The sequence below is a fragment of the Streptomyces sp. Da 82-17 genome (genome assembly GCF_046098215.1).
Lineage (GTDB): Bacteria > Actinomycetota > Actinomycetes > Streptomycetales > Streptomycetaceae > Streptomyces.
In genome coordinates, this window is the sequence record NZ_JBJURH010000003.1 from 109,660 (window position 1) to 167,330 (window position 57,671).

Annotated in this window: 54 protein-coding genes (2 of these 54 only partly in view); 6 read left to right on the forward strand and 48 right to left on the reverse strand. The window is 70.7% G+C overall.

The annotated features are described in order from the left end of the window. The 13 genes from metK to pyrR form a co-directional block, all read right to left on the reverse strand. Positions 1-592 carry the 5' portion of a methionine adenosyltransferase gene (gene metK, locus ACIDOF_RS05915; protein WP_409004621.1) on the reverse strand. Its footprint begins 617 nt before the window's first position, so the window shows 592 of its 1,209 coding nt (coding positions 1-592); it begins with the start codon at positions 590-592; its stop codon lies off the left edge, out of view. 252 nt (positions 593-844) lie between these two features. Next, positions 845-2,047: a bifunctional phosphopantothenoylcysteine decarboxylase/phosphopantothenate--cysteine ligase CoaBC gene (coaBC, locus tag ACIDOF_RS05920; RefSeq protein WP_409004622.1), complete on the reverse strand. Its 1,203-nt coding sequence runs from the start codon at positions 2,045-2,047 to the stop codon at positions 845-847. A gap of 92 nt (positions 2,048-2,139) precedes the next feature. Further along, positions 2,140-2,412 (reverse strand): DNA-directed RNA polymerase subunit omega, encoded by a 273-nt coding sequence (gene rpoZ / locus ACIDOF_RS05925; protein WP_005319902.1) that lies wholly within the window; start codon positions 2,410-2,412, stop codon positions 2,140-2,142. 42 nt (positions 2,413-2,454) lie between these two features. Continuing rightward, positions 2,455-3,048 (reverse strand): guanylate kinase, encoded by a 594-nt coding sequence (gene gmk / locus ACIDOF_RS05930; protein ID WP_409004623.1) that lies wholly within the window; start codon positions 3,046-3,048, stop codon positions 2,455-2,457. A gap of 38 nt (positions 3,049-3,086) precedes the next feature. Beyond that, positions 3,087-3,410 carry an integration host factor gene (locus tag ACIDOF_RS05935; protein WP_031515413.1) on the reverse strand — a complete coding sequence of 108 codons (324 nt, stop codon included), beginning with the start codon at positions 3,408-3,410 and terminating at the stop codon, positions 3,087-3,089. 309 nt (positions 3,411-3,719) lie between these two features. Next, entirely contained in the window at positions 3,720-4,559 is an 840-nt protein-coding gene (gene pyrF, locus ACIDOF_RS05940; RefSeq protein WP_409004624.1) for an orotidine-5'-phosphate decarboxylase, read from the reverse strand. After that, the gene (locus tag ACIDOF_RS05945) at positions 4,556-5,659 is read right to left on the reverse strand and encodes a quinone-dependent dihydroorotate dehydrogenase (RefSeq protein WP_409004625.1); all 1,104 of its coding nucleotides are present in this window, start codon (positions 5,657-5,659) and stop codon (positions 4,556-4,558) included. The genes pyrF and ACIDOF_RS05945 overlap by 4 nt, the downstream gene beginning before the upstream one ends. Positions 5,660-5,740: 81 nt before the next feature. Then, entirely contained in the window at positions 5,741-9,049 is a 3,309-nt protein-coding gene (gene carB, locus ACIDOF_RS05950) for a carbamoyl-phosphate synthase large subunit (protein ID WP_409004626.1), read from the reverse strand. Further along, a complete protein-coding gene (gene carA / locus ACIDOF_RS05955) occupies positions 9,042-10,181 on the reverse strand; it encodes a glutamine-hydrolyzing carbamoyl-phosphate synthase small subunit (protein WP_409004628.1) in 1,140 nt (379 codons plus the stop codon). The genes carB and carA overlap by 8 nt, the downstream gene beginning before the upstream one ends. Continuing rightward, the gene (locus ACIDOF_RS05960) at positions 10,178-10,750 is read right to left on the reverse strand and encodes a hypothetical protein (RefSeq protein ID WP_409004629.1); all 573 of its coding nucleotides are present in this window, start codon (positions 10,748-10,750) and stop codon (positions 10,178-10,180) included. Before ACIDOF_RS05960 ends, carA begins: the two co-directional genes overlap by 4 nt. Beyond that, complete coding sequence (locus ACIDOF_RS05965) at positions 10,747-12,033, reverse strand: dihydroorotase (protein ID WP_409004630.1); 1,287 nt, start codon at positions 12,031-12,033, stop codon at positions 10,747-10,749. Before ACIDOF_RS05965 ends, ACIDOF_RS05960 begins: the two co-directional genes overlap by 4 nt. Before the next feature lie 2 nt (positions 12,034-12,035). Next, the gene (locus tag ACIDOF_RS05970; protein ID WP_409004632.1) at positions 12,036-13,022 is read right to left on the reverse strand and encodes an aspartate carbamoyltransferase catalytic subunit; all 987 of its coding nucleotides are present in this window, start codon (positions 13,020-13,022) and stop codon (positions 12,036-12,038) included. Between the two features lie 90 nt (positions 13,023-13,112). Continuing rightward, a complete protein-coding gene (gene pyrR / locus ACIDOF_RS05975) occupies positions 13,113-13,691 on the reverse strand; it encodes a bifunctional pyr operon transcriptional regulator/uracil phosphoribosyltransferase PyrR (RefSeq protein ID WP_409004633.1) in 579 nt (192 codons plus the stop codon). A gap of 217 nt (positions 13,692-13,908) precedes the next feature. Between pyrR and bldD the strand changes: the two genes are divergently transcribed. Then, a complete protein-coding gene (bldD, locus tag ACIDOF_RS05980) occupies positions 13,909-14,409 on the forward strand; it encodes a transcriptional regulator BldD (protein ID WP_282512924.1) in 501 nt (166 codons plus the stop codon). Positions 14,410-14,601: 192 nt separating this feature from the next. Here the strand turns inward: bldD and nusB are convergent, their stop codons facing one another. From nusB to rpsD, 15 genes are all read right to left on the reverse strand, one after another. Next, complete coding sequence (gene nusB / locus ACIDOF_RS05985) at positions 14,602-15,036, reverse strand: transcription antitermination factor NusB (protein ID WP_409004634.1); 435 nt, start codon at positions 15,034-15,036, stop codon at positions 14,602-14,604. A 2-nt stretch (positions 15,037-15,038) separates the two neighbouring features. Next, positions 15,039-15,605, reverse strand: coding sequence for an elongation factor P (gene efp / locus ACIDOF_RS05990; RefSeq protein WP_409004635.1), 567 nt, complete (start codon positions 15,603-15,605; stop codon positions 15,039-15,041). Positions 15,606-15,655: 50 nt separating this feature from the next. After that, on the reverse strand, positions 15,656-16,762 hold the full coding sequence (locus tag ACIDOF_RS05995) for a M24 family metallopeptidase (protein WP_409004637.1): 1,107 nt from the start codon (positions 16,760-16,762) through the stop codon (positions 15,656-15,658). Positions 16,763-16,840: 78 nt separating this feature from the next. Beyond that, the gene (locus ACIDOF_RS06000; RefSeq protein ID WP_409004638.1) at positions 16,841-17,803 is read right to left on the reverse strand and encodes a Pro-rich N-terminal domain-containing protein; all 963 of its coding nucleotides are present in this window, start codon (positions 17,801-17,803) and stop codon (positions 16,841-16,843) included. Between the two features lie 264 nt (positions 17,804-18,067). Next, positions 18,068-19,153, reverse strand: a complete 1,086-nt coding sequence (gene aroB / locus ACIDOF_RS06005) for a 3-dehydroquinate synthase (RefSeq protein ID WP_409004639.1) — start codon at positions 19,151-19,153, stop codon at positions 18,068-18,070. Beyond that, complete coding sequence (locus tag ACIDOF_RS06010) at positions 19,150-19,665, reverse strand: shikimate kinase (protein ID WP_409004641.1); 516 nt, start codon at positions 19,663-19,665, stop codon at positions 19,150-19,152. Before ACIDOF_RS06010 ends, aroB begins: the two co-directional genes overlap by 4 nt. After that, complete coding sequence (aroC, locus tag ACIDOF_RS06015) at positions 19,662-20,846, reverse strand: chorismate synthase (RefSeq protein ID WP_409004642.1); 1,185 nt, start codon at positions 20,844-20,846, stop codon at positions 19,662-19,664. Before aroC ends, ACIDOF_RS06010 begins: the two co-directional genes overlap by 4 nt. Positions 20,847-21,073: 227 nt before the next feature. After that, entirely contained in the window at positions 21,074-21,904 is an 831-nt protein-coding gene (locus tag ACIDOF_RS06020; protein WP_409004643.1) for a shikimate dehydrogenase, read from the reverse strand. A gap of 91 nt (positions 21,905-21,995) precedes the next feature. Continuing rightward, positions 21,996-22,370: a hypothetical protein gene (locus tag ACIDOF_RS06025; RefSeq protein WP_409004644.1), complete on the reverse strand. Its 375-nt coding sequence runs from the start codon at positions 22,368-22,370 to the stop codon at positions 21,996-21,998. A 177-nt stretch (positions 22,371-22,547) separates the two neighbouring features. Further along, complete coding sequence (gene mltG, locus ACIDOF_RS06030) at positions 22,548-24,215, reverse strand: endolytic transglycosylase MltG (RefSeq protein ID WP_409004645.1); 1,668 nt, start codon at positions 24,213-24,215, stop codon at positions 22,548-22,550. A 126-nt stretch (positions 24,216-24,341) separates the two neighbouring features. Next, positions 24,342-24,824: a Holliday junction resolvase RuvX gene (gene ruvX, locus ACIDOF_RS06035; protein ID WP_409004646.1), complete on the reverse strand. Its 483-nt coding sequence runs from the start codon at positions 24,822-24,824 to the stop codon at positions 24,342-24,344. Then, a complete protein-coding gene (gene alaS, locus ACIDOF_RS06040; RefSeq protein ID WP_409004648.1) occupies positions 24,824-27,493 on the reverse strand; it encodes an alanine--tRNA ligase in 2,670 nt (889 codons plus the stop codon). Before alaS ends, ruvX begins: the two co-directional genes overlap by 1 nt. After that, entirely contained in the window at positions 27,493-27,843 is a 351-nt protein-coding gene (locus ACIDOF_RS06045; RefSeq protein WP_409004649.1) for a DUF6167 family protein, read from the reverse strand. Before ACIDOF_RS06045 ends, alaS begins: the two co-directional genes overlap by 1 nt. A 7-nt stretch (positions 27,844-27,850) precedes the next feature. Further along, on the reverse strand, positions 27,851-28,306 hold the full coding sequence (locus ACIDOF_RS06050) for a DUF948 domain-containing protein (protein WP_409004651.1): 456 nt from the start codon (positions 28,304-28,306) through the stop codon (positions 27,851-27,853). Positions 28,307-28,510: 204 nt separating this feature from the next. Continuing rightward, positions 28,511-29,125, reverse strand: coding sequence for a 30S ribosomal protein S4 (rpsD, locus tag ACIDOF_RS06055; RefSeq protein WP_409004652.1), 615 nt, complete (start codon positions 29,123-29,125; stop codon positions 28,511-28,513). A gap of 191 nt (positions 29,126-29,316) precedes the next feature. Here rpsD and ACIDOF_RS06060 point away from each other — a divergent pair, with 191 nt between their 5' ends. Beyond that, entirely contained in the window at positions 29,317-30,006 is a 690-nt protein-coding gene (locus ACIDOF_RS06060; RefSeq protein ID WP_409004653.1) for a DUF2470 domain-containing protein, read from the forward strand. A 12-nt stretch (positions 30,007-30,018) separates the two neighbouring features. Here the strand turns inward: ACIDOF_RS06060 and ACIDOF_RS06065 are convergent, their stop codons facing one another. The 5 genes from ACIDOF_RS06065 to ACIDOF_RS06085 form a co-directional block, all read right to left on the reverse strand. After that, a complete protein-coding gene (locus ACIDOF_RS06065; RefSeq protein WP_409004654.1) occupies positions 30,019-30,804 on the reverse strand; it encodes an HNH endonuclease family protein in 786 nt (261 codons plus the stop codon). 61 nt (positions 30,805-30,865) lie between these two features. After that, positions 30,866-32,398 carry a replication-associated recombination protein A gene (locus ACIDOF_RS06070; protein ID WP_409004655.1) on the reverse strand — a complete coding sequence of 511 codons (1,533 nt, stop codon included), beginning with the start codon at positions 32,396-32,398 and terminating at the stop codon, positions 30,866-30,868. A gap of 91 nt (positions 32,399-32,489) precedes the next feature. Further along, positions 32,490-33,119, reverse strand: coding sequence for a vitamin K epoxide reductase family protein (locus tag ACIDOF_RS06075; protein WP_409004656.1), 630 nt, complete (start codon positions 33,117-33,119; stop codon positions 32,490-32,492). Between the two features lie 190 nt (positions 33,120-33,309). Further along, complete coding sequence (hisS, locus tag ACIDOF_RS06080; protein ID WP_409004657.1) at positions 33,310-34,572, reverse strand: histidine--tRNA ligase; 1,263 nt, start codon at positions 34,570-34,572, stop codon at positions 33,310-33,312. 13 nt (positions 34,573-34,585) lie between these two features. Next, complete coding sequence (locus ACIDOF_RS06085) at positions 34,586-35,293, reverse strand: MBL fold metallo-hydrolase (protein ID WP_409004659.1); 708 nt, start codon at positions 35,291-35,293, stop codon at positions 34,586-34,588. A gap of 183 nt (positions 35,294-35,476) precedes the next feature. Between ACIDOF_RS06085 and ACIDOF_RS06090 the strand changes: the two genes are divergently transcribed. Both ACIDOF_RS06090 and ACIDOF_RS06095 read left to right on the forward strand, forming a co-directional pair. Beyond that, positions 35,477-36,319, forward strand: a complete 843-nt coding sequence (locus tag ACIDOF_RS06090) for a peptidylprolyl isomerase (RefSeq protein ID WP_409004660.1) — start codon at positions 35,477-35,479, stop codon at positions 36,317-36,319. 154 nt (positions 36,320-36,473) lie between these two features. After that, the gene (locus ACIDOF_RS06095; protein WP_409004661.1) at positions 36,474-37,706 is read left to right on the forward strand and encodes a DUF349 domain-containing protein; all 1,233 of its coding nucleotides are present in this window, start codon (positions 36,474-36,476) and stop codon (positions 37,704-37,706) included. A gap of 67 nt (positions 37,707-37,773) precedes the next feature. Here ACIDOF_RS06095 and ACIDOF_RS06100 read toward each other — a convergent pair whose 3' ends face one another. The 15 genes from ACIDOF_RS06100 to pgsA form a co-directional block, all read right to left on the reverse strand. Further along, the gene (locus ACIDOF_RS06100; RefSeq protein ID WP_409004662.1) at positions 37,774-40,305 is read right to left on the reverse strand and encodes a RelA/SpoT family protein; all 2,532 of its coding nucleotides are present in this window, start codon (positions 40,303-40,305) and stop codon (positions 37,774-37,776) included. Between the two features lie 255 nt (positions 40,306-40,560). After that, positions 40,561-41,100 (reverse strand): adenine phosphoribosyltransferase, encoded by a 540-nt coding sequence (locus ACIDOF_RS06105; RefSeq protein ID WP_409004664.1) that lies wholly within the window; start codon positions 41,098-41,100, stop codon positions 40,561-40,563. Continuing rightward, positions 41,097-42,227, reverse strand: coding sequence for a protein translocase subunit SecF (gene secF / locus ACIDOF_RS06110; RefSeq protein WP_409004665.1), 1,131 nt, complete (start codon positions 42,225-42,227; stop codon positions 41,097-41,099). Before secF ends, ACIDOF_RS06105 begins: the two co-directional genes overlap by 4 nt. A 1-nt stretch (position 42,228) precedes the next feature. Beyond that, positions 42,229-43,980 (reverse strand): protein translocase subunit SecD, encoded by a 1,752-nt coding sequence (gene secD, locus ACIDOF_RS06115; RefSeq protein ID WP_409004666.1) that lies wholly within the window; start codon positions 43,978-43,980, stop codon positions 42,229-42,231. Between the two features lie 144 nt (positions 43,981-44,124). Beyond that, positions 44,125-44,649 (reverse strand): preprotein translocase subunit YajC, encoded by a 525-nt coding sequence (yajC, locus tag ACIDOF_RS06120; protein WP_409004667.1) that lies wholly within the window; start codon positions 44,647-44,649, stop codon positions 44,125-44,127. 164 nt (positions 44,650-44,813) lie between these two features. Next, positions 44,814-45,890, reverse strand: a complete 1,077-nt coding sequence (ruvB, locus tag ACIDOF_RS06125; protein WP_409004668.1) for a Holliday junction branch migration DNA helicase RuvB — start codon at positions 45,888-45,890, stop codon at positions 44,814-44,816. A gap of 112 nt (positions 45,891-46,002) precedes the next feature. Next, on the reverse strand, positions 46,003-46,614 hold the full coding sequence (ruvA, locus tag ACIDOF_RS06130; protein WP_409004669.1) for a Holliday junction branch migration protein RuvA: 612 nt from the start codon (positions 46,612-46,614) through the stop codon (positions 46,003-46,005). Then, positions 46,611-47,153 (reverse strand): crossover junction endodeoxyribonuclease RuvC, encoded by a 543-nt coding sequence (gene ruvC, locus ACIDOF_RS06135; protein WP_409004670.1) that lies wholly within the window; start codon positions 47,151-47,153, stop codon positions 46,611-46,613. The genes ruvA and ruvC overlap by 4 nt, the downstream gene beginning before the upstream one ends. A 141-nt stretch (positions 47,154-47,294) precedes the next feature. Further along, positions 47,295-48,047 (reverse strand): YebC/PmpR family DNA-binding transcriptional regulator, encoded by a 753-nt coding sequence (locus ACIDOF_RS06140; protein WP_409004671.1) that lies wholly within the window; start codon positions 48,045-48,047, stop codon positions 47,295-47,297. A gap of 48 nt (positions 48,048-48,095) precedes the next feature. Beyond that, the gene (pdxT, locus tag ACIDOF_RS06145; RefSeq protein WP_409004672.1) at positions 48,096-48,695 is read right to left on the reverse strand and encodes a pyridoxal 5'-phosphate synthase glutaminase subunit PdxT; all 600 of its coding nucleotides are present in this window, start codon (positions 48,693-48,695) and stop codon (positions 48,096-48,098) included. Positions 48,696-48,700: 5 nt separating this feature from the next. Next, positions 48,701-49,627: a pyridoxal 5'-phosphate synthase lyase subunit PdxS gene (gene pdxS, locus ACIDOF_RS06150; RefSeq protein ID WP_409004673.1), complete on the reverse strand. Its 927-nt coding sequence runs from the start codon at positions 49,625-49,627 to the stop codon at positions 48,701-48,703. Between the two features lie 162 nt (positions 49,628-49,789). Next, positions 49,790-50,335, reverse strand: a complete 546-nt coding sequence (locus ACIDOF_RS06155) for a hypothetical protein (RefSeq protein WP_409004674.1) — start codon at positions 50,333-50,335, stop codon at positions 49,790-49,792. A 72-nt stretch (positions 50,336-50,407) separates the two neighbouring features. Beyond that, a complete protein-coding gene (locus ACIDOF_RS06160) occupies positions 50,408-51,589 on the reverse strand; it encodes a glycosyltransferase family 4 protein (RefSeq protein WP_409004675.1) in 1,182 nt (393 codons plus the stop codon). Continuing rightward, positions 51,586-52,521, reverse strand: a complete 936-nt coding sequence (locus ACIDOF_RS06165) for a phosphatidylinositol mannoside acyltransferase (RefSeq protein WP_409004676.1) — start codon at positions 52,519-52,521, stop codon at positions 51,586-51,588. Before ACIDOF_RS06165 ends, ACIDOF_RS06160 begins: the two co-directional genes overlap by 4 nt. Continuing rightward, positions 52,518-53,303 (reverse strand): phosphatidylinositol phosphate synthase, encoded by a 786-nt coding sequence (gene pgsA, locus ACIDOF_RS06170; protein WP_409004677.1) that lies wholly within the window; start codon positions 53,301-53,303, stop codon positions 52,518-52,520. The genes ACIDOF_RS06165 and pgsA overlap by 4 nt, the downstream gene beginning before the upstream one ends. A 300-nt stretch (positions 53,304-53,603) precedes the next feature. Between pgsA and ACIDOF_RS06175 the strand changes: the two genes are divergently transcribed. Both ACIDOF_RS06175 and ACIDOF_RS06180 read left to right on the forward strand, forming a co-directional pair. After that, a complete protein-coding gene (locus ACIDOF_RS06175) occupies positions 53,604-55,808 on the forward strand; it encodes an elongation factor G-like protein EF-G2 (RefSeq protein WP_409004678.1) in 2,205 nt (734 codons plus the stop codon). A gap of 201 nt (positions 55,809-56,009) precedes the next feature. Then, positions 56,010-57,671: the 5' portion of a hypothetical protein gene (locus ACIDOF_RS06180; protein ID WP_409004679.1), read on the forward strand. 12 nt of this gene lie beyond the right edge of the window; the window shows 1,662 of its 1,674 coding nt (coding positions 1-1,662); its start codon is at positions 56,010-56,012; its stop codon lies off the right edge, out of view.

Genomic DNA, 57,671 nt, shown 5'->3' on the forward strand with positions numbered 1-57,671 from the left:
AGGAGACGACGACGGTGTCGAGGCGGACGGCCTTCTCGCCGTCGTACTCGATGGTGACCTGGGTCTTTCCGTCCGGGCGGAGGTACGGGATGGTGCCGTTCTTGCGGACCTCGGAGAGGCGCTTGGACAGGCGGTGCGCCAGGTGGATCGGCAGCGGCATCAGCTCGGGGGTCTCGTCCGAGGCGTACCCGAACATCAGGCCCTGGTCGCCGGCGCCCTGCTTGTCCAGCTCGTCCTCGTCGCCCTCGACGCGCTTCTCGTAGGCGGTGTCGACGCCCTGCGCGATGTCGGGCGACTGGGCGCCGATGGAGACCGAGACGCCGCAGGAGGCGCCGTCGAAGCCCTTCTTGGACGAGTCGTAGCCGATCTCGAGGATCTTCTCGCGCACCAGCTGCGCGATCGGCGCGTACGCCTTGGTCGTGACCTCGCCGGCCACGTGCACCAGGCCGGTGGTGATCAACGTCTCCACGGCGACCCGGGACGTCGGGTCCTCGCGCAGAAGCGCGTCGAGAATGGTGTCGCTGATCTGGTCAGCGATCTTGTCGGGGTGACCCTCGGTCACAGACTCCGAGGTGAACAGACGACGGGACACAACGCTCCCTGGGGTTGCAGCGGCTGCTGGCTGATCATTGGCGGACCTGCCGGGAGCTGCGCCCGGCGGTGGTCCGCCACCAGTTTATCGGTCGTCTCCGGCCACCGGACCACGCGTCTCGCTTCGTGGGAGCCCAGTGACCAGCGGCACTGCATTCTGCGGTACGACGATAGGTCTCCACCAGGGGGCCTGTGACCGAATTCCCGCGGTTTGCGGCCCCCGGTCGAGCGAACCTGACATTCTCCTGAACTTTCAGTGGAGGCGCTGGGCGACGAGATCCCAGACCGTGTCCGCGAGGGCCTCCTTCGGCCCGTGCGGTACGTGCGTCTCGCTGCCGTCGGCGCCCAGGACGACGGCCTCGTTCTCCTCGGCGCCGAAGGTCTTCCGCTCGCCGACCTCGTTGACGACGAGCAGGTCGCAGCCCTTGCGCTCCAGCTTGGCGCGCCCGTTGGCGAGGACGTCGTCGGTCTCGGCGGCGAAGCCCACGACGACCTGTCCGGGCCGGGCCCGCTCGGCGGCGATCTCGGCGAGGATGTCCGGATTGCGGACGAGCGCGATCGGCTCGGGCTCCCGGCCGTCCTTCTTCTTGATCTTCCCGGCGGCGTACGTGGCGGGCCGGAAGTCGGCCACGGCGGCGGCCATGACCACGGCGTCGGCGTCCGGCGCGGCCTTGAGCACGGCCTCCCGCAGCTGTACGGCGGTGCCGACGTGCACGACGTCCACCCCGGCCGGGTCGGCGAGCTGGGCGTTGGCGGCGATCAGCGTGACCCGCGCACCCCGGGCGGCCGCGGTGCGGGCGAGGGCGTACCCCTGCTTGCCGGAGGAGCGGTTGCCGAGGTACCGCACGGGGTCGAGGGGTTCCCGCGTGCCGCCGGCGCTGACGACGACGTGGCGGCCGCGCAGGTCGGGCTCGGCGGCGCCGCGGGCCAGCACCCGGCGGCAGACCTCGTAGATCTCGCCGGGTTCGGGGAGGCGGCCCTTGCCGGTGTCGACTCCGGTGAGGCGGCCGACCGCGGGCTCGATGACGACGGCGCCGCGGCGGCGCAGGGTCGCCACGTTCTCCTGGGTGGCCGGGTGCTCCCACATCTCGGTGTGCATGGCGGGCGCGAAGACGACCGGACAGCGGGCGGTGAGGAGTGTGTTGGTGAGCAGGTCGTCGGCGAGGCCGTGGGCCGCCTTGGCGAGCATGTCGGCGGTGGCGGGGGCGACGACCACGAGGTCGGCCTGCTGCCCGATGCGGACGTGCGGGACCTCGTGGACGTCGGACCAGACCTCGGTGGAGACGGGGTTGCCGGAGAGCGCGGACCAGGTGGCGGCGCCGACGAAGTGCAGCGCGGAGTCGGTCGGCACGACCCGTACGTCGTGTCCGGACTCCGTGAGCCGGCGCAGCAGCTCACAGGCCTTGTACGCGGCGATGCCTCCGCTGACCCCCAGGACGACCTTCGGCTTGTCCACTGCCCACTCCCCATTCGCGATGCGGTTCGTACCCATGACACACCACAGGCCCGGCAGTCGCGCTGCCGGGCCTGTGCTGGAAAAACTTCTGCTTACTGAGCCGGGCCCTCGATGGCCTCGGAGGTCAGCAGACCCGCGTTGATCTCACGCAGGGCGATCGAGAGCGGCTTCTCGTGGACGTGGGTGTCCACCAGCGGACCGACGTACTCGAGGAGACCCTCGCCGAGCTGCGAGTAGTACGCGTTGATCTGACGGGCACGCTTGGCCGCGTAGATCACGAGGCTGTACTTCGAGTCGGTGGCCTCGAGGAGCTCGTCGATCGGCGGGTTGATGATGCCCTCGGGCGCGGTGATGGAAGAGGACACGCTCTACCTTCCGAAGAATGGAAAAGATCAGACAACGCCTGATCACACAACGTTCATCAAGGCTAGCAGCTCGCGGGCCACGTCCTTGACGGAGGTATTGACAAGGGTGGTGTCGAACTCCGACTCGGCGGCGAGCTCGACGCGCGCGGCCTCCAGTCGGCGCTCGATGACCTCGGGGGCCTCGGTGCCGCGGCCGGTGAGCCGGCGGACCAGCTCGTCCCAGCTCGGCGGCGCGAGGAAGACCAGCTGGGCCTCGGGCATCGACTCGCGGACCAGGCGGGCGCCCTGCAGGTCGATCTCGAGCAGGACGGGCTCGCCCTTCTCGAGGCGTTCGAGGACGGCGCCCCGCGGAGTGCCGTAGCGGTTGCCCGCGAACTCGGCCCATTCGAGGAGCTCGCCGTTGGCGATCAGCTTGTCCATCTCCTCGTCGGTGACGAAGAAGTACTGGACGCCGTGCTGCTCACCGGGGCGGGGCTTGCGGGTCGTGGCGGACACCGAGAGCCAGACCTCGGGGTGTTCCTTGCGCATATGAGCGACGACCGTGCTCTTGCCGACCCCCGAGGGGCCGGAGAGCACGGTCAGTCGCGGACGTGAATCCGGGGGTACGGGGGTCGCCCCCCGGGATGTTGCAGCCATGCAGCGATTATCCAGGTTCTCAGGAGTGCCTGAGACCGTCAGGCGGCGGTGCCGCCGAACTCGCGCTCCAGGGATGCGATCTGGTTGGAGCCGAGACCCCGCACGCGACGGCTCTCGGAGATGCCGAGGCGCTCCATGATCTGCTTGGCGCGGACCTTGCCCACGCCAGGGAGCGACTCGAGGAGGGCGGAGACCTTCATCTTGCCGATGACGTCGTTCTCCTGGCCCTGCTTGATGACCTCGTGGAGCGAGGCGCCGGAGTGCTTGAGTCGATTCTTGACCTCGGCCCGCTCCCGGCGAGCCGCGGCGGCCTTTTCGAGCGCGGCTGCGCGCTGTTCAGGGGTAAGGGGCGGAAGAGCCACGCCTACGTCACCTCGGTTGTCGAACTGTCGGATACGGACCGGTGAGGAACCTAGTCGCCCCACACCAGGCGAGCAACGAGCAATGCGTTTGCCCACTCGCTCTCGACGGAGACTAGCGGCCAGGACCGCCGGAGTCAGCGAGAACAGCGGAAAAGTCCTGGTCAGCCTCCGCTGAACTATACATTTCCGGCAATTCGCCCCGGAATTGTGACCGGAGACGGCCGGTAGTAGCGCAGAGGGCGGACTCGTGGAGTACGAGCCCGCCCTCAGGTGAAGATCGGCGGCGCTGTCCGACGGCCGCGCGAGCCGTTATCCGACGGCCGCGCGCACCTCGTCCGCGAAGCGGTTCGCCGCGTCGCGCAGGGCGGCGACGTCCGGTCCGTGCTTCAGGACGCCGCGGCTGACGTTCGGAACGACGTTGCGCACGGCCGCGCCGAACACCGACGGCAGGTCGGCGGGCGTCGCCCCCTGCGCCCCGATGCCGGGCGCGAGCAGCGGGCCGTTGATGCCCAGGTCGTACGCGGAGAGGTCGCCGAGGGTCGCGCCGACCACCGCGCCGAAGGAGCCGAGCGGCTCGGCGCCCGCGTTCTCCTCGGCGAGGTGGGCGAGCATCGTCGCGCCGACGTTGCGTCCGTCGGCGCGTACCGCGTGCTGGACCTCGGCGCCCTCCGGGTTGGAGGTGAGGGCGAGCACGAAGAGTCCGGCGCCGTTGTCCCGGGCCAGGTCGACGGCGGGCTTCAGGGAGCCGTAGCCGAGGTACGGGGAGACGGTCAGGGCGTCGGAGAACAGCGGGGAGTCCGCGCGCAGGAAGGTCTCCGCGTACGCGGCCATGGTGGAGCCGATGTCGCCGCGCTTGGCGTCCATGACGACGAGGCCGCCGGCCGCGCGGACGTCGGCGACGGTCTGCTCCAGGACCGCGAAGCCGCGGGAGCCGAAGCGCTCGAAGAACGCGGCCTGCGGTTTGAACACGGCGACGCTCTCGCCGAGGGCCTCGACGACGGTGCGGGAGAACCGCTCCAGTCCGTCGACCGAGTCGGGCAGGCCCCAGGAGTCGAGGAGCGCGGCGTGCGGGTCGATGCCGACGCAGAGCGGGCCGCGCTCGTCCATGGCGCGGCGCAGCCGGGCGCCGAAGGGGTCGAGAACCGTCATGCGTGGGCCTTCCTCACGTCGGCGCCGACCGCGTCGGCGAGGGTGGCGTACGGGCTGGTGTTGAGGCGGGCGGCGAGGCCTTTGTGCATGGCGCGCATCCAGAACGGGCCCTCGTAGATGAAGGCGCTGTAGCCCTGGACGAGGGTGGCGCCGGCGAGGATGCGCTGCCAGGCGTCCTCGGCGTTCTCGATGCCGCCGACGCCGACGAGCGTGATCCGGTCGCCGACGCGCGCGTAGAGGCGGCGCAGGACTTCGAGGGAGCGCTCCTTCAGCGGGGCGCCGGAGAGTCCGCCGGTCTCCTGCACGAGGGCGGGGTCGGAGGCGAGGCCCTCGCGCCCGATGGTGGTGTTGGTGGCGATGATGCCGTCGAGGCCGAGCTCCACGGCGAGGTCGGCGACGGCGTCGACGTCCTCGTCCGCGAGGTCCGGGGCGATCTTGACGAGCAGCGGGACGCGGCGGCCGGTGACCGTGCGGTCGGCGGCTTCGCGTACGGCCGTGAGGAGCGGGCGCAGGGACTCGGTGGCCTGGAGGTTGCGCAGGCCGGGGGTGTTGGGCGAGGAGACGTTGACGACGAGGTAGTCGGCGTGCCGGGCGAGGCGCTCGGTGGACTTCACGTAGTCCGCGGCGGCCTCCGCCTCGGGGACGACCTTGGTCTTGCCGATGTTGACGCCGACGACCGGCTTGAAGACCGGCACGCGCGCGTGGAGGCGGTTTGCGACGGCGGCCGAGCCGTCGTTGTTGAAGCCCATGCGGTTGATGAGCGCGCGGTCCTGGACGAGGCGGAAGAGCCGCTTCTTGGGGTTGCCGGGCTGCGGTTCGCCGGTGACGGTGCCGATCTCGACGTGGTCGAAGCCGAGCATCGCCATGCCGTCGATCGCGACGGCGTTCTTGTCGAAGCCGGCGGCGAGGCCGAAGGGCCCGTGCATGCGCAGGCCGAGGGCCTCGGTGCGCAGCTCCTTGAAGCGGGGCGCGAGCGCGGCGGCGACGAAGGTGCGCAGCACCGGGACGCGGGCGGCCAGGCGGATCCAGCGGAAGGCCAGGTGGTGGGCCTGCTCGGGGTCCATCCGCTTGAAGACGAGGTTGAAGAAGAACTTGTACATGGAGGTGTCCTGGGTGTCCTCGTGAAGCTGGTGAGCTCACGAAGAGGGGGACACCGTTTCCGGTGTCCCCCTCCGCGCGGGCTAGTCGCGGGCCGCGGTCAGGTGTTCGGCGTGTTCCTGCAGCGAACGCACGCCCACGTCACCGTGGTTGAGGGCGTCGATGCCCTGGACGGCGGCGGCGAGCGCCTGCACCGTCGTCAGGCACGGCACGCTGCGGGCCACGGCCGCCGTACGGATGTCGTAGCCGTCGAGACGGCCGCCGGTGCCGTACGGGGTGTTGACGATGAGGTCGACCTCGCCCTCGTGGATGAGCTGGACGATGGTCTTCTCGCCGTTCGGGCCCTCGCCCTCGGACTGCTTGCGGACGATGGTGGCGTTGATGCCGTTGCGCTTGAGCACCTCCGCCGTGCCCGATGTGGCGAGCAACTCGAAGCCGTGGGCGACGAGTTCACGCGCCGGGAAGATCATCGAGCGCTTGTCGCGGTTGGCGACGGAGATGAACGCGCGGCCCTTGGTCGGCAGCGGCCCGTACGCACCGGCCTGCGACTTGGCGTACGCCGTGCCGAAGACCGAGTCGATGCCCATGACCTCGCCGGTGGAGCGCATCTCCGGGCCGAGGACGGTGTCGACGCCGCGGCCGTGGATGTCGCGGAAGCGGGACCACGGCATGACGGCCTCCTTGACGGAGATCGGCGCGTCCATGGGGAGCGTGCCGCCGTCGCCCTCGGCCGGGAGCAGTCCCTCGGCGCGCAGTTCGGCGATGGTGGCGCCGAGCGAGATGCGCGCGGCGGCCTTGGCGAGCGGCACCGCGGTCGCCTTCGAGGTGAAGGGGACGGTGCGGGAGGCACGCGGGTTGGCTTCGAGGACGTACAGGATGTCGCCGGCCATCGCGAACTGGATGTTGATGAGTCCGCGGACGCCGACGCCCTTGGCGATGCCTTCGGTCGAGGCCCGCAGGCGCTTGATGTCGAAGCCGCCGAGGGTGATCGGGGGCAGCGCGCACGCCGAGTCGCCGGAGTGGATGCCGGCCTCCTCGATGTGCTCCATGACGCCGCCGAGGTAGAGCTCCTCGCCGTCGTACAGGGCGTCCACATCGATCTCGATGGCGTCGTCGAGGAACTTGTCGACGAGGACCGGCCGCGAGGGGCTGATCTCGGTCGACTCCTCGATGTACGCGGAGAGGCGGGCCTCGTCGTACACGATCTCCATGCCGCGGCCGCCGAGGACGTACGACGGGCGGACCAGGACCGGGTAGCCGATCTCGTCGGCGATGGTCTTGGCCTCGGCGAACGTGGTGGCCGTGCCGTGCTTCGGGGCCGGGAGGCCGGCCTCGGCGAGGACCCGGCCGAAGGCGCCGCGGTCCTCGGCGGCGTGGATGGCCTCGGGCGAGGTGCCGACGACCGGGACGCCGTTGTCCTTCAGGGCCTGCGAGAGGCCGAGCGGGGTCTGGCCGCCGAGCTGCACGACGACACCGGCGATCGGGCCCGCAAGGGACTCGGCGTGCACGATCTCCAGGACGTCCTCGAGCGTGAGGGGCTCGAAGTAGAGGCGGTCGGACGTGTCGTAGTCCGTCGAGACCGTCTCCGGGTTGCAGTTGACCATCACGGTCTCGTAGCCCGCGTCGCTGAGCGCGAAGGAGGCGTGGACGCAGGAGTAGTCGAACTCGATGCCCTGGCCGATGCGGTTCGGGCCGGAGCCGAGGATGATCACGGCGGGCTTCTCGCGCGGGGCGACCTCGGTCTCCTCGTCGTACGAGGAGTAGAAGTACGGGGTCTTGGCGGCGAACTCGGCGGCGCAGGTGTCGACCGTCTTGTAGACCGGGCGGACGCCGAGGGCGTGCCGGACCTCGCGGACGACGTCCTCGCGCAGGCCGCGGATCTCGCCGATCTGGTGGTCGGAGAAGCCGTGCCGCTTGGCCTCGGCGATGAGCTCCTTGGTGAGCTCGGGGGCCTCGGCCAGCTCGTCCGCGACCTCCTTGATCAGGAAGAGCTGGTCGACGAACCAGGGGTCGATCTTCGTGGCGTCGAAGACCTCCTCCGGGGTGGCGCCGGCGCGGATGGCCTCCATGACGAGGTTGATGCGGCCGTCGGTCGGGCGCACGGCCTCGCGGAGCAGCTCGGCCTTGTCGCCGGTCTCGCCGACGAAGGTGAACTGCGAGCCCTTCTTCTCCAGGGAGCGCAGCGCCTTCTGGAAGGCCTCGGTGAAGTTGCGGCCGATGGCCATGGCCTCGCCGACCGACTTCATGGTGGTGGTGAGGGTGGAGTCGGCCTGCGGGAACTTCTCGAACGCGAACCGCGGGGCCTTCACGACCACGTAGTCGAGGGTCGGCTCGAAGGAGGCCGGGGTCTTCTCCGTGATGTCGTTCGGGATCTCGTCCAGCGTGTAGCCGACGGCGAGCTTCGCGGCGATCTTCGCGATCGGGAATCCGGTGGCCTTGGAGGCGAGCGCCGAGGACCGGGAGACGCGCGGGTTCATCTCGATGACGATCACGCGGCCGTCTTCGGGGTTGATCGCGAACTGGATGTTGCAGCCGCCGGTGTCGACGCCGACCTCGCGGATGATCGCGATGCCGACGTCACGCAGCCGCTGGTACTCGCGGTCGGTGAGCGTCATCGCGGGGGCGACGGTGATGGAGTCGCCGGTGTGCACGCCCATCGGGTCGAAGTTCTCGATGGAGCAGACGACCACGACGTTGTCGTTCTTGTCGCGCATCAGCTCCAGCTCGTACTCCTTCCAGCCGAGGATGGACTCCTCCAGGAGCACCTCGGTGGTCGGGGAGAGCGTGAGGCCCTGTCCTGCGATGCGGCGCAGCTCGTCCTCGTCGTGCGCGAAGCCGGAGCCGGCGCCGCCCATGGTGAACGAGGGGCGGACGACGACGGGGTAGCCGCCGAGCTCCTCGACGCCCTTCATGACGTCGTCCATGGAGTGGCAGATGTACGAGCGGGCGGACTCGCCGTGGCCGATCTTCTTGCGGACCTCCTCGACGACCTCCTTGAACAGGTCGCGGTCCTCGCCCTTGTTGATCGCCTCGACGTTGGCGCCGATGAGTTCGACGCCGTACTTGTCCAGGACGCCGGCCTCGTGCATCGAGATCGCGGTGTTGAGCGCGGTCTGGCCGCCGAGGGTCGGCAGCAGCGCGTCGGGGCGCTCCTTGGCGATGATCTTCTCGACGAACTCGGGGGTGATCGGCTCGACGTACGTGGCGTCGGCGATCTCCGGGTCGGTCATGATCGTCGCCGGGTTGGAGTTGACCAGGATGACCCGCAGGCCCTCGGCCTTGAGGATGCGGCAGGCCTGGGTGCCGGAGTAGTCGAACTCGGCGGCCTGGCCGATGACGATCGGGCCGGAGCCGATGACCAGGACGGACTGGATATCGGTGCGCTTAGGCACGCTCGGCCTCCATCAGGGATACGAAGCGGTCGAACAGGTAGGCGGCGTCGTGCGGGCCCGCGGCCGCCTCGGGGTGGTACTGGACGGAGAACGCCGGCTGGTCGAGGAGCTGCAGCCCCTCCACCACCTGGTCGTTCAGGCAGACGTGGGACACCTCGGCGCGGCCGTAGGGCGTCTCGCTGACCTTGTCGAGGGGCGCGTCGACGGCGAAGCCGTGGTTGTGCGCGGTGACCTCGACCTTGCCGGTGGTGCGGTCCTGCACCGGCTGGTTGATGCCGCGGTGGCCGTACTTCAGCTTGTACGTGCCGAAGCCGAGGGCGCGGCCCAGGATCTGGTTGCCGAAGCAGATGCCGAAGAGCGGGGTCTTCCGCTTCAGGACTTCCTGCATCACGGAGACCGGGTGGTCGGCGGTGGCCGGGTCGCCCGGGCCGTTGGAGAAGAACACGCCGTCGGGGTTCACGGCGTACACGTCCTCGGCGGTGGCCGTGGCGGGCAGCACGTGCACCTCGATGCCGCGCTCGGCCATGCGGTGCGGGGTCATGCCCTTGATGCCGAGGTCGACCGCGGCGACGGTGAACTTCTTGGTGCCGATCGCGGGGACGACGTACGCCTCCTTGGTGGCCACCTGGGCGGACAGGTCGGCGCCCTTCATCTCGGCGGCCTGGCGGACCTCGGCGAGCATGGTGCCCTCGTCGGGCAGCGCGTTGCCGGAGAAGATGCCGACGCGCATCGCGCCGCGCTCGCGCAGGTGCCGGGTGAGGGCGCGGGTGTCGACGCCGGAGATGCCGACGACGCCCTGGTTGCGCAGCTCCTCGTCGAGGGAGCGCTGCGCCCGCCAGTTGGAGTGCACACGGGCGGGGTCGCGGACCACGTACCCGGAGACCCAGATGCGGCCGGACTCGGGGTCCTCGTCGTTGACGCCGGTGTTGCCGACGTGCGGGGCGGTCATCACGACGACCTGGCGGTGGTACGACGGGTCGGTCAGGGTCTCCTGGTAGCCCGTCATGCCGGTGGAGAACACGGCCTCGCCGAAGGTCTCCCCCACGGCCCCGTAGGCGCGGCCGCGGAAGATGCGGCCGTCCTCCAGGACGAGTACGGCGGGAGTCTTTACTCCCCGGGTGGAGGTCGTCATCGTGCGGCGCCTTCCGTGCTGGTTTCGGTGGTGTTCATGGAGTTGATGGCCTCGACCCAGGCCGTGTGCTCGGCGGCGTGGTCCGAGCGGAACCCGGAGTCGAGCAGCTTGTCGCCGTGCGCCCAGGTCACGACGAGCAGGCCGCCCTCGGCCAGGACCTTGCCGGCGATGCCCTTGTCGAGGCGGGCCTCGCGCAGCTGCGCCGCGGGGACGAAGAAGTCGGCGGCCCCGGGGCGTACGACGCTCAGTCCCGCGTCCGTCAGGGTGAGCTCGACCCGGCTGCGGGTGCCGAGTCCGTGCGCCACGATCCGGTCGAGCCACTGCCCGGCGGTCGTGGAGCCGTGGTACCGGCCGCTCAGCTCAAGTCTGGCCTCGCCGGGCTCGGTCGGCAGCGCGGGCAGCTCGGGCAGGTCGCCCTGGAGCGTGCCGCGCCACTTCCAGCCCTGGCGCATCAGCCAGTAGACGAGCGCCACGAAGAGCGCGAGTCCGACGAGCCAGCCGATGCGTGCGGCCCAGTCCGTCACTTCCGCCGACTTCTGTTCGGCGGCGAAAATCCAAGGTGTGCTCACGCCAGCTTCCCGTCGATGACCGTGGCCCGGCCCCGCAGGAAGGTGTGGGTGACACGACCCGGCAGCTCACGGCCCTCGTACGGGGTGTTGCGGCTGCGGGAGGCGAAGCCCGCGGGGTCCACCGCTCCACGGTATGCCGGATCGACCAGCGTGAGGTTGGCAGGCTCGCCTGCCGAGACGGGCCGGCCGTGGCCCTCCAGGCGGCCGATCCGCGCCGGGTTGACGGACATCCGCTGGGCGACGCCCGCCCAGTCGAGCAGCCCGGTGTCGACCATCGTCTGCTGGACCACGGAGAGCGCGGTCTCCAGGCCGACCATGCCCATGGCGGCGGCGGCCCACTCGCAGTCCTTGTCCTCGCGCGGGTGCGGGGCGTGGTCGGTGGCGACGATGTCGATCGTGCCGTCGGCGAGGGCCTCGCGCAGCGCCATCACGTCGCGCTCGGTGCGCAGCGGCGGGTTGACCTTGTAGACCGGGTTGTACGTGCGCACCATCTCGTCGGTGAGGAGCAGGTGGTGCGGGGTGACCTCGGCGGTGACGTCGATGCCGCGGGACTTGGCCCAGCGGACGATCTCGACGGAGCCGGCGGTCGACAGGTGGCAGATGTGCACGCGGGAGCCGACGTGCTCGGCGAGGAGTACGTCGCGGGCGATGATCGACTCCTCGGCGACCGCCGGCCAGCCGCCGAGGCCGAGCTCGGCGGAGACGGTGCCCTCGTTCATCTGGGCGCCCTCGGTCAGGCGGGGCTCCTGGGCGTGCTGCGCGACGACGCCGTCGAAGGCCTTCACGTACTCCAGGGCGCGGCGCATGATCACCGCGTCGTCGACGCACTTGCCGTCGTCGGAGAAGACCATCACGCCTGCGGCCGACTCGTGCATGGCGCCCAGCTCGGCGAGCTGCTTGCCCTCCAGGCCGACGGTGACGGCGCCGACCGGCTGCACGTCGCAGTAGCCGGACTCGCGGCCGAGCCGCCAGACCTGCTCGACGACGCCGGCGGTGTCGGCGACGGGGAAGGTGTTGGCCATCGCGTGCACGGCCGTCCAGCCACCGCGGGCGGCGGCCTTCGTGCCGGTCAGGACCGTCTCGGAGTCCTCGCGGCCGGGCTCGCGCAGGTGCGTGTGCAGGTCGACGAGGCCCGGCAGGAGCACCTGGCCCTCGGCCTCGATCACCTGGGCGCCCTCGGCGCTGAGGCCGGTGCCGACGGCGGCGATCGTCTCACCGTCGATCAGGACGTCCTGCGCCTCGCCACCGAGGACCTGGGCGCCACGGATCAGGATCTTGCTCATGATTACTTGCTCTCCTCGGTACGGGCGGTGGCGGGGGTTCCGGCGGGTTCGTTGCCGCCGAGCAGCAGGTACAGGACGGCCATCCGGGTGTGCACGCCGTTGGCGACCTGCTCGATGGCGGTGCAGCGGTCGGAGTCGGCGACGTCGGCGGTGATCTCCATGCCGCGGACCATCGGGCCGGGGTGCATCACGATCGCGTGCTCCGGCATCTTCGCCATCCGGTCGCCGTCGAGCCCGTACCGCCGCGAGTACTCGCGCTCGGTCGGGAAGAACGCGGCGTTCATCCGCTCCCGCTGCACCCGCAGCATCATCACGGCGTCGGACTTGGCGAGCACCTGGTCGAGGTCGTACGACACCTCGCAGGGCCAGGTCTCCACGCCGACGGGCAGCAAGGTGGGCGGCGCGACGAGGGTGACCTCGGCGCCGAGGGTGTGCAGCAGGTCGACGTTGGAGCGGGCGACCCGGCTGTGCAGCACGTCCCCGACGATGGTGATCCGCTTGCCGCCGAGGTCCTGGCCGAGCCCGGCGTCGGGGCCGATCAGGCGGCGGCGCATGGTGAACGCGTCGAGCAGCGCCTGCGTGGGGTGCTGGTGGGTGCCGTCCCCGGCGTTGATCACGGCGGCGTCGATCCACCCGGAGGTGGCGAGCCGGTACGGGGCGCCGGACGCGCCGTGCCGGATGACGACGGCGTCCACGCCCATGGCCTCCAGGGTCTGGGCGGTGTCCTTCAGGGACTCGCCCTTGGACACGCTGGAGCCCTTGGCGGCGAAGTTGATGACGTCCGCGGAGAGCCGCTTCTCGGCGGCCTCGAAGGAGATCCGGGTCCGCGTGGAGTCCTCGAAGAAGAGGTTCACGACGGTACGTCCGCGCAGGGCGGGCAGTTTCTTGATCGGCCGGTCCGCGACGCGGGCCATCTCCTCGGCGGTGTCGAGGATCAGGACGGCGTCGTCGCGGGAGAGGTCGGCGGCCGAGATGAGGTGACGCATCATCGGGCAGGCTCCAAAGGGGAGTTCAGAACTTTTCAGGCATGAGGGCGCGCAGCGGCGCACACCGGGGCACGCGTGTGGGACCGGTGGTGGCTACTGCTCGCCGACCGGGGCGGTCTGCTTCTCCCCGAGCAGCACGGTGTCGCGACCGTCCTCCTCGGCGAGCTGGACCTTGACCGTCTCCCGCAGCGACGTGGGGAGGTTCTTGCCGACGTAGTCGGCGCGGATGGGCAGCTCGCGGTGGCCGCGGTCGACCAGGACGGCGAGCTGCACGGCGCGCGGCCGGCCGATGTCGTTCAGGGCGTCGAGGGCGGCGCGGATGGTGCGGCCGGAGAACAGCACGTCGTCGACGAGGACGACGAGGCGGCCGTCGATGCCGTCCGCGGGGATCGCGGTGCGGGCGAGGGCGCGCGGCGGGTGCATCCGCAGGTCGTCGCGGTACATGGTGATGTCGAGGGAGCCGACCGGGATCTCGGAGCCGGTGATCTCCGCGAGCTTGGCGGCGAGCCGCTGGGCGAGAAATACGCCGCGAGTCGGAATGCCGAGAAGCACCACATCGTCGGCGCCCTTGGCGCGTTCGACGATTTCGTGCGCGATACGGGTCAGCACCCGTGCGATGTCGGGGCCTTCGAGAACCGGCCGCGCGACTTCGGAACCGCTATTGGTGTCCATACGAAACGGACCTCCTTCTCCGCCTCACGGGACGGACCTTAAAGGACGTCGAGATTGCGCCAGCCAGCTTAGCAGCAGCGGCAACACCGCAGTTCACGGGCCCCCGGAAGGCCGGTACGGACCATTCGGCTTGACGCAGAGAAGTAACGCTGCGTAATCTCACAGTAAGTCACAGGCACGCGGTCGAGGCCGCGGATTGCAGCGTCCGGGGAGCTATATGTCCAGCGAATACGCCAAACAGCTCGGGGCCAAGCTCCGTGCCATCCGCACCCAGCAGGGCCTTTCCCTCCACGGCGTCGAGGAGAAGTCCCAGGGACGCTGGAAGGCGGTCGTGGTCGGTTCGTACGAGCGCGGCGACCGTGCCGTGACCGTGCAGCGCCTCGCCGAGCTGGCGGACTTCTACGGCGTCCCCGTGCAGGAGCTGCTCCCGGGCACGACCCCCGGCGGCGCCGCCGAGCCCCCGCCGAAGCTCGTCCTCGACCTGGAGCGTCTCGCCCACGTCCCGCAGGAGAAGGCCGGCCCGCTGCAGCGTTACGCGGCGACGATCCAGTCCCAGCGCGGTGACTACAACGGCAAGGTGCTCTCCATCCGCCAGGACGACCTGCGCACCCTCGCCGTGATCTACGACCAGTCCCCCTCGGTCCTGACCGAGCAGCTGATCAGCTGGGGCGTCCTGGACGCGGACGCGCGCCGTGCGGTCACCCACGAGGAGGCCTGAGCCGCCGCAGGCCTGAGCAGAAACGTGCCGCCGGGGGCGGGAGGAGCGATCCTCCCACCCCCGGCGGCTTTTGCACGTCCGCACTGCGGTGCGTGAGCGCCCGCCGGGGCGGCGTACACGTACGACGAGGGGCCCACGGCTCGAATTGCGCCGTGGGCCCCTCGTCATGAGGACCGTACGATCCTGGTCGGCTCAGGCCTCGTCCCTGCGGAGGGAGGGCTTGAGGTCCTTCAGGCGGCCGAGCAGGCCGTTGACGAAGGACGGCGACTCGTCGGTGGAGAACTCCTTGGCGAGCTGCACCGCCTCGTCGAGGACGACGGCGTCCGGAGTTCCGTCCTCCCAGATCAGCTCGTAGGCGCCGAGCCGCAGCAGGTTCCGGTCGACGACCGGCATGCGGTCGAGGGTCCAGTCCACCGCGTACTGCGCGATGAGCTCGTCGATCCGGGCGGCGTTCTCCGCGTACCCCTCGACCAGCTGCATGGTGAACTCGCTGACCGGCGGCTGGCGGGTGTCGGTGCGCGAGTGGCGCACCCAGTCCGCGAGGACGGTCAGGACGTCGGTGCCGCGCTGGTCTGCCTCGAAGAGGATCTGGAAGGCACGCTTGCGGGCCGTGTTGCGAGCGGCCACGGTTAGCTGTTCACCCGGCCGAGGTAGCTGCTGTCGCGGGTGTCGACCTTGATCTTCTCGCCGGTGGTGATGAAGAGCGGCACGTTGATCTGGTGGCCGGTCTCCAGGATGGCGGGCTTGGTGCCGCCGGTGGAGCGGTCGCCCTGGACGCCCGGCTCGGTCTCCTGGATGGTCAGCTCGACGGCGGCCGGCAGCTCGACGAAGAGCACCTCGCCCTCGTGCTGCGCGACGGTGGCCTCGAAGCCCTCGACCAGGAAGTTCGCGGCGTCGCCGACGACCTTGCGGTCGATGTGCAGCTGGTCGTACGTCTCCATGTCCATGAAGACGAAGTAGTCGCCGTCCATGTACGAGAACTGCATGTCGCGCTTGTCGACAGTGGCCGTCTCGACCTTGACGCCGGCGTTGAAGGTCTTGTCGACGACCTTGCCGGAGAGCACGTTCTTGAGCTTGGTGCGCACGAAGGCCGGGCCCTTGCCGGGCTTGACGTGCTGGAACTCGACGACGGACCAGAGCTGGCCGCCTTCGAGCTTGAGCACCATGCCGTTCTTGAGGTCGTTCGTGGAAGCCACGGTTGCGGAATCTCCTGGACTGAAGCTGGTGGGACCGAAGGCCGTACGCGCTAGAGCGCGAGCAGCTCCTTGGTCGTGATGGTGAGTAGCTCGGGTCCGCCATCCGCCTCGGGGCGGACGACGAGCGTGTCATCGATCCGGACACCTCCCCGTCCCGGGAGGTGGACCCCCGGTTCGACGGTGACCGGCACACAAGCGTCCAGTTTACCCATGGCTCCCGGGGCCAACTGCGGGTCCTCGTCGATTTCGAGCCCCACCCCGTGGCCGATGGCCGACGGCAGCCCGTCCGTGTACCCGGCGGCGTCGAGTACGGAGCGGGCCGCGCGGTCGACCTCGCGGTACTCGGCGCCCGGGGCGAGGGCTTCGCGGCCGGCCCGTTGCGCGGCGAAGACCAGGTCGTACAGCTCGATCTGCCAGTCGGCGGGGGTGGTACCGATGACGAAGGTGCGGCCGATCTCGCTGCGGTAGCCGCGGTAGCAGGCGCCCAGGCAGACGGAGAGGAAGTCGCCCTCCTCCACGCGCCGGTCGGTGGGCCGGTGTGCGCCCCGCCCCGAGTTGACGCCCGTGCCGACGGAGGTCGGGAAGGCGGGGCCGTCCGCGCCGTGGTCGACGAGGCGCCGCTCCAGTTCGAGGGCGAGATGACGCTCCGTACGCCCGACCAGGATGGATTCGAGGAGTTCACCGAGGGCCTGGTCGGCGATCTCCGCGGCGATGCGCAGGCAGGAGATCTCCTCGTCGTCCTTGACGAGCCGCAGCTGCTCGACGGCGCAGCCCAGGTCGGCGAGGCGCAGCCGGGGGGCGACGGAGAGCAGGGCGCGGTGCCGCGCGACGGTGAGGTGGTGCTCCTCGACGGCGAGGGAGTCGGCGCCCTGTCCCGCGGCGAGGTCGGCGGCGGCGACCGCGGTGTCCCCGCCGGCCGTCGGCAGCACCTGCAGCTGGAGGGACTCGTCGGGCCTGCCCTCGTCGGGCTCGCCGGTCGGCTGGCTGTGGCAGAGCAGGAGGTCGGCGCGCGGTCCGAGCAGCAGGGCCGCGCCGCGGGGCGCCGCTCCGGCCAGGTAGCGCACGTTGGCGGGGCGGGAGACGACGGCGGCCGCGCTGCCGGCGGCCGTGCACTGATCCCTCAGGCGCGCCCTGCGGGTCGCGTACACCTCAGACATGCATCGAGCCTACGAGCGGACGCGCGATGTTTCCTGGTCAGCGCGTCCGACCGGGGCCCGCGCGGCCGGGCGCGGCGGCTACCACTGGGGCGGGCTGGCGATGGCGCGGGCGAGGACGTCGTCCAGGACGCGGGCCGTGGTCGGCACGTCGTACCCGGAGTTGTCGATGATGGGCAGGCCGGAGCCGTACCAGCCGGCCATGCGGCCGTGGATGCGGGCGACTTCCTCGTCGGTGAGGCGGCGGTTGCCGCTGCGCTGGGCGTTGCGCTCCAGGACGATCTCCAGGCCGGGCAGCAGCACGACGGGCAGCAGGCCCGGGCCGACGTGCCGCTTCCAGCCGCCGAGCCCCACGACGGGGCGGTCGGGGAAGACGGCGTCGTCGAGTATGCAGGAGATGCCGTTGGCCAGGAAGTTCCGCGCGGCGAAGCCGCAGGTGCGGCGGGCCAGGCGGTACTGCGCCTCGGAGTTGTCGTTCCAGCCGGACTGGGGGTCGGCGAAGCCGGCGCGGACCCACTCGCGGACGTCGTCGAGGCTGATGTGGGCGGTGGGCACGCGGCGGTGCTCCGCCCAGTACTTGGCGACGGAGGTCTTGCCGGCGCCGGCCGGGCCGATGAGCAGCACGGCAAGCGTGGTCGCGCCGGTGTCGCCCTGCGTGGCGTCCGGCGGGGGGCTCGGCACGGCGACGGGGCCGCCGGGCGGGAGCTGGATGTGGCCGGTGGTGTTCTCGGCGCCGGGCTGCTGCTGGGGCTGCGCGGGCTGGCCGGGCTGCGGCTGGGGCGGCGCGTGGTACCCGGGCTGCTGCGGAGCCGGAGGCGGCGGTCCGGTGGGTGCCGGGCCGGGGGCGCCGGGCGCGGGCGGGCCCGAGGCGGGGGGCGGGCCCGGGACGGGCGGCGGGTGCGGGGCGCCGTGCTGGGGCGCGGGCCCGGCGGGACCCGGGTGGCCCGCGGGCCCCGGGTGGTGTGCGGCCGGGGACCAGCCGGTGGCCGGTCCGTGCCCCGGCTGATGGGGCGGCGGCAGCGGATTCCCCACTGCGTGCTGCATCCGGTGCCACTCCGTCTCGTACAGGCAACTGGCGCTGGTCGGGCGGGCGTCGGGCGGAGACTGCTCCGCCGCCCGGGCCTTACCGAACGGTACCTTCCCCGCCCGCCGTTGTGTGAACGGCCGGGAAGAGCCACAAGTGCCCGGCGGCGCGGGCGATTTCGGACGAGAGGTGGCCACCCGGACACTTCGCCGTACGAGGCGACCACGCGGGGCGGTCCGCCTCGTACGGCGAGGGTGTGCTCGGGTCGTGCGGCGAAGTCGCGGTCAGGCGGAGACTTCGCCGTACGCGGCCAGGAGGACGGCCGGGTCCGGGCCCTCCAGGACGGCGGGCTTGCCGATGCCGTCGAGGACGATGAAGCGCAGCAGGTCGCCGCGGGACTTCTTGTCGATCTTCATGTTCTCGACGAGCTTCGGCCACTGGTCGCCGCGGTACGTGAGCGGCAGGCCCACCGACTCCAGGACGGTGCGGTGCCGGTCGGCCGTCGCGTCGTCCAACCGCCCGGCGAGGCGGCCGAGTTCGGCGGCGAACATCATGCCGACGGAGACGGCGGCGCCGTGCCGCCACTTGTACCGCTCGTTCTTCTCGATGGCGTGGCCGAGGGTGTGCCCGTAGTTGAGGATCTCGCGCAGGCCGGCCTCCTTGAGGTCGCTGGAGACCACCTCGGCCTTGACCTTGATGGACCGCTCGATCAGCTCGGCGGTGTGCGGCCCGGCCGGGGTGCGCGCGGCCTCGGGGTCGGCCTCGATCAGGTCGAGGATCACCGGGTCGGCGATGAAGCCGGCCTTGATGACCTCGGCGAGCCCGGACACGTAGTCGTGCACGCCGAGCGAGTCGAGCGCCGCCAGGTCGCAGAGCACGCCCGCGGGCGGGTGGAAGGCGCCGACGAGGTTCTTGCCCTCGGCGGTGTTGATCCCGGTCTTGCCGCCGACCGCCGCGTCCACCATGGCGAGCACGGTCGTCGGGACGGCCACCCAGCGCACGCCGCGCAGCCAGGTCGCCGCGACGAACCCGGCGAGGTCGGTGGTCGCGCCGCCGCCGACGCCGACGACCACGTCACTGCGGGTGAACCCGGACTGCCCGAGCGCCTTCCAGCAGTACGCGGCGACCTCGGCGGTCTTGGCCTCCTCGGCGTTGGGCACCTGGATGGCGACGGCCTCGTAGCCCTGCCCGGCCAGGTCCTCGCGCAGCGCCTCACCGGTCTCGGCGAGCGCCTCGGGGTGGATCACGGCGACCCGCTTGGCCTGGTCGCCGATCAACCCGCCCAGCTCACCGAGGAGTTGACGGCCGACGAGCACCTCGTACGGGTCGGCTCCGCCGACGTGGATACGCGTCACCTGCTGCTCGCTCATGCTTCCTTCCACTCCAGTGCGTCGAGGACCGCGTCGGCGACCTCTTCGGGGGTGCGGCCGTCGGTGGCCACGACGACGCGCGCCGCGTCCGTGTACAGGTGCCGGCGCGCCTCCATCAGCTCGCGCCACTGCTTGCGCGGGTTGACCGCGAGCAGCGGGCGGGCGGCGTTCAGGCCGGTGCGCTTGACCGCCTCCTCGACGTCCATCGACAGGTAGACGACGGTGTGCTCGGCGAGCAGTTCCCGCGTACCCGCGTCGAGGATCGCGCCGCCGCCGAGGGCGAGCACGCCGGGGTGCTCGGTGACGGCGGCGCGCACGGCCTGCCGCTCCAGCTCCCGGAAGGCGGGCTCGCCGTCGTCGACGAAGATCTCGGCGATCTCCCGGCCCTCGGCCGCGACGATGTCGGCGTCGGTGTCCCGGAACGTGGTGCCGAGCCGCTCGGCGAGCAGTTCACCCACGGTGGTCTTGCCGACCCCCATCGGGCCGATGAGGACGATCCGCGGCCCGCTCACCGGATCTGCAGGTTGTCGAGGTACGACTGGACGTTGCGCCGGGTCTCGGCCACGCTGTCGCCGCCGAACTTCTCGGCGACCGCGTCCGCGAGGACCAGCGCGACCATGGCCTCGGCGACGATGCCGGCGGCGGGCACCGCGCACACGTCGGAGCGCTGGTGGTGGGCCTTGGCGGCCTCGCCGGTCGTCACGTCGATGGTGGCGAGGGCGCGCGGGACGGTCGCGATCGGCTTCATCGCGGCGCGCACGCGCAGCAGCTCACCGGTCGTGAGGCCGCCCTCGGTGCCGCCGGCCCGGCCGGTGGCGCGCTTGACGCCGTCCTCGGTCGCGAGGATCTCGTCGTGCGCCTTGGAGCCCGGCACCCGCGCCAGGTCGAAGCCGTCGCCGACCTCGACGCCCTTGATCGCCTGGATGCCCATGAGCGCGGCCGCGAGCCGGGCGTCGAGCCGCCGGTCCCAGTGCACGTGCGAGCCGAGACCCACCGGCACGCCGTACGCGAGCACCTCGACGACACCGCCCAGGGTGTCGCCGTCCTTGTGGGCCTGGTCGATCTCCGCGACCATCGCCTTCGACGCGTCGGCGTCCAGGCAGCGCACCGGGTCGGCGTCCAGCTTCTCCACGTCGGAGGGCTTGGGGTACACCCCGTACGGCGCCTTCGCGGCGGCCAGCTCGACGACATGGCTGACGATCTCGATGCCGGTCGTCTCCTTGAGGTACGACCGGGCGACCGTGCCGAGCGCGACGCGGGCCGCGGTCTCCCGGGCACTCGCGCGCTCCAGGACCGGACGGGCCTCGTCGAAGCCGTACTTCTGCATGCCCGCGAGGTCGGCGTGGCCGGGGCGGGGCCGGGTGAGCGGGGCGTTGCGGGCGAGCTCGGCCAGCTCGGCGGGATCCACCGGATCCGCGGCCATGACCTTCTCCCACTTGGGCCACTCGGTGTTGCCGACCATGATCGCGACGGGCGAGCCCATCGTGAGACCGTGCCGCACGCCGCCGAGGAAGGTGACCTCGTCCTGCTCGAACTTCATCCGCGCACCGCGGCCGTACCCGAGGCGCCGCCTGGCCAGTGCGTCCGCCACCATCTCCGTGGTGATCGGCACGCCGGCGGGCAGTCCCTCCAGCGTCGCGACGAGTGCGGGGCCGTGGGACTCCCCCGCGGTCAGCCAACGCAACCTGCTCAACGGTGCTCCTCATGCTCGCGCCCGGTTTCTGGCGACGGCGCAGCCGGGTGCGCGGCCCTGGCCCGCCTGCCTAGATCCTCCCACGTCCGGGGAGAACCCCCGGCCGCCGGTCCAGCAGGCGGACGCCGGTTCGGACGGCGGACCGCTCGGGCGTACGACCGGCCGGCCGCGCGGGGCCGCAGCCCAGCACGATCAGGGCGAAGAGGTCCGCTCGCCCCACTCGGGCGCTAACCGGCGGCGAGCGCGCGCTCTCCGGCCTGCCGCATCGCCTCCAGCGGCGCGGGCGCGCGGCCCGTCATCTGCTCGACCTGCAGCACCGCCTGGTGCACCAGCAGGTCGAGTCCGCTGACCACCGCGCCGCCGAACATCGACCAGCGCGCGGCGAGTTCGGTCGGCCACGGCTCGTAGAGCACGTCGAACAGCGTGCCGGGCCGCTCCGGAACGGACTTGGACAGCTCGTCCGTGGTGCCCGCGGGCGTCGTGGCGATCACCAGCGGCGCCTCGAACGCCGCCGCGGCCTCGCCCCACCCGGCCGTCCGCACCTCGACGTCCAGCCGCTCCCCCCACTGCTTCATCTCGACGGCCCGCGCCTCGCTGCGTACGTACGCGACGATCTCGCCCGTGCAGACCCGGGACAGCGCGGCGAGCGCGGAGGAGGCGGTGGCTCCGGCGCCGAGGATCGCGGCCGACTCGACCTCCTCGATGCCGCATTCGCGCAGCGCGGCGACCATGCCGGGGATGTCGGTGTTGTCCCCGCGGCGGCGCCCGTCCGGACCGAACACCACGGTGTTCACGGCCTCCACGGACGCGGCCGTCTCGCTGATCTCGTCGAGCAGCGGGATGACGGCGCGCTTCAGCGGCATGGTCAGGGACAGCCCGGCCCACTCGTTGCCGAGCCCTTCGAGGAAGCCGGGCAGCCCGGCCTCGTCCACCTCGAACCGCCCGTACTCCCAGTCGTCCAGGCCGAGTTCGGCGTACGCGGCGCTGTGCAGCACCGGGGAGAGGGAGTGGGCGATGGGCGAGCCGAGAACCGCGGCCCGGTGCGTGATGGCGCTCATTGCTCGTTCTTCTTCAGTTCCTCGAGGTACTTCTGGGCACTTCTGGTGGTATGCATGTGGCTACCCACAGAGGGTAGCCACATGCAAGACATTAGGCGTACGTAGAAACCCAGTCACCGTAACCGAAGTCGGTTACCCCATCATCCAACATGAAGGCACGAATATCGACCAAGGTCATCTCCTTCAGGTCGAGATTCCACTCCTTCACAGTCCCAGCTCCGCTGGAGTTACACAGGGCAAACCATCCCCTCTTACCCGTGGAGACCTTAGTCGCATAGACGTCGATACACACGGCGTAACCATCAGCCTTGGCGTCCTTGACATAGAACCGGTCGCCATCCGTATTAAAGATCCCCTTCCCGCTGCTGTTCCACGGGGAATCCGGATAGGCCTCAATGAAACGATCGACCGGATTCGCCGATGCGCCACCGGCTGCGCCCCCAACAATCAACATCGCAGCAGCCACTGACATCAGGCTTCGGGTTCGCGACATTCGAGTTCCCCTCCCAGTAACAAGTGCCCAGCCATAATACGCACCCACAAGGCTCTGGCTGATAAATGACCCACCTGGGCCGAAAGCTCCGCCTACGGTTTCCACTCTTCCCTGGCTTCGCCACCCCGACGATGCACCGACTCGGAGGGGTCACCTGTTGCGGGCGTTGAACTTGTCCTTCAGTTTCAGAAACTCGGCATGCGTCTTCGCGAATTCGGTTTTACTCATCCCGTCGGTGGCCACAAAGTATAGCCATCCGTCCTTGGTCGGCTTCAGCGCAGCGCCGAGCGCTTCCTGTCCAGGGTTACCGATAGGGCCGGGCGGCAACCCCTTCCGCGTGTAAGTATTGTACGGATCCATATTGCTCTTGATCTCATCTTCGCCGATGTTGATCTCGCTCTGCCCCTTCAAGTAGTTGAAGGACGAGTCGAATTGCAGAAGTTGGTAGGTCTCCGTGTTGCTCGGATCCAACCGGTTGTAGACGACCTCAGCCATCTTCCGGAAATCCGCGTGGGTCTTGCCTTCGGCCTGGGTCAGGCTCGCGACCGTCACCAACTGCAGCGGGTTCTGGAGCTTGAGTTCCTGGGCCTTGCCCTCAATGTTGTAGTGCTCGTACTCCCTGCTGGCCGTGGCCACCATCTTCTTCAGCACGTCGCCGGGCTTCTGGCCCTTGGCCACCGGGTAGCTCGACGGGAAGAGGAAGCCCTCCAGCGGGTCCTTGACGTCGCTGGTCATGTTCTCGGTGGCCCAACTGGGCAGGCCGAGCTTCTTCCAGTTCTTCTTCGCGTACTTCTCGGTCGTGCCCTTGTCGACCTCGAGGCGCTTGTCGATCTGCTGGTAGACCCAGGCGTTGCGGCGGCCCTCGGCGATGATCAGGTTGTTGCGGCTCTTCGGGTCGAGCATCGCCTCGACGGCGGCCTTCGCCGACATCTGCTTGTTCAGCGAATAGACGCCGGCCTGGATGGTGAGGCCCTTGGGGTGCTGGCCCTGCGCGCTGACGAACGCGTCGGCGCTCTTGACGACGCCGGCCTGCTCCAGCTTGTTGCCGATGACGTAACCGCCGGCGCCCTTGGGGATGTCGACGGTGACCTTCTCGTCGGTGCCGCTGCCGGTGTAGTCCTCACCGGCGCCGTAACGGTCCTGGTAGAACTGGTAGCCGAAGTAGCCGACGCCGCCGATGCCGCCCGCGAAGATCAGGGTGAGGACGAGGCAGGCGCAGCCGCTGCGTTTCTTCTTCCCGTCCTTGCCGCGCCGCTCCTTGCGGTTGCCGCGGCCCGAGCGCGGGTGCTCGTCGTCCGCGTCCTCGTCGTCGCCGCCCGCGAAGAAGGCGTGCTCGCGGTCGTTGGGCCCCGGGTCCCAGTCGACGTGCTCCTCGACCGGCTCGTGCCGACGGCCCGGCGGCTGCGGCGGCGGATAGGCCTCGGGGCTCTCGTACGGATCGGGCCGCTCCGCTCCGTACGCGGCGGTCTGGCCCGCGTACGGCTCGGCGTACGGGTCGTAGCCCGTCTGCTGGCCGGTGTCCCAGCCGCCGTTGAAGTCGTGCTGGGGATAGCCGGCTTGGGCGGAGGGGTCCTGCGGATAGCCGGGCTGGGGCGCGGGGTCCTGGGGGTACCCCGCCTGCGGGGGGGCGTCCTGCGGGTAGCCGGCCTGCTGGCCGCCGTAGTGCGCCTCGGGTGACTGCTGCGGGTAGTGCTGCGGCCGGCCGCCGTACGGACTCTGGCCGGCGGCGGCCTGCTGTCCTTCCCATCCCTGGTCCCCGTACAACGGGTCATCGGGATGCCACGGTTGCGAGCCGGAGCCCCGGCCATACTCAGTCATCGATCCCCTACGAGCCGCGAGGCGGCGGCCGTCGGACGCTGTCCCCCGGCCGGCCGGTACTGCCTCTTTGCTGTGCGGCGGCTGTTCGAACGCCGCCGCATCGCGCGGAACGTTACCGTATCGCGATCAGATGACCACTTCGACGCCCTCGCCCGGAGCCTGGCCTGACGCCCGTTCGGACTCCAGTGCCTGCTGGAGGATGATCACGGCGGCCGCCTGATCGATGACGGACCGGCCCTTTTTGGACTTCACGCCCGAGGCACGCAGTCCCTGACTGGCCGTCACTGTGGTCATCCTCTCGTCCACGAGCCGCACCGGAACGGGTGCGATGCCGCGGGCGAGCTCCTGTGCGAAGCCCCGCACCTTGGCCGCGGCCGGGCCCTCGCCTCCGCTGAGGGAGCGCGGGAGCCCGACGACGACCTCGATCGGTTCGTACTCGTCGACGATCGCCTTCAGGCGCCGGTGGGCGGCCGGGACGTCACGCCCCGGCACGGTCTCCACGGGCGTCGCGAGGATCCCGTCGGGGTCGCACGAGGCGACCCCGATCCGGGCGTCCCCGACGTCGATCGCGATCCGCCGACCGCGACGGAGCCCTGCGGACTCGGTCATCAGGCGGTCTCGGCGACGAGGCGCTCGACGGCCGCGATCGCGTCGCCGATGGCCTCCGGGTTCTGGCCGCCGCCCTGGGCGACGTCCGGCTTGCCGCCGCCACCGCCGCCGAGGGTCTTCGCCGCCGTACGCACCAGGTCGCCGGCCTTGAGGCCGCGCTCGCGGGCCGCCTCGTTGGTGGCGATCACGGTCAGCGGGCGGCCGTTAGCCGTGGTGAACAGGGCGACGACGGCCGGGCGGTCGCCGGGGATGCGGCCGCGCACGTCGAGGACCAGCTTGCGCAGGTCGTCGGCGCCCGTGCCGTCCGGGACCTGGCCGGTGGCGAGGGCGACGCCGCGGACGTCCTTGGCGCCCTGGGCGAGTCCGGCGGCGGCCTGGAGGACCTTCTCCGCGCGGAACTTCTCGATCTCCTTCTCGGCGTCCTTCAGCTTGCCGAGCATGGTGGAGATCTTCTCCGGCAGCTCCTCGGGACGGCCCTTGACCAGCTCCTGGAGCTGGGCGACGACCGTGTGCTCCTTGGCCAGGAAGTTGTACGCGTCGACGCCGACGAGGGCCTCGATGCGGCGCACGCCGGAGCCGATGGAGGACTCGCCGAGGAGCTTCACCAGGCCGAGCTGGGCGGTGTTGTGGACGTGCGTACCACCGCAGAGCTCCTTGGAGAAGTCGCCGATGGTGACGACGCGGACGCGCTCGCCGTACTTCTCGCCGAACTCGGCGATGGCGCCCTGCTTCTTGGCCTCGTCGATGCCCATGACCTCGGCGTGGACGTCGAGTTCGCGGGCCAGGACCTCGTTGATCTTCTGCTCGACGTCCATCAGGACCGTGCCGGGCACGGCGTTGGGCGAGCCGAAGTCGAAGCGGAAGCGGCCGGGCGAGTTCTCGGAGCCGGCCTGCGCGGCGGTCGGGCCGAGCGCGTCGCGCAGCGCCTGGTGCGTGAGGTGGGTGGCGCTGTGCGCGCGGGCGATGGCGCGGCGGCGCTTCACGTCGATCGTGGCGTAACCGGAGGAGCCGACGGTGACCTCGCCGACCTGGACGGAGCCCTTGTGCACGGAGACGCCGGGCACCGGCTGCTGCACGTCGCGGACCTCGATGACGGCGCCCGTGTCCAGCTTGATGCGGCCGGTGTCGGCGAGCTGGCCGCCGCCCTCGGCGTAGAACGGGGTGCGGTCGAGGACGACCTCGATCTCGTCGCCCTCCACGGCGGCCGGCGAGGGCACACCGTCGACGAGCAGGCCGACGACCGTGGACTCGCCCTCGGTGGTGGAGTACCCGGTGAAGTCGGTGGCGCCGGCGTTGTCGGCGATCTCGCGGTACGCCGACAGGTCGGCGTGGCCGGTCTTCTTGGCCTTGGCGTCGGCCTTGGCGCGCTCCCGCTGTTCCTTCATCAGGCGCCGGAAGCCGGACTCGTCCACGGTCAGGCCCTGTTCGGCGGCCATCTCGAGGGTGAGGTCGATCGGGAAGCCCCAGGTGTCGTGGAGCAGGAACGCCTTGTCGCCGGGGAGGACCGTGTGGCCGGCGGCCTTGGTCTCGGTGACGGCGGTGTCGAGGATGTTGGTGCCGGCCTTGAGCGTCTTGAGGAACGCGGCCTCCTCGGCGAGGGCCACGGTCTCGATGCGCTTGCGGTCGGTGATGAGCTCCGGGTACTGCTGGCCCATCGTGTCGATGACGACGTCGATGAGGTCCTTGACGACCGGGCCGGTGGCGCCGAGCAGGCGCATGTTGCGGATGGCGCGGCGCATGATGCGGCGCAGCACATAACCGCGGCCCTCGTTGCCGGGCGTGACGCCGTCGCCGATGAGCATCACGGACGTACGGATGTGGTCGGAGACGACGCGGAGCGAGACGTCGGAGTCCTGGGCCGCGCCGTAGGCGACGCCGGTCAGCTCGGTGGCCTTGTCGATCACGACACGGGAGGTGTCGATCTCGTACATGTTCTGCACGCCCTGCAGGATCATCGCGAGGCGCTCGAGGCCGAGGCCGGTGTCGATGTTCTTGCTGGGGAGCTCGCCGAGGATCTCAAAGTCCTCCTTCGAGGTGCCCGCGCCGCGCTCGTACTGCATGAAGACGAGGTTCCAGATCTCGACGTACCGCTCGTCGTTGACGGCCGGGCCGCCCTCGACGCCGAACTCGGGGCCGCGGTCGTAGTTGATCTCGGAGCAGGGGCCGCAGGGGCCGGGGACGCCCATGGACCAGTAGTTGTCCTTCTTGCCGAGGCGCTGGATGCGCTCGGCGGGGACGCCCACCTTCTCGCGCCAGATGGTCTCGGCCTCGTCGTCGTCGAGGTAGACCGTCACCCAGAGGCGCTCGGGGTCGAGGCCGTAACCGCCGTCCGCGACGGAGCTGGTGAGCAGCTCCCAGGCGAACTTGATGGCCCCTTCCTTGAAGTAGTCGCCGAAGGAGAAGTTGCCGCACATCTGGAAGAACGTGCCGTGCCGCGTGGTCTTGCCGACCTCTTCGATGTCGGGGGTGCGCACGCACTTCTGCACGCTGGTCGCGCGGTCGAAGGGCGGCTTGACCTCGCCGAGGAAGTAGGGCTTGAAGGGCACCATGCCCGCGGGGACGAGGAGCAGCGTCGGGTCGTCGGCGATCAGCGACGCCGACGGCACGACGGTGTGCCCACGCTCTTCGAAGAAGCGCAGCCAGCGGCGGCGGATTTCAGCCGACTCCATCAGTGGTCCTCATTCCGGTTGTACGAGTACTTGGTTGGGTTGTGGTTCGCGGGCTTGCGCGGCGCGGAGTTGTGGTTCTCGATCGCCACGACCCGTGCCTGCGGCGGGAGTTCGGGGAGTTCCGGGGTGTTCAGGCCCAGGGCGTCGCCCAGTTCGGCCTCGCGCTGGACCATGCCGTCGCGGACGTCGAGGGCGAAGTCCTTGAGGCGGTGGCCGACGTCGATCGCCTTGTTCGCGGCCTGTGCCGCGAGGCTTTCGGGGGTCAGCTGCTTGAGCTTGCGGTTGACCTTGGTGGTGGCCCACACGCCGGCGGCTGCGCCCGCGGTGAACCAGAACGTACGGCGGAACATCTCGGCCTCAGTCCCTCTTGTCCCGGAGATTGCGTCTGCCCCGGCGGGACGAGGGCACGGTCCGCCCCACGATCACGGTACGCCGGGTGGCTTCGGCGGGCACGTCCGTCTCGGGCCGGCCCTTGCGGCCGATGGCCCGGCGCACGCCGTACCCGAACGCGGCGACCTTGACCAGGGGGCCGCCGAACGTCGAGGCCACCGTCGTCGACAGGGCCGAGGCGTTGGAGGTGACCTCTTGGACGTCCGTGGCGATGGCGTCGACGCGGTCGAGCTGGGTCTGCGCGGAGCGGACCGTCGCGGACGCGTCGGCGAGCAGCGGCACGGCCTGTTCGGTCACGTCCGCCACGAGTTTGGTGGTCGCCTTGAGCGTCTGGGCCAGCCTCACCAGGGCGACGGCGAGGAAGGAGACCAGGATCGCCCAGAACACGGCCACGAGGATCCCGGCCACCTCTCCACCGGTCACTGCGCACCGCTCCCTTGCATGGTCTTGCGTGGGGTACGAAAAGTCGTCGTCCGACCTTATCGCGCCAGGCGGCGCGCTCCGTACGCCTGTGGACAACTCCCCCGGCCGCGCCCGGGCCGGTATGCGCGAAGGCCCGCCGCTCCCCCGTGCCGTACGGACGGGGATGCGGCGGGCCGTGCGCGCTGGGTCGCTACGCCTGCTGGATCAGCGGGCGTAGTACTCGACGACGAGCTGCTCGTCGCAGATGACCGGGATCTCCTTGCGGTTCGGGTCGCGGTCCAGGCGGAAGGCCAGGGCCTTCAGGTTGACCTGGAGGTAGCGCGGGGTCTCGCCCTCGGGGGCGTAGCCACCCTCACGCGCGACCTGGAAGGGGTGCTTCGAGCGGGAGCGCTCGCGCACGGTCACGACGTCGTCGGGACGGACGCGGAAGGACGGCTTGTCGACCTTCTTGCCGTTGACCTCGATGTGGCCGTGGACGACCATCTGACGGGCCTGGTAGATGGTGCGGGCGATGCCCGAACGCAGGACCAGGGCGTCGAGGCGACGCTCGAGCTCGATGACCAGGGCCTCACCGGTCTTGCCCTGGGTCTTCGCGGCGCGCTCGTAGGCGCGGACGAGCTGGCGCTCGGAAACGTCGTACTGCGCGCGCAGACGCTGCTTCTCGAGCAGACGGACCTTGTAGTCCGAGTTCTGCTTGCGGCCACGGCCGTGCTCGCCCGGCGGGTAGGGGCGGGCCTCGAAGTACTTGACGGCCTTCGGCGTCAGCGCGATGCCGAGCGCACGAGACTTCTTGACCTTGGGACGCGACTGGTTAGGCACGTTCTCCAGACCTCCGTAATAAGTTAGGTTAGGCTCACCTTACTAAGGGAGATCGCATGTCTCGCCGTGGGAACACCAGTCACGTCACGGACAGCACAGAGAACACCGACGCCAACCCGAGGGGCATCGATATGACGGAGGTCCGATCAGATCGTGGTCAGCCGCGTCCCAGCGGGCTTGAAACCATCCGGATGCCGTCAGCAGCCGAACGCACACGAACTCTCGTACAGAGTACATGCTCCGGAGTGCTGCTCTCCCCGGGGGTGCGGGGAGCCCTGCCCGACCACCTGGTCGCGGACGAGCGCACGGTCGGCCCGGACGGCGACGTCTTCCTGGAGTTCCCGGCCGACTCCCCCGTCGTACGGGCCGCGACGCACGCGCAGGACGACGAGCTGCCGGCCGTTCTGGAGATCACGGACGTCGCTCCGGTCGCCGTCCCCCACCGTATCCGGGGCCGCGCCTGGGTCTCCGGCTGGCTGACGCGGGTGCCGGGGCTGGCCGCGCCGGGGCGGATGACGCTGCGCCTGGAGGTCGGCGAGACCTCGGTGGACGACCTGTGGGGCGCGGACAGCGTGGAGCCGGAGGCGTTCGCGCGGGCGTGCGCCGATCCGCTCGCTCCGTACGAGGCGGAGCTGCTGCAGCATCTGCACGCCGCGCACGAGGACCAGGTGCAGTTGCTGACCGGGCTGCTCGGCGGGCGTGCGGCGCTGCGGGGGCGGGCGGTGCCGGTGGCTCTCGACCGGTTCGGGCTGCGGGTGCGGTTCATCGGCGAGGGGGACGGCGGGACGTTCGACGCGCGCTTCGACTTTCCGGAGCCCGTGTCCGACGTGGCGGGGCTGCGGCGCGCGATGCACCGGCTCTTCGAGGCCGCCGCGCACTGAACTCCCCTGCCCCTACGGCTCCTTGGGGCATTCCGCCAGCATGCCCAGGAGGGCCTGCTGCTCCGGTGGCGTGACCGTGAGGCGGTATTTGGCCTTGATCCCGGTCCAGCGCCGCGCGTACGCGCAGTGGTACGCCTGCCGTGGCTGCCACTTGTCCGGGGTCTTGCTGCTCTTGTCGGCGTTGGCCTGTTTGTCGACGGCGAGCAGGACGTCGAGGTCGTTCGCGTAGTTCAGGCGCTGCTGCGGGGTCCAGGCCCACGCGCCGGCCCGCCAGGCGGCGCCGAGCGCGACGACATGGTCGGTCTCGATCTGCGAGGCCCTGCGGTAGTGGTACGGCAGCCGCTTCCCGGTGTACGGATCGTCGAGCGTGCCGGAGAGCACCACGCACGGGTTGCGGTCGCCTTCGCGCAGGTCCGCGAGGTCGCGGCGCAGCACGTCGTCCCGGGTGTCGCAGCCGTTGCGCCCGCCCGGCACGTCCACCTCGTCCGACCAGGTGCGGCCGAACTCCTCGCGCCGGTACGTCTGCCAGTTCCGGCCCCAGGCCACTTCGAGCCGGGCGAGCCGGTCGCGGGCGACGGCCGCGGAGGGCGGGAACCCGGTCACCGCCTCGGGCTTCGGCACGGGGTGCGGCTCGGGCTGCGGCACGGGGTGTGCGCCTCGCGGGTCGCCCGTACGAGGTGGGGGTTCGCGGAAGCGGGCGTGGGCGCGCTCGACCTGCGGTGGGGTGCAGGCGGTGAGCAGGGCGGCGGAGGCGAGCAGCAGCGCGGCGAGGGGTCCGGCTGCTGCGCGTGCGGGCATGCGCCGAGCGTAGGTCGGGGCTGCGGGCCTTGCCCGTCGACTGCTGCCGACCAGGGGCGGGCTACTGGCCGTCGGCGGCGGTCTCCGGCTCGGCCGCTTCGCCGCCGGTCTTCTCGGCCGGTCTCGGCTGGTCCGACTGCTGCGGCTCCTGCTGCTTCTGTTGCGGCTTCTGCGGCTGTTGCTTCTGTTCGGCGCGGGGTTCCGGGCGCGGCTCGGGCTGCTTCGGGGCCGGTCTCTCGGGGCGGGTCTCGCCGCGCAGGCGTTCGCGGACGCGGTCGGCCACGTCCGCGTACCGCGCCTCCGCGCCGTACCGCGTCGGTTGGTAGTAGCGCTTGCCGTGGATGGCGTCCGGGGCGTACTGCTGGGCTGCGATGCCGCCCGGGACGTCGTGCGGATACACATACCCCTGCGCGTGGCCGAGCTTGGCCGCTCCCTTGTAGTGGCCGTCGCGCAGGTGCGGCGGGACGGGGCCGGCGAGGCCCTTGCGCACGTCCTCCAGGGCGGCGCCGATGGCGGTCGTCGCGGCGTTGGACTTCGGGGCGAGGGCCAGGGCGATGGTGGCGTGGCTGAGGGTGAGCGCGGCCTCGGGGAAGCCGATCATGGCGACGGCCTGGGCGGCGGCGACCGCGGTCGGAAGGGCCGTGGGGTCGGCGAGCCCGATGTCCTCGGACGCGGAGATCATCAGGCGCCGGGCGATGAACCGGGGGTCCTCGCCCGCCTCGATCATGCGGGCCAGATAGTGCAGCGCCGCGTCCACGTCCGAGCCGCGGATGGACTTGATGAGGGCGCTGGCCACGTCGTAGTGCTGGTCGCCGTCCCGGTCGTACTTGACCGCCGCCCGGTCGACGGACTCCTCCAGGGTCTGCAGGGTGATCTCCTGCTCGCCCTTGGACAGGGCCGAACCGGCGCCCGCCTCCAGGGCGGTCAGGGCGCGGCGGGCGTCGCCTCCCGCGATCCGCAGCAGGTGCGCCTCGGCGTCGGCGGGCAGCGTGACCGAGCCGCCGAGGCCCCGCTCCTCCGCTATGGCGCGGTGCAGCAGTCCGCGCAGGTCGTCGTCCGTGAGCGGTTCGAGGGTGAGGAGCAGGGAGCGGGACAGGAGCGGGGAGATCACCGAGAAGTACGGGTTCTCCGTCGTCGCCGCGATGAGCGTGACCCAGCGGTTCTCCACGGCGGGCAGCAGGGAGTCCTGCTGGGCCTTGCTGAAGCGGTGGATCTCGTCGAGGAAGAGGACCGTCTCCTTGCCGAAGCCGCCGGTGGCGCGGCGGGCGCCGTCGATGACGGCCCGCACCTCCTTGACGCCGGCGGTGATCGCGGAGAGCTCCACGAACCGCTTGTTCGTCGCCTTCGACACCACGTACGCGAGGGTCGTCTTGCCGATGCCGGGCGGGCCCCAGAGGATCACCGACGAGGGTCCGGCGGGGCCTCCGCCGCCCTCGCCGACGAGCCGGCGCAGCGGCGAGCCCGGCTTCAACAGGTGCTGCTGCCCCACGACTTCGTCGAGCGTGCGCGGGCGCATGCGCACGGCCAGGGGGCTGCTCGCCGGGTCCTTCTCCTGGCGTTCTTCGGCTGCGGCGGTAAAGAGGTCTGGCTCCACGTCCACGACCCTATGTCACCCCACTGACAACGCCCCTCGCGCTGTCCCCGCCTGCGCGAAGGACCGGGCCCCACCTGCGGGAAGGACCGGGTCAGCTGGTCCAGAACTCCCACCAGCGGGTCAGGATCAGCATGCCGATGATGCCGATGTGCACGACCGGGAGCACCCACGTGAACTCGTCGAAGAAGGTGCGCAGACCGCCCGGCGCCGGAAGCATGCCGTGGCGGACGTTGTGCCCGGTCACGTACCAGAACATGACGATCGTGGCGACCCAGGCCAGGCAGCACCACAGGCACAGGGCGTTGATGTTGTACAGCGACTGGTACATCAGCCACGTGCAGAAGGCGACGCCGAAGAGCATGCCGGCGTTCAGCGTCAGCCAGTACCAGCGCGGGAAGCGGGCCCGGGCGAGCAGGCTCATGCCGACGGCGATCACGATCCCGTACGTCACGAGGCCCAGCATCGGGTTCGGGAAGCCGAAGACGGCCGCCTGCTCGCTCTTCATGATGGAGCCGCAGGACACCACCGGGTTGAGGCTGCAGCCGGGCGTGAAGTTCGGGTCCTCGAGGAGCTTGAACTTGTCGAGCGTGATCACCCACGCCGCGAGCAGTCCGGCCGCGCCCGTGATCACAAGGAGCAGCGCCAACGCACGGCTGCCGCCGACGGCTCGGGGAGCGTCCGTCTGCTCCCGACCGTCCAGGCCGCCGTCCTTCGCAGACATCGATTCGCTCATCACGCCGTTTCCGTCGCTAGTGGTGGGGGCTTACGGGCACGGTCATTGTGCCGCACGCACCTGTGGGCGTTCCGTTCGATACGTATAAAGAAGCGCAGCGCAGCGGGAGTACGCGAGGGCCCCGGGTGCCGATCCGCACCCGGGGCCCTCCACTGCGTACGACCTTGCGTACGACCGACTAGCCGAGCTTGGCCTTCAGGACCTCGACGATCGTGTCCGTCGCGACCGCCTCCTGCTCGCCGGACTCCATGTCCTTGAGCTGGACGACGCCCTCGGCGAGATCGCGCTCGCCGGCCACGATCGCGTACCGCGCGCCGCTGCGGTTGGCGTTCTTCATCGCGCCCTTGAGGCCCTTGCCGCCGTAGCTGAAGTCCGCCGCGACGCCCGCCTTGCGGAGTTCGGTGACCGCGGAGAACAGGACCCGGCGGGCCTCCTCGCCGAGCGGGACCGCGAACACGCTGGTGGTGGCGGGGAGTTCGAGCTCCACGCCCTCCGCCTCCAGGGCGAGCACCGTGCGGTCCACGCCGAGGGCCCAGCCGACGGACGGCAGCGAGGGGCCGCCGATCATCTCGGACAGGCCGTCGTACCGACCGCCGCCGCCCACCGCGGACTGCGAGCCGAGGCCGTCGTGGACGAACTCGAAGGTCGTCCGCGTGTAGTAGTCCAGGCCGCGGACCAGCTTCTCGTCGTCCTCGAAGGCGACGCCCGCCGCGGAGATCAGCGCGCGCACCTCCTCGTGGTACGTCTTGCAGGCGTCGCACAGGTAGTCGCGCAGCACCGGCGCGCCCACCAGCTGCTTCTGCACATCGGCCCGCTTGTCGTCGAGGACGCGCAGCGGGTTGATCTCCGCGCGGCGCAGCGTCTCCTCGTCGAGGTCGAGGCCGCGCAGGAAGTCCTGCAGGGCCGCGCGGTAGACGGGACGGCACTCCTTGTCGCCCAGGGAGTTGAGCAGGATGCGGAAGTTCCGCAGGCCGAGCGAGCGGTACGCCTGGTCGGCCAGGATGATCAACTCGGCGTCGAGGGCCGGGTCCTCGGAGCCGATCGCCTCGGCGCCGACCTGGGAGAAGTGCCTGTACCGGCCCTTCTGCGGGCGCTCGTAGCGGTAGTACGAGCCCGAGTACCAGAGCTTGACCGGGAGGTTGCCCGCCTTGTGCAGGTTGGCCTCCAGGGCGGCGCGCAGCACGGACGCGGTGCCCTCGGGGCGCAGCGCGAGCTTGTCGCCGCCCTTGGTCTCGAAGGCGTACATCTCCTTGGTGACGATGTCGGTGGACTCGCCGACGCCGCGCGCGAACAGCTCGACGTTCTCGAAGCCGGGCGTCTCGATGTAGCCGTAGCCGGAGTTCTTCAGCGGCGCGGAGATCGCCTCGCGCACGGCGAGGTACTTGGCGCTGTCCGGCGGGATCAGGTCGTACGTGCCCTTGGGGGCCTGAAAGGTGCTCACGGGAAAACTCTCGTCACATTCCTCGTCGTGGGGCGGGGTTCGCCCCCTGGCCTGCGGCCACCTGGCGCAGATACGGATTGGTGGCGCGCTCCTGGCCGATGGTCGTCTGGGGACCGTGTCCGGACAGGACCACGGTCGAGTCGTCGAGCGGCAGGCACACGCGGCCCAGCGACTCGAGCATGTCGTCCATGTCACCGCCGGGCAGGTCCGTGCGTCCGATGGAGCCGGCGAAGAGCAGGTCGCCCGAGAAGAACACGGACGGGATGTCCGCGGTCTCGGGCATCCGGAACGTCACCGACCCCTTCGTATGCCCAGGAGCGTGCGCCACGGAGAAGTCGAGGCCGGCCAGCTGCAGCCGGGCGCCGTCGCTCAACTCCTGCACGTCGTCCGGCTCGCCCACGGTCAGCTCGCCCATCAGCGGCATGCCGATGGAGCGGCCGATTCCCTTCTCCGGGTCGCTCATCATGTAGCGGTCCGCGGGGTGGATCCACGCCGGGACGTCGTGCGCCCCGCAGACGGGGACGACAGAGGCGACGTGGTCGATGTGGCCATGCGTGAGGACGACCGCGACGGGCTTGAGCCGATGCTTCTTGAGTGCTTCCTCGACTCCCTCGGCGGCCTGGTGGCCGGGGTCGATGATCACGCACTCCTCGCCTGCGGCCGGGGCGACCAGATAGCAGTTGGTCCCCCAGGCCCCGGCGGGGAACCCGGCAATCAGCACGTTCGTCCTTAAGGGTGGTCCGACGGGAAAGTGCGGCGGTTCACCGGCCGACGAGGGCGGCGACACCGGATCGCGATACCCGCAGCCTACCGGCGCGGCTCGGCGCACAGCTAACCCATATACGGTACGGGGCAAGCTCAGGCGGTCAGGACCGAATCCGTAGACGTACAAGGAGAAGACCCGGTGGTCAGCAGCGATCAGCGGCGGCGTCAGCTCGCCCGGGAGAAGTTCGCCCGCCAGCAGGAGCGGCGGGAGGCCGCGCGCCGCAAGGGGAAGCGCCGTAACGCCATCATCGCCGCGTCTCTCGTCGTGGTGCTCGCGGCGAGCGGCGGCGCGGTGGCCGCGGGCGCGTTCTCGGGCGACGACGGCAAGTCGAACACGGACGCCGCGGACAAGCCCTCGGCCAGCCCCTCGGTGAAGGACCCGTGCGGGAAGCCGGCGCCGGGCAAGGTCGAGAAGATGAGCTTCAAGAAGGAGCCGAAGCTCACCATCGACAAGTCCGCGGACTACTCGATGAAGCTCGCCACGACCTGCGGCGACATCGACATCGACCTGAAGGCCGCGGCGGCGCCGCACACGGTGAACTCGTTCGACTTCCTCGTGAACAAGGGGTACTTGAACCACACCAAGTGCCACCGCCTCACCAACCAGGGCATCTACGTCCTGCAGTGCGGCGACCCCACGGGCACCGGAACGGGCACTCCCGGCTACAAGATCCCGGACGAGAACCTGAAGGACAAGAGCCTGAAGGACAACGTCTACCCGGCGGGCACGGTCGCGATGGCGAACCAGTACAACCCGCAGGACGGCAAGGGCCGGGACACCGGCGGCAGCCAGTTCTTCCTCGTGTACAAGGACAGCCAGCTGCCGCCCGACTACACGCCCTTCGGCACGGTCTCCGAGTCCGGCATGAAGGTGCTCAAGAAGATCGCGGACGCGGGTGCCACGCCGCCCGACCCGACCACGGGGAACACGGCTCCGAACGCCACCGTGGTGATCGACGAGGCGACCGTCGAAAAGTCTTGACCAGCAGGGCAAGTCGGTTGGTGCTGGATGCGGACAGCCGCCCTGCTCGTCGCCTATGTTGGCGTTGTGCAGGGCGCCGTGTGCGGCTGCCCTGAAGAAACTGTGGACGATGCCCCGGGCAACCCCCGCGCAGGCATCATGTGGAGGAGGCGCTGTGAGCAGCGACCCGTGGGGCCGCGTCGACGAGACGGGGACCGTGTACGTGCGTACGGCCGACGGAGGCGAGCGAGTCGTCGGTTCGTGGCAGGCAGGCTCTCCCGACGAGGCCCTGGCCTACTTCAAGCGCAAGTACGAAGGTCTGGTCGTGGAGATCGGCCTTCTCGAGCGCCGGGTGCAGACCACGGACCTGTCGGCCAAGGACGCCATGACGGCCATCGAGCACCTGCGCGAGCAGGTCACCGACGCGCACGCGGTGGGTGACCTGGACGCCCTCGGCAAGCGGCTCGACAAGCTGGTGGAGAACGTCGAGGCCCGGCGCGAGGAGCGCAAGGTCCAGAAGGCGAAGCAGGCGGACGAGGCCAGGCACGCCAAGGAGGCCCTGGTAGCCGAGGCCGAGGAGCTGGCGCAGAGCGAGCAGTGGCGGGCGGCCGGCGAGCGGCTGCGCGCCCTGGTCGACACCTGGAAGGGCCTGCCGCGGCTCGACCGCAAGTCGGACGACGAGCTGTGGCACCGCTTCTCGCACGCGCGCTCCGCCTTCTCCAAGCGCCGCAAGGCCCACTTCGCGGCGCTCGACGCGCAGCGCGAGGAGGCCCGCAAGGCCAAGGAGCGCCTGGTCTCGGAGGCCGAGGCGCTGTCGAACTCCACGGACTGGGGTCCGACGGCCGCGCGGTACCGCGAGCTGATGACCGAGTGGAAGGCCGTGGGCCGCGCCCAGCGTGAGCACGAGGACGACCTGTGGAACCGCTTCCGCGGCGCCCAGGACGTGTTCTTCACGGCCCGCAGCGAGGTCTTCGCCGAGCGGGACGCGGAGCAGGCCGAGAACCTCAAGCTGAAGGAGGCGCTCGCCGACGAGGCGGAGCAGCTCCTCCCGATCACCGATCTGAAGGCGGCCCGCGCCGCGTTCCGCGGGATCAACGAGCGCTGGGAGGCCATCGGTCACGTCCCGCGGGACGCGCGCCCGAAGGTCGAGGGCCGGATGCACGCCGTGGAGCGCGCGCTGCAGGACTCCGAGGAAGCGGAGTGGCGGCGTACGAACCCGGAGGCGCGTGCGCGTGCCGAGGGGCTCACCGGCCAGCTGCAGGCCGCGGTCGACAAGCTCAAGGGCCAGATCGAGACGGCCCGCGCGCAGGGCAACAACGCCCGTGCCGACAAGCTCCAGAAGGAGCTGGACGGCCGTCAGGCGCTGCTCGACCAGGCACTGAAGGGCCTGCAGGAGTTCGGCGGCTGACGCCTTCTCCGCCCGTACGAAAAGGGGCTTCCGTACTTCGCGTACGGGAGCCCCTTTCGCGTACGGCTTATGGTCTGCGGGCCGACGTCACCCGGTACACGTCGTAGACGCCCTCGACTCCTCGGACCGCCTTGAGGACGTGGCCCAGGTGCTTGGGGTCGCCCATCTCGAAAGTGAAGCGGGACGTGGCGACGCGGTCGCGGGAGGTCTGGACGGCCGCCGACAGGATGTTGACGTGCTGGTCGGAGAGGACGCGGGTGACGTCCGAAAGGAGCCGGGAGCGGTCCAGGGCCTCGACCTGGATGGCGACGAGGAACACCGAGGACTGCGTGGGCGCCCACTCGACCTCGAGGATCCGCTCGGGCTGCTGCGACAGCGAGTCGACGTTGACGCAGTCCGCGCGGTGCACGGAGACGCCGCTGCCGCGGGTGACGAAGCCGATGATGGGGTCGCCCGGCACCGGCGTGCAGCAGCGGGCCAGCTTGACCCACACGTCCTCGACGCCCTTGACCATCACGCCCGGATCGGCGTTCGAGCGGCGCTTGCTGCGGCCGCGGACCGGGGTGGCGGTCTCGGCGATGTCCTCGCCGGCCTCCTCCGCGCCGCCGAGGGCCTGCACCAGCTTCTGCACGACGCTCTGCGCGGTGACATGGCCCTCGCCGATCGCCGCGTACAGCGAGGAGATGTCCGGGTAGCGCATCTCGTGCGCCAGCGTGACGAGGGAGTCGCCGGTGAGGATGCGCTGGATCGGCAGGTTCTGCTTGCGCATCGCGCGGGCGATGGCGTCCTTGCCCTGCTCGATCGCCTCGTCGCGGCGCTCCTTGGAGAACCAGGCGCGGATCTTGTTGCGCGCCCGGGGCGACTTGACGAAGCCCAGCCAGTCCCGGGACGGGCCCGCGCCGGGCGCCTTGGAGGTGAAGACCTCCACCAAGTCCCCGTTGTCCAGGGTGGATTCGAGGGGGACGAGCCGGCCGTTGACCCGGGCTCCTATGGTGCGGTGGCCCACCTCCGTGTGCACCGCGTACGCGAAGTCCACCGGGGTCGCGCCCGCCGGGAGCGCTATGACGTCGCCCTTCGGCGTGAAGACGAAGACTTCGTTGCGCGAGAGGTCGAAGCGCAGGGACTCCAGGAACTCGCCCGGGTCCTCGGTCTCCTTCTGCCAGTCGAGGAGTTGGCGCAGCCACGCCATGTCGTTGAGGTGGTCGTCCTTGCCGCCGCTCTTCGGGGCGTCCGAGCGCACCTTGGAGGCGCCGGCGACGGCCTCCTGCTTGTACTTCCAGTGGGCCGCGATGCCGTACTCGGCGCGGCGGTGCATGTCGAACGTGCGGATCTGCAGCTCGACGGGCTTGCCGTTGGGGCCGATCACCGTGGTGTGCAGCGACTGGTACATGTTGAACTTGGGCATCGCGATGTAGTCCTTGAACCGGCCGGGGACCGGGTTCCATCGCGCATGCACCGTGCCCAGGGCCGCGTAGCAGTCGCGGACCGTGTCGACCAGGACGCGGATGCCCACCAGGTCGTAGATCTCCGCGAAGTCACGGCCGCGGACGATCATCTTCTGGTAGACGCTGTAGTAGTGCTTCGGGCGGCCGGTGACGGTGGCCTTGATGCGGGCGGCGCGCAGGTCGGCCTGGACCTCGTCGGTCACTATGGCCAGGTATTCGTCGCGCTTGGGGGCCCGCTCGGCGACGAGGCGGACGATCTCGTCGTACATCTTCGGGTAGAGGATCGCGAAGGCGAGGTCCTCCAGCTCCCACTTGATGGTGTTCATGCCCAGGCGGTGGGCGAGCGGAGCGTAGATCTCCAGCGTCTCGCGGGCCTTCTTCTCTTGCTTCTCGCGCTTGAGGTACCGCATCGTGCGCATGTTGTGCAGGCGGTCGGCGAGCTTGATGACCAGGACGCGGGGGTCCTTGGCCATGGCGACGACCATCTTGCGGACCGTCTCGGCCTGCGCGGCCTCGCCGAACTTGACCTTGTCCAGCTTGGTGACGCCGTCGACGAGCAGCGCGACCTGGTCGCCGAAGTCCCGGCGCAGGGTGTCCAGGCCGTACTCGGTGTCCTCGACCGTGTCGTGCAGCAGGCCCGCCATCAGCGTCGCCGGGTCCATGCCGAGCTCGGCGAGGATCGTCGTGACGGCGAGGGGATGCGTGATGTACGGGTCGCCGCTCTTGCGCTTCTGGCCGCGGTGCCAGCGCTCGGCGACCTGGTAGGCCCGCTCGATCTGGCGGAGCGTCGACGTCTCGATCTTCGGGTCGTTGCTCCGCACTATCCGCAGCAGCGGTTCGAGCACCGGGTTGTACGGATTCGAGCGCTGCACGCCGAGGCGGGCGAGGCGGGCTCGTACGCGATTGGAGCTGGCGGAGCGCGACTGGTTCGCGGCAGCCGGGCGCATCGCCGGGGCCGGGTTCGCGGCGCTCTTGGCGGGCGGCGCGGGCTTCGGCGCGGGGCGGGGCTTTTCGGCCACGGGGTCGCTCTTCGGCTGGGGCGCCTGCTTCGTCTCGCGCTCGGCGGGCGTGACAGCGGGCGCCGCGGCCGACTCGGCCGGCTGGTCGGGCCCCGGCTGCGCGGCGGCGAGTGGCTGACGGGCCTCGTCTGGCAAGAGTGCTCCTCATGCAGGGTCCGGCCCCCCGATCAGGTCCGGACTGCCATGGTATCGATCCTTGCGCTCGGGCTCGTGCCGACTGTGGACAACCCTCCTCGGGGGCTGTGGAAAACCGGTTCTCCGGCGGGCAGGCACGAGGGGCGAGGCCCTGATGGGCATGCGGAAGGGCGGGCGCCCGGCCTGTGCCGGACACCCGCCCCTGGCTCGATCCTGACGGTCCGACCCTCGAACCCGACGGTCGGACCCTCCGCGTCACACGGTGAGCAGCGCCTCCAGCGGGGCGCCCCGCAGCGCGGGCTCGAGACGTGCCCGGCCGCCGAGGAAGCCGAGCTCCATCAGTACGGCGAGGCCCGAGACCTCGGCTCCGGCCCGGCGGATGAGCTCCACCGACGCCTCGGCGGTGCCGCCGGTGGCGAGGACGTCGTCGATGACCAGGACGCGGTCGCCCGCCGCCAGGTCCTCGGCGTGCACCTCGATCTCGGCCTGCCCGTACTCCAATTCGTAGGCCTGCGAGAGCGTCGCTCCCGGGAGCTTGCCCGCCTTGCGGACAGGGATGAAGCCCACGCCGGCGCGGACCGCGACCGGGGCCGCGAGGATGAAGCCACGCGCCTCCAGGCCCACGATCTTCGTCGCCCCCTGCGCGACGCAGAGGTCGGCGAGGGCGCCGGTGAGCGCCGAGAATGCCGTGGGGTCGGCGAGCAGCGGGGTGATGTCCTTGAACATCACCCCGGGCTTCGGGTAGTCCGCGACGTCCCGGATGCGGCTGAGCAGGAGTTCCTTCACGTCGGTCATCGGCGCTTCCCCGAGGGTCGGCCGCGTCCGCGGTTGCGGGACGGCGGCTGCGTGCGGCGCTGGCCCACGACACCGGAGGCGGCGGCCGCCGCGGCGTCCACCGGGGCCAGGTCGCCGGGCTCGTCGTCCTGGCCTGCGGACTCCGACTCGCTCTTGGCGGCGGCCTGCGCGCGCTTGGCGAGCACCCGCTTCTTGAGCGCCTTCATCTGCGGCTCGCGCTCCTTGAGGTCGGCGACGAGCGGCGTGGCGATGAAGATCGAGGAGTACGCACCGGCGGCGAGGCCGACGAACAGCGACAGCGAGATGTCGTTCAGCATGCCGGCGCCGAGGACGCCGCCACCGATGAACAGCAGGCCCGCCACCGGGAGGAGCGCGACCACCGTGGTGTTGATGGAGCGCACCAGGGTGCTGTTGATGGAGAGGTTGGCGACCTCGCTGTAGGTCTGCTTCGTCTGCTTGGTGATGCCCCTCGACTGCTCCTTCAGGGAGTCGAAGACGACGACCGTGTCGTACAGCGAGTAACCGAGGATGGTCAGGAGGCCGATCACCGTGCCCGGGGTGACCTCGAAGCCGACCAGGGCGTACACACCGACGGTGATGGTGATGTCGTGGATCAGGGCGACGAGGGCCGCGACGGCCATGCGCCACTCGAAGGCGATCGCCAGGTAGATCACGCAGAGGATCATGAAGATGCCGAGGCCCATCCAGGCCTTGTTGGCGATCTGCGCGCCCCAACTGGGGCCGACCAGCTCGGCGTTGATGTCGTTCGCCGGGACGCTGAGGTCCGTGGCGAGCTCCGCCTTGATCTGGTCGGACTTCGCGGTGTCGACGCCGCTGACCTGGATCCGGACGCCGCCGTTGCCCAGCTTCTGGACGATGGCCTGGTGGCCGGAGGCCTCTTCGGCGGCTTCCTGGGCCTGCGCGACGGAGGCCTCGGTCTTGGGCGTCGTGAAGACGGCGCCGCCCTTGAACTCGATGCCGAGGTTCAGGCCCTGCACCGCCAGGGCCACGACGGCCGTGATGGTGATGAGGACCGAGACGCCGTACCAGACCTTCCGCTTGCCGATGAAGTCGTAGCCGACTTCGCCGCGGTAGAGCCGGGCGCCGAGGTTGCCGAGCTTCGACATCTCACGCCTCCTTCGGGTCGACGGAGCCGGGCACGTGACGGGTGCGCGAGCGGCGCAGCGGGGGTTTGGCGCCGAGGCGCTTCGGGTCGAGTCCGGACCACGGGTGGCCGTTCGCGAAGAACTTGCGGCGGGCCAGGAGCGTCATCAGCGGCTTGGTGAAGAGGAACACCACGACGACGTCGAGGAGCGTGGTCAGGCCGAGCGTGAACGCGAAGCCCTGCACCTTGCCGACGGTCACGATGAACAGCACCGCAGCGGCCAGGAACGACACGAAGTCGGAGACCAGGATGGTGCGCCGGGCGCGCGGCCAGGCCCGCTCCACGGCGGGGCGCAGGCTGCGGCCCTCGCGGACCTCGTCTCGGACCCGTTCGAAGTACACGATGAACGAGTCGGCCGTGATGCCGATGGCGACGATCGCACCGCAGACCGCCGGCAGGTTCAGCGCGAACCCGATGGCCGGCCCGAGCAGCGACATCAGCGTGTACGTGAGGATGCCGGAGGCGAGGAGGCTGAGCAGGGCGATCAGGGACAGGCCGCGGTAGTAGACCACCAGGTAGACGACGACCAGGGCGAGGCCGATGGCGCCGGCGATCAGACCGGCCTGCAGCTGCTCACCGCCGAGGGCCGCGGTCACCGAGGTGACGCTCTGCTCCTGGAAGGTCAGCGGGAGCGCACCGTACGACAGGATGTTCGCCAGCTCCTGCGCGGACTCCTGGTTGAAGCTGCCGGAGATCTCGGCGCTCTTGCTCAGGGTCTCGCTGACGCTGGGGGCGGAGACGACCTCGCCGTCGAGCACGATGCCGAACTGGTTCTGCGGCGACTGCTGCGTCTTCAGCTGGGTCGTGATCTTCGAGAACTTGTCGGCGCCCTTGCTGTTGAACTTCATCGTGACGATCCACTGGCCACGCTCGTTGATGACCGCCTGGGCGTCGTCGACGTCCTTGCCGTCGACCTCCGCGGGACCGAGGATGTACTTCTCCCACTGGCCGATGGCGTTCTTGCCGCAACCGACCATCGGGTCAGTGGACTTGACGCCCTGCGCCGTCTCGACCCGCTGGTCCTTCTTGGTGCAGTCGAGCGCCATGAACTGCTGCTGCAGCTTCTTCGTGGCCGCGTCGGGCTTCGGCGTCTCGGTGGCCGAGGGCTTCTCGTCGCCCTTGCCCTTCTCGCTCGCCGAGGGAGTCGGGGTGGCGTCGGCCTTCAGCCCGTCGGTGACGGCGCGGCCCTGCGTGGTGGGGCTCGCGGTGGGCGTGGGGCTCTGCTCGCCGCTGCCCGCCTTCGGCTTGTCCTTGCCGGACGCCGAGGGGTCGGGGGTCTTGCTTGCGGAGGGGTCCGGCGTGGGCTTGCCCTCGCTCATCGTCAGGACGGGGCGGAAGTAGAGCTGAGCGGTCGTGCCGACCTGCTCACGCGCCTGCTTCTCGTTGGTGCCCTTGGGGATGTTGACGATGATGTTGCGATCGCCCTGGGTCTGCACCTCCGCCTCGGAGACGCCCAGGCCGTTGACACGGCGCTCGATGATGCCGACCGCGGTGTCCATGTTGGTCTTGTTGATCGCGTTCGGCTTGCCGGGCTCGTTCCTGGCCTCGAGCGTGATGCTCGTACCGCCCGCGAGGTCGATGCCCAGGCGCGGGGTGGTGTGGCCGGAGAAGAACATTCCTCCGGTCAGCGCGACCATGGCGATCAGGATCAGCGCGAGGGCCCGGCCCGGCTTGCCCTGGCCGCTCGGCCTCCGGCCCTTCTTCGGTGCTGCCACCTTGTCGTTTCTCCCTGTCCAACCGCCCGGAACCCGTACACGCGCCGTGGGCGGCCATGAAGTGGTGGGGGGTGAAACCGGACGAAGCGTGCACGACCGAAGGACCGCGGGGCGCTCGGGGCGCTCCGCGGTCCTCGGCGGCGACTACTTCGCGTCGGCCTCGCCGTCGGTCTTCTTCGGCGCGTCCTCGTCCTTCTTCAGGGCGTCGACGTCGGCGTCCTTCGTCAGGTCGTCGTCGGCGTCGGTGTCCTTCTTCAGCGCGTCCTCGTCGGCGTCCTTCTTGCCGAAGTCCACGGGCGACTCGTCGGCGGCGGCCGGCTCGTCGTCCTGGGTCAGGGAGGAGGCGTCGTCGGGCACGACGGGGGTGTCCGACTTCAGGTCGTGGTCGGCGCCGTGGACGATGCGGTTGTACTCCTCGTCGTCGAGGACGGCGCCGATCGCGTTCTTCGCGTAGATCGCGTGGACTCCGGGCGCCACCTCGAGGGTGGCGGTGTCCTCGGTGACCTCCTTGACGACGGCGTACATGCCGCCGATCGTGCGGACGCCGGTGCCGGGCTGCATCTCATTGCGCATCTGCGCCGCCGCCTGCTGCTTCTTCTTGGCGGAGCGCGTCATCAGGAACATGGCCCCGATGAGCACGATGAACGGGAGGAAGGTCACGATATCCACGGGACGTAATTTTCCTTCGCGCGACCGCGCGTTGAGCGGCCTGTGTATTGGGGGTGGGCACGCCGCCCGGGAGGGCGGCATCGGCGGAGTCTAAGCGAGCCCGCGCCTAAGGAACAACGCTCAGCATGGCACTGGGGTTCCTGGGCCCGCGAGCGCCCGCGCCGTCAGCTGCTGAACAGGTCCCCTTGCCCCGTTCCTCCCGTTCCGCCGCCCTGTGGGGGCGTGAGACCGAGGTGGGCCCAGGCCGCGGGGGTGGCTACGCGCCCCCGGGGTGTACGGGCGAGGAGGCCCTCTCTCACGAGGAAGGGCTCGGCGACCTCTTCCACGGTCTCACGTTCCTCCCCCACCGCGACGGACAGCGTCGACAGGCCGACCGGGCCGCCGCCGAACAGCTTGAGCAGGGCTTCGAGGACGGCGCGGTCCAGGCGGTCGAGGCCGCGGTCGTCCACCTCGTACACCTTGAGGGCGGCGGCGGCGATCTCCCGGGTGACGACGCCGTCCGCCTTGACCTGGGCGTAGTCCCGCACGCGGCGCAGCAGGCGGTTGGCGATACGGGGCGTGCCGCGGGAGCGGCCGGCGATCTCCCCGGCGCCGTCGGCGTCGACCGTCACGTCGAGCAGCTCGGCGGACCGTCGGATGACGCGCTCCAGCTCGGCGGGGCCGTAGAACTCCATGTGCGCCGTGAAGCCGAAGCGGTCGCGCAGGGGCGGGGGCAGGAGTCCGGCGCGGGTGGTGGCGCCGACCAGGGTGAACGGCGGGAGTTCGAGCGGGATGGCGGTGGCGCCGGGGCCCTTGCCGACGACGACGTCGACCCGGAAGTCCTCCATCGCCATGTAGAGCATCTCCTCGGCGGGGCGGGACATGCGGTGGATCTCGTCGAGGAAGAGGACCTCGCCCTCCTGCAGGGAGGAGAGGATCGCGGCCAGGTCGCCCGCGTGCTGGATGGCGGGGCCGCTGGTGATGCGGATCGGGGCTTCCATCTCGGCGGCGATGATCATGGAGAGCGTGGTCTTGCCGAGCCCGGGGGCGCCCGAGAGCAGGACATGGTCGGCCGTGGCGCCGCGTTGACGGGCGGCCTTGAGGACGAGGTCGAGCTGCTCGCGCACGCGTTCCTGGCCGACGAACTCGGCCAGGGACTTGGGGCGCAGGGCCGCCTCGACGGCCTGGTCCTCGCCGTCCGCGGCGGCCCCGACGAGGCGGCCGTCGGCGGCGGTGTCGGTCGGTGTGGAGTCCCAGTTCACGGTGGAGGCCTCGGGGTCGTGGGTGCGTTCGTATGACGTGTGCGGGTGCCGGTGCGCGGGCTGGGCGCCCCGGCGGGGGCCGGTTTCGGTGGGCCCCGGCCGGGCCGTCGGGTCAGCGGGCGCGGTTCAGGCTCTGCAGCGCGGCCTTCAGGAGCCGGCCGACCTGCGGGGTGCCCTCGGCGGCCTCGGCCTGCGGGGCCACGGCGGCGACCGCTTCGTCGGCCTCGCGCGTCGCGTACCCGAGGCCGATCAGGGCCGCGTGCAGCTGGTCGCGCCAGCCGGCGGTGACGGCCGTGCCGATGGCGGGGCCGCCGGTGCCGAGGGGTTCGCCGAGGCGGTCCTTCAGTTCGAGGAGGAGCTTCTGGGCGCCCTTCTTGCCGATGCCGGGGACCGCGGTGAGCGCCTTCTCGTCGCCGGAGGAGACGGCCAGGCGCAACGCGTCCGGGCTGTGCACGGCGAGCATGGCCTGGGCCAGGCGCGGGCCGACTCCGCTGGCGGTCTGCAGCAGCTCGAAGGTCTGCCGCTCGTCGTCGTCGGCGAAGCCGTAAAGCGTCAGGGAGTCCTCGCGGACCACCAACGACGTCGCCAGCTTGGCCTGTTGGCCGACGCGCAGGCCGGACAGGGTGCCGGGCGTGCACTGGACGGCCATGCCGATTCCGCCGACCTCGACCACCGCGGAGTCGGGGGCGAGAGCGGCCACGGGTCCGCTGACGAAGGCGATCATGGCGTACGGCCTTTCGATGCTTGCAGGGCTGCCTGTTGCTGAACTGCCTGCTGGAGTCGGTTCTTGGCGGGGGCGCGCCAGATGTGGCAGATGGCGAGGGCCAGGGCGTCCGCGGCGTCCGCGGGCTTGGGCGGGGCGGCGAGCCGCAGGAGTCTGGTGACCATGGCGCCGACCTGGGCCTTGTCCGCCCGGCCGCTGCCGGTGACGGCGGCCTTGACCTCGCTGGGCGTGTGCAGGGCGACGGGGATGCCGCGGCGCGAGGCGCACAGCATCGCGACGGCGCTGGCCTGGGCGGTGCCCATGACCGTACGGACGTTGTGCTGGCTGAACACCCGCTCCACGGCGACGAATTCGGGCCGGTGCTCGTCGAGCCACTGCTCGATGCCCTGCTCGATGGCGACCAGGCGGTGGCCCAACTCCGCGTCCGCGGGCGTACGGACGACTCCCACGCCGCGCATCGTCAGGGGCCGGCCGGCCACGCCCTCGACCACCCCCACGCCACAGCGGGTCAGCCCCGGGTCCACACCGAGCACACGCACGCCGCCCCTCCTTCGCTCAACTGTTTGTGCAGGCTATCGGCTGCCACTGACAACCGGTGCCAAGACGAAGGGCCGACGGGGCGTGTGTCCCGTCGGCCCTTGCCGTGCAGCGGAGTTCGCCGCCCCGCGCGCGATGCGCGATCAGGCGTCGACCTTCTCCATGACCTCGTCGGAGACGTCGAAGTTGGCGAAGACGTTCTGGACGTCGTCGCTGTCCTCGAGGGCGTCGATGAGCTTGAACATCTTCCGCGCGCCCTCCTCGTCCAGCTCGATCTGCATGGTGGGGAGGAAGTTGGCCTCGGCCGAGTCGTAGTCGATGCCGGCCTCCTGGAGCGCGGTGCGGACCGCGACCAGGTCGGTGGCCTCGCTGACGACCTCGAACTTCTCGCCCAGGTCGTTGACCTCTTCGGCGCCCGCGTCCAGGACCGCGCCGAGGACGTCGTCCTCGGTCAGCTCGCCCTTGCTCACGATGACGACGCCCTTGCGGTTGAAGAGGTACGACACCGAGCCCGGGTCGGCCATCGAGCCGCCGTTGCGGGTCATCGCGACGCGGACGTCGGACGCCGCGCGGTTGCGGTTGTCGGTGAGGCACTCGATGTAGACGGCCACGCCGTTGGGGCCGTAGCCCTCGTACATGATCGTCTCGTAGTCGGCGCCGCCGGCCTCGAGGCCGCCGCCGCGCTTGATCGCGGAGTCGATGTTCTTGTTCGGGACCGACTGCTTCTTCGCCTTCTGCACGGCGTCGTAGAGCGTCGGGTTGCCGTCGAGGTCCACGCCGCCCATACGCGCAGCGACCTCGATGTTCTTGATCAGCTTCGCGAAGAGCTTGCCGCGCTTGGCATCGATCACGGCCTTCTTGTGCTTCGTCGTGGCCCATTTAGAGTGGCCGGACATCTGCCTGTCTCCTTCGCGTAACCAATCTCTGTACGAACGACAGAGATCCTACCGGGACCCGGCCGTGTGCTTCTCCCGCACCATCTCCACGAACAGCTCGTGGACCCGGTGGTCCCCGGTCAGCTCGGGGTGGAAGGACGTGGCGAGGGCGTTGCCCTGGCGTACGGCGACGATGTGGCCGTCGTGCTCGGCGATCACCTCGACGGCCGCGCCGACCGACTCGACCCACGGGGCGCGGATGAAGACGCCCTCGACGCCGCCGATGCCGGTCACGTCGACGGTCGCCTCGAAGGACTCGTTCTGCCGCCCGAAGGCGTTGCGGCGCACGATCATGTCGATGCCGCCGAACGTCTCCTGGCCGGAGCGCGGGTCGAGGATCTTGTCGGCGAGCATGATCAGGCCGGCGCAGCTGCCGTAGACCGGCATGCCGCCCCGGATCCGCTCGCGCAGCGGCTCGGCGAGGCCGAAGAGGTTCGCGAGCTTGGAGATCGTGGTGGACTCGCCGCCGGGGACGACGAGCCCGTCGACCTCGGCCAGCTCTTCGGGGCGCCGCACCGGCCTGGCCACGGCGTCGGCCGCGGCCAGGGCGATGAGGTGCTCCCGTACGTCGCCCTGGAGTGCCAGGACGCCGATCACAGGGGTGTTCATGGGTGTTACCAGCCGCGCTTCGCGTAACGCTCCGTCTCGGGGAGCTCGTCGCAGTTGATGCCGACCATGGCCTCGCCGAGGTTGCGGGAGGCGTCGGCGATGATCTTCGGGTCGTCGTAGAAGGTGGTGGCCTTCACGATGGCGGCGGCGCGCTTGGCCGGGTCGCCGGACTTGAAGATGCCGGAGCCGACGAAGACGCCCTCGGCGCCGAGCTGACGCATCAGGGCGGCGTCGGCCGGGGTGGCCACGCCACCGGCGGAGAACAGCACGACCGGCAGCTTGCCGAGCTCGGCGACCTCCTTGACGAGCTCGTACGGGGCGCGCAGCTCCTTGGCGGCGGCGTACAGCTCGTTGTTGTCGTAGCCGCGCAGGCGGGCGATCTCGTTCTTGATCTGGCGCATGTGGCGGACGGCCTCGACGACGTTGCCCGTGCCGGCCTCGCCCTTCGAGCGGATCATGGCCGCGCCCTCGGCGATGCGGCGCAGGGCCTCGCCCAGGTTGGTGGCGCCGCAGACGAAGGGGGTGGTGAAGGCGAACTTGTCGCTGTGGTTGACCTCGTCGGCCGGAGTCAGCACCTCGGACTCGTCGATGTAGTCCACGCCGAGGGACTGCAGGACCTGGGCCTCGACGAAGTGGCCGATGCGGGACTTGGCCATCACCGGGATCGAGACGGCGTCGATGATGCCCTCGATCATGTCCGGGTCGGACATCCGGGCCACGCCGCCGTCCTTGCGGATGTCGGCCGGCACGCGCTCCAGGGCCATGACGGCGACGGCGCCCGCGTCCTCGGCGATCTTCGCCTGCTCCGGGGTGACCACGTCCATGATCACGCCACCCTTGAGCTGCTCGGCCATGCCGCGCTTCACGCGCGCGGTGCCGGTGGCCGGGGCGTCGGTGGCCTGCTGGGTGCTGGTGGTGGGCGTGCTGGACACGGATGACCTCACTGGCGGGAAGGGGAATCTTGCTCCTCAGAGCCAACCGTCCACTTCAGGCCACAACAAGGGCCAATGGTGAGCCGGTGGCTCATTTTTCCCGGAGAGCGACAAAGGCGGAGGTCACGACGGGTGTGCCTACGCTGCGCCCGCGTGCGCGTCCTACGAGTTCGCCCGGTCCGCCAGCGCCGTCGGGGGCTCGTCGTCCATCTCGAAGGCCATCGGGAACGGCGCGTGCCCGGCGAGCCGGAACCATCTCACCTTGCGGTGCCGGCGCAGGGCGCGGGCCGCGCGTACGGCGTCGTTGTGGAAGCGGCGGGCCATGGGCACCCGGCGTACGGCCTGGGACAGTTCGCTCGCGGCGTCCTCGCCGCCGGGGGCCTCGCGCACCACGTCGACCTGGCCGGGCTCCGCGAAGATCGCCCGCAGGGCCTGGCTGAGTTCGCTCTCGGCGACCTCGCGGTGCTCCTCCTCCGCCTGCCGGGCCGCGTGCGCCGCCTCGTACAGCACGATCGACGCGGCCGGGTCGAGCACGCCGGACGTGGCGAGCTCCTGGGCGACCGACGCTCTGCGCAGCAGCTGCGCGTCGAGGGCGGCGCGGGCGGCGTCGATGCGCGCGTGCAGCCGGTCGAGTCGGCCGGCCGTCCAGCTCAGGTAGAGGCCGATCGCGAAGAAGGCCACCGCGATCCAGATCAGTGTGGAGGTCACGGGCGGAAGGCTACCCGTGGGCACCGACAGTGCCGGAGCCAGCCGCCCGCCCGCCGCCCGTGCGGAATCGCGTCAGTCCCGTGCGGGGTCGCGTGAGTCCCGCGCGAGGCCGAACCGGGCGCGCAGGCCGGTGCGTTCGTCGGTGGCCACGGAGGCCGCGCCGTCCGTCACCGTCTCGTAGACGGCGAGGATGTCGGCCCCGACCGTCGACCAGTCGAAGCGGCGTACGTGGGCGCTGCCGCGCTCGCGCAGCTCCTCCCGGCGCGCGGGTGCGCCGAGGAGGCGCACGGCCGCGTCGGCCAGCGCGTCGGCGTTCTCGTTGGCGAACAGCTCGCCGGCCGCGCCCTGGTCGAGGACCTGCGCGAAGGCGTCCAGGTCGGAGGCGAGCACGGGCGCGCCCGCGGAGAGGGCCTCGACGAGGATGATCCCGAAGCTCTCGCCGCCGGTGTTGGGCGCCACGTACACGTCGACGCTGCGCAGCAGCCGGGCCTTGTCCTCGTCGCTGACCATGCCGAGGAACTCCACGCGCGAGCGCATGTCGAGCGGCAGCGTCGCGACGGCCTCCTCCTCGTCGCCGCGGCCCGCCACCAGGAGTCGCGTCTGCGGGCGCTCCTCGAGGATCCGGGGCAGCGCCTTCATCAGGACGGGCAGGCCCTTGCGCGGTTCGTCGATGCGCCCGATGAAGCCGATCGTGTCGCCCTGCCACTCCGGCTTCGGCTCGGCCTTCGCGAAGAAGTCGACGTCGACGCCGTTGGGGATGGTGACCGCGTCGCCGCCGAGGTGCTCGACCAGGGTCCGGCGCGCGTACTCGCTGACCGCGATCCGCGCGCTGATCTTCTCAAGGGCGGGCTGCAGGATCGGGTACGCGGCGATCATCGCGCGCGAGCGCGGGTTGGACGTGTGGAACGTGGCGACGATCGGCCCCTGCGCGGCCCAGCAGGTCAGCAGGCCCAGGGAGGGCGAGGCCGGTTCGTGGATGTGGATGACGTCGAAGGTGCCGTCGTGCAGCCACCGGCGCACCCGCGCCGCCGACAAAAACCCGAAGTTGAGCCGCGCCACCGAGCCGTTGTACGGCACCGGCACCGCGCGCCCCGCGGAGACCACGTACGGCGGGAGCGGGGTGTCGTCGTCGGCGGGGGCGAGGACGGAGACCTCGTGGCCCCAGCGGATGAGGTGCTCGGCGAGGTCGCGGATGTGGAACTGGACGCCGCCCGGCACGTCCCAGGAGTACGGGCAGACGATGCCGATCCTCACTCGGTCACCTCTGCCGCGGACCCGTTCGGCGCCTTGGCCGGGTCCAGGTCGTCGAGCCACAGTCGTTGCAGCATGTGCCAGTCCTCCGGATGGTCGGCGATACCGGTGGCGAAGGCGTCGGCCAGCGCCTGTGTCATCACAGACGTCTTTTCGGCCCGGGTGCCTGTCTCCGGTACGTCGATGGGCGGATGGACCCGGCCCTGCATGACGTCGCTCTCGTCGTACCAGAGAGTGACGGGCAGGAGCAGTGCGCCGGTCTGCTGGGCGAGGATCGCGGGGCCCGCGGGCATGCGCGTGGTGTCGCCGAAGAACTTGACCTCGACGCCGGACGCCGACAGGTCCCGGTCGGCGACCAGGCAGACCAGGCCGCCGGCGCGGAGCCTGCGGGCGAGGGTGCCGAAGGCGGAGCCGCCGGTGTGCGGGAGCACCTCCATGCCGAGGCTGCTGCGGTAGGCCACGAAACGGTCGTACAGGGACTCCGGCTTGAGGCGTTCCTGGACGGTGGTGAACGGGGTCTCCAGCTTGGTGGTGACCCAGGCGCCGGCGAGGTCCCAGTTGGCGAGGTGCGGCAGGGCGAGGATCACGCCCTTGTCGGAGGCCAGACCGTCCGTCAGGTAGTGCACGTCCTTGGGCGTGAAGCCGTTCCTGATGCGGTCCTTGCTCCAGGCCGGCAGCCGGAAGGACTCCATCCAGTAGCGCATGTACGAGCGCATGCCGGCCTTGGACAGGGCGGCAAGGCGCTCGGGGCTCGCGTCGGGCACCACGCGCGCGTAGTTCGCCTCCAGGCGCTGGACGCCCTTGCCGCGGCGCTTCCAGGCGACGTCGGCGATGGTGCGGCCCAGGCGGACGGCGGCGGGCTCGGGGAGCTTCTTCACCGCGGACCAGCCGAGCCCGTACAGGGCGTCGGTGAGTTTCTCCTTGGCGTTGCTCATGACGTGGCCTCGCTCCCCCGTGCCTCGCTGCCGCTCGGCTCTGCCTCTGCTGTGCCGGATTTCGTCGCGCCGGTGCCGGTTTTCGCGGAGCTCGCTGTGCCGGTTTCGGCCGAGCCCGCTGAGCCGGTCTTCGTCTCTTCCATGGTCGCCGCGGCATCGGCCTCCGCGGACTCCCGGCGTACGGTCACCACGCGCTGGCCGAGGGTCACGGCGCTGCCGACGGCGACGATCCACAGGGCGATCGGCAGCAGGACGTCGATGCCCGGCACCCCGAACGCGTGCAGCCCCGCGAGGCCGGCCGCCACCAGGGAGATCACGAGCCGCTCGGCCCGCTCGATCAGGCCGTTCACGGCGACGGGCAGCCCGATCGACTCACCGCGCGCCTTCGTGTACGAGACGACCTGCCCGCTGGCCAGGCAGAAGATGGAGACCGCGCACATCATGTCGCTGTCGCCCCGGCCCGCGTACCAGAGCGCGAAGCCGCCGAAGATCGCGCCGTCGGCGACCCGGTCGAGCGTGGAGTCGAGGAAGGCGCCCCAGCGGCTGGAGATGCCGGCCTGCCGGGCCATGTTCCCGTCGACCAGGTCGGAGAACACGAACAGCGTGATGACGATCGTGCCCCAGAAGAACTCGCCCCGGGGGAAGAAGACCAGGGCGCCCGCCACGACGCCCGCCGTGCCGATCAGCGTGACCGCGTCCGGGCTCACTCCCCGGCGGAGCAGGAACGCGGCGAACGGTGTGAGGACACGCGTGAAAAACGCACGCGCGTACTTGTTCAGCATGGCCTTGAAGCCTTCCCAAGGGGAGTGGCGGGCCGCGCGACCACTGCGGCCACCGGCCGCCCCATCGTAGCCACGGACCCTCCCGCTCCACCTCGCGAGCCCCCGCGCCGCCCGCGCGCGTCTCCCGCGGCCCACGATCCCGTACGACGTATGGACGCGCCGTGAAGCGAGTGGAAAGCTCGAAGGACACCGCGGGCGTCGCCGGAGCCGCCAGCACACGCGGTTCCCAGCGTGTCCGCGCCCTCTCCCCTCATCGTGCGAGAAACGTACGAGAAATCGGGAGCCTTCGGGAGGCACAGCATGGGCGACAGAGCAGGTGCACATTCCGGGGCCGCCGGCAGGGCGCCCACGGCCGACCACCCCCGCTCCGTACGGAACGTGGTGCTGGTCGGCCACAGCGGTTCCGGCAAGACGACTCTGGTGGAGGCCCTCGCACTGACCGCGGGGGTGGTGAACCGGGCGGGCCGCGTGGAGGACGGCGGCACCGTCTCCGACTACGACGAGATCGAGCACCGCCAGCAGCGCTCGGTGCAGCTGTCCCTGGTTCCGGTGGAATGGGACGGCGTCAAGATCAACCTTCTCGACACCCCCGGATACGCCGATTTCGTCGGCGAGTTGAGGGCCGGTCTGCGCGCGGCGGACGCGGCCCTCTTCGTCGTCTCGGCCGCCGAGGGCACGGAGGGCATCACCGGCGCGACCCGGATGGTGTGGGACGAGTGCGCCGCGGTGGGCATGCCGCGGGCCATCGTCGTCACGCATCTGGAGGCGGCCCGCGCGGACTACGACGCGATGACGGGCAGCTGCGCGCAGACCTTCGGCGGCGACGACCCGGACGCCGTGATCCCGCTGTATCTGCCGCAGTACGGCGAAGAAGGCCCGGACGGGCACGCTCCGGTGACGGGCCTGGTCGGGCTGCTCTCACAGCGGGTCTTCGACTACTCGTCGGGCGAACGGAAGGAGTCCGAACCGGACGGCGAGCAGCAGAAACGGATCGAGGAGGCCCGCAACCGGCTCATCGAGGGGATCATCGCGGAGAGCGAGGACGAGACCCTCATGGACCGCTATCTGGGCGGCGAGGAGATCGACCAGAAGACCTTGGTGGACGACCTGGAGCGGGCGGTCGCGCGGGGCGTCTTCCACCCGGTGCTCGCCGCCGCGCCGGCCGCCGAGGGCGCACGGCAGGGCCTCGGCACGGTCGAGCTGCTTGAGCTGATCACGGGCGGTTTCCCGACGCCGCTGGAACGCGAGGCCCCCGCCGTGACCACGCCGGACGGCACCGCGCGTGCGGCCCTCTCCTGTGACCCGGACGGCCCCTTGGCGGCCGAGGTCGTGAAGACGTCGTCCGACCCGTATGTGGGCCGGATCTCGCTGGTGCGGGTGTTCTCCGGGACGCTGCGCGCCGACGACACGGTGCACGTCTCGGGCCACGGGCTGTCCGACCGCGGGCACGAGGACCACGACGTGGACGAACGCGTCGGGGCGCTGACCTCGCCGTTCGGCAAACAGCAGCGCACGCTCATGCAGTGCATCGCGGGCGACCTCGCGTGCGTGGCGAAGCTGAACCGCGCGGAGACCGGGGACACGCTCTCGGCGAAGGACGACCCGCTCCTCATGGAGCCCTGGTCCATGCCGGACCCGCTGCTTCCGCTGGCGATCAGGGCGCACAGCAAACCGGACGAGGACAAGCTGTCGCAGGGCCTGGCCCGCCTGGTCGCCGAGGACCCGACGATGCGCCTGGAGCAGAACCAGGACACCCACCAGGTCGTCCTCTGGTGCCTGGGCGAGGCCCACGCGGACGTCGCCCTCGAACGGCTGCGCAGCCGCTACGGCGTCCAGGTCGACGTCGTACCGCACCGTGTGGCCCTGCGCGAGACCTTCGGCGCGAAGGCGGCGGGACGCGGCCGGCACGTCAAACAGTCCGGCGGGCACGGGCAGTTCGCGATCTGCGAGATCGAGGTCGAGCCCCTGCCGGGAGGCAGCGGCGTGGAGTTCGTCGACAAGGTCGTCGGCGGCGCCGTGCCGCGGCAGTTCATCCCGTCCGTGGAGAAGGGCGTACGCGCCCAGGCGGCGCGCGGGATCCGCGGCAACCCGCTGGTCGACGTGCGCGTGACGCTCCTCGACGGCAAGGCGCACTCCGTGGACTCGTCCGACGCCGCGTTCCAGACGGCCGGCGCGCTCGCCCTGCGCGAGGCCGCGGCGGACGTCCCGATCCATGTCCTCGAACCGGTCGCGGAGGTCCAGGTGCTGGTCGGGGACGCGTACGTCGGTTCCGTGATGAGCGACCTGTCGGGGCGGCGCGGCCGGGTCGTCGGCACCGAGCAGTCGCCCGGCGGCCGGACGCTCGTACGGGCCGAGGTGCCGGAGATCGAGATCGGCCGGTACGCGGTGGACCTGCGCTCGCTCGCGCACGGAACGGGCCGTTTCAGCCGTACTTACGTCCGCCACGAGCCGATGCCCGCGCCGATCGCGGCGAAGCTCCGCGAGGAGGCCGAGCAGGAGGACTGACCGGGCGGACCGGCCACACCCCGTCGGCCTGCCGGCGGGCCTGCCGCCCGTCCCCGCCCGCGCGCGGACGGGCGGCTTCCGGCCGTCCCCTGACGGATGTCAGTGCGCCCCGATACATTGATGATCTGCCCGGCGGTGCGCTCAACGGCCGTACGGGGTAAGGAAGTCGGGAAGGGCCGCAGAGCGGCGGTGAGTGCGGCGATGGGGGCGGCAGTGGCGGACGGCATCGATACGGCCTTCGATTTCAGGCCCGGGGCACAGGTCCCGCTCTCGGGCGCGGCGGGCGAGACGGCGGCGACGCACGCCCTGGCGTCGGCGGCGTACCGCGACAGCGATGTCGACGAGATACTCAAAGCGAACAACGAGTGGCACAAGTCCGAGGTGAAGAAAGGCAAGTTGTCGCTCTTCAAGCCGGACCTCGGCGAGGCCTTCGCACGCGCGGTGCAGGTGCGGATGCTGGGCGGAGCGCGCAAGCCGCTGATCCAGTCCTTCGGCATCGAGCCGCAGTCCGTGGTCGAGCACTGTCTGGCGGCCACCCGCATCCGCAAGGAGCGGGACAGCAGACTCACCGCTGTGACCGTCCTGTTCGGGGTGGTGTTCCTGCCGGGGCTGCTGCTGTGGCTGCTGATCTTCCAGGTGAAGAAGAGCCTGGGCGACAGCAAGGACAAGAAGAAGGCGCTCGGCACGGCCCTGCTGGTCGCCGCGTGCGGCCTCGCCGTGCTGTTCCTGATCAAGCTGCCGTTCACGGGTTTCTGGGGGATCTATCTGCGGGCGATGGTGATCGCCCCGGTGATCGGCTGGCTGCTCGCCAAGCAGATCTGTGAGCGTACGGCCCAGGATCTGCGCGGCCGGTGGGAGAGCCTGCTCGCGGGCGGCGGCATCGGCGCCAAGATCCCCGAGGCAGTGCCGGGTTCGCCGGGCGAGACGGCGGCCGAGCGGCTGCGCCAGGGCCTCGCCAAGCTCACCGCGGAGCAGCAGTCCAACTCCGTGTTCTACGCGGGCCCGAAGGGCATCCTCGGCATGGGCACCCGCTGGGGCAGCTGGCAGCTGGCGGAGGAACTCGTTCCGCGGGCGGGGAGTTCGGAGATCCACCCGTTCCGCAGCTGGGACGTGGTGCGCGCGATCCACGACCAGCTGCGCATGCTGGAGCGCGGCCCGCTGCACACCGGCGGTTTCCCCACCCCGTCGATACGGCACTGGATCGTCTCCCCCGTCGCCGAGGGCGCCACGGAGGTGGCCCGCCCCTCGGGCACGGACGTGGAGGCCTTCCAGGTCAAGCCGCACGAGATACAGCGGATCTGCAACGAGCAGCAGTTCGGCAGCGGCGACCGGCACTATCTGGGCGTCCAGTTCCGGCTCTGGGACGGCCAGTTGGTGATCACGATGCTGATCACGGTGACGGTGCTGCACGAGACGCTGCGCATCGAGGTCACGGGGCACGCGCTCGGCCCGGTGCACTCCCTGTTCACGACGAAGCCGAAGGCGAAGACCAAGGAAGTCTCGAAGACGGTGAAGTTCTGGGAGACGCGGGAGGTGAAGCTGCCGCTCATCGACTCGGACGAGGTGGTGCGGCTCGCGGCTCGTGCGCCGTTCACCTGGTTCCCGCCGATCCTGGACTTCCTCGGCGGCAAGCTCGCCCTGCCCGAGCCGTTCGGTCTGCGGCACGCCTGGGCGGACAAGCCGTGGCGGCACCGCTTCATGGCGGACGACGCGCTGCGCGCGGCGACTCCGGTGCTGCGTGTGGTGCACGCGGCGGCGATGCGGGTCCTGGAGGAGAACGGCGTGGACACCACGCGCTTCGCCAGCCGCTCGCTCACCCTCAGCGGCGCCGTCCAGGAGGCGTCGCCCACCAAGGCGGACGTG

Coding starts and splice junctions, on each gene's coding strand:
- pgsA (WP_409004677.1), bottom strand. CDS start 53,303: ATGCTGAACAAGTACGCGCGTGCGTTTTTCACGCGTGTCCTCACACCG.
- ruvX (WP_409004646.1), bottom strand. CDS start 24,824: ATGACCGAGTCCGCAGGGCTCCGTCGCGGTCGGCGGATCGCGATCGAC.
- ACIDOF_RS06045 (WP_409004649.1), bottom strand. CDS start 27,843: ATGTTCCGCCGTACGTTCTGGTTCACCGCGGGCGCAGCCGCCGGCGTG.
- aroB (WP_409004639.1), bottom strand. CDS start 19,153: ATGAGCGAGCAGCAGGTGACGCGTATCCACGTCGGCGGAGCCGACCCG.
- ACIDOF_RS06000 (WP_409004638.1), bottom strand. CDS start 17,803: ATGCAGCACGCAGTGGGGAATCCGCTGCCGCCGCCCCATCAGCCGGGG.
- ACIDOF_RS05965 (WP_409004630.1), bottom strand. CDS start 12,033: ATGAGCAAGATCCTGATCCGTGGCGCCCAGGTCCTCGGTGGCGAGGCG.
- alaS (WP_409004648.1), bottom strand. CDS start 27,493: ATGGAGTCGGCTGAAATCCGCCGCCGCTGGCTGCGCTTCTTCGAAGAG.
- ruvA (WP_409004669.1), bottom strand. CDS start 46,614: ATGATCGCCTTCGTCAGCGGACCCGTGGCCGCTCTCGCCCCCGACTCC.
- pdxT (WP_409004672.1), bottom strand. CDS start 48,695: ATGAACACCCCTGTGATCGGCGTCCTGGCACTCCAGGGCGACGTACGG.
- pyrF (WP_409004624.1), bottom strand. CDS start 4,559: ATGACGGTTCTCGACCCCTTCGGCGCCCGGCTGCGCCGCGCCATGGAC.
- carA (WP_409004628.1), bottom strand. CDS start 10,181: ATGACGACCTCCACCCGGGGAGTAAAGACTCCCGCCGTACTCGTCCTG.
- ACIDOF_RS06165 (WP_409004676.1), bottom strand. CDS start 52,521: ATGAGCAACGCCAAGGAGAAACTCACCGACGCCCTGTACGGGCTCGGC.
- ACIDOF_RS06140 (WP_409004671.1), bottom strand. CDS start 48,047: ATGTCCGGCCACTCTAAATGGGCCACGACGAAGCACAAGAAGGCCGTG.
- ACIDOF_RS06065 (WP_409004654.1), bottom strand. CDS start 30,804: ATGCCCGCACGCGCAGCAGCCGGACCCCTCGCCGCGCTGCTGCTCGCC.
- ACIDOF_RS06175 (WP_409004678.1), top strand. CDS start 53,604: ATGGGCGACAGAGCAGGTGCACATTCCGGGGCCGCCGGCAGGGCGCCC.
- ACIDOF_RS06020 (WP_409004643.1), bottom strand. CDS start 21,904: ATGAGCGCCATCACGCACCGGGCCGCGGTTCTCGGCTCGCCCATCGCC.
- ACIDOF_RS05995 (WP_409004637.1), bottom strand. CDS start 16,762: ATGTCTGAGGTGTACGCGACCCGCAGGGCGCGCCTGAGGGATCAGTGC.
- secF (WP_409004665.1), bottom strand. CDS start 42,227: ATGTCGAAGCTCGGCAACCTCGGCGCCCGGCTCTACCGCGGCGAAGTC.
- gmk (WP_409004623.1), bottom strand. CDS start 3,048: ATGGCTGCAACATCCCGGGGGGCGACCCCCGTACCCCCGGATTCACGT.
- mltG (WP_409004645.1), bottom strand. CDS start 24,215: ATGACTGAGTATGGCCGGGGCTCCGGCTCGCAACCGTGGCATCCCGAT.
- pyrR (WP_409004633.1), bottom strand. CDS start 13,691: ATGGACACCAATAGCGGTTCCGAAGTCGCGCGGCCGGTTCTCGAAGGC.
- ACIDOF_RS06105 (WP_409004664.1), bottom strand. CDS start 41,100: ATGACCGACGTGAAGGAACTCCTGCTCAGCCGCATCCGGGACGTCGCG.
- ACIDOF_RS05970 (WP_409004632.1), bottom strand. CDS start 13,022: ATGATGCGTCACCTCATCTCGGCCGCCGACCTCTCCCGCGACGACGCC.
- bldD (WP_282512924.1), top strand. CDS start 13,909: ATGTCCAGCGAATACGCCAAACAGCTCGGGGCCAAGCTCCGTGCCATC.
- ACIDOF_RS06075 (WP_409004656.1), bottom strand. CDS start 33,119: ATGTCTGCGAAGGACGGCGGCCTGGACGGTCGGGAGCAGACGGACGCT.
- ACIDOF_RS06060 (WP_409004653.1), top strand. CDS start 29,317: ATGCCGTCAGCAGCCGAACGCACACGAACTCTCGTACAGAGTACATGC.
- ACIDOF_RS05945 (WP_409004625.1), bottom strand. CDS start 5,659: ATGTACAAGTTCTTCTTCAACCTCGTCTTCAAGCGGATGGACCCCGAG.